The organism is Thiopseudomonas sp. SA1F2-1K (assembly GCF_057443035.1).
Window position 1 is genome coordinate 1,464,484 of record NZ_CM172014.1, and the last position, 57,671, is coordinate 1,522,154.

The following is a 57,671-nucleotide window of genomic DNA, read 5'->3' on the forward strand; positions in this document are numbered from 1 at the left end:
GTAACCAAAGCGCATCTAAATAACGCTCAATTAGCTCTGCTGCAGCCATATTTTTCTAACCCTAGGTTTTGATTCATAACTTATATTTATCACCTGCTTAACTAGGAATTCGCTGGCGAATTCTCAACGCACTTAATACTGCCCCTAACACTGCCAAGCCACAGGCTACACTAATTGCAAGTTGCCCGGCATTTGCCGGATACCAAGTAAACAATAAGGCCACCAAAGAAGCGCCCAAGGTTTGCCCAGTGAGGCGCGCCGTACCAAGCATACCGCTGGCACCGCCACTGCGATTAGCCGGAGCCGAACTAATTAAGGTGTAATTATTAGGCGATTGAAAGAGCGCAAAGCCTGCCCCACAGAGTGCCACCCGCCAAGCAAAGTCGGCATTGCTCACTTGCTCACCTAACACCGCCAACAGGCCTAAGCCTAATGCAAACAGAGCCAAACCTAAGGCCCCCAAAATTCCAGCATGCACCTTACCCACTAAACGCCCAGCGATCGGCGCCACAATCATCACCGCAATTGGCCAAGGCGTTAATAAAAGCCCCGTCTCAACCACACCGCGCTGCAATACCCCCTGCAAATAGAAAGGCAAGGAAATCATGACCAACATCTGCGCAGTAAAGGAACTCATGGAAGTAATAATTGATAAGCGAAAAATAGGTATACGCAATAAATCCAAAGGTAATAATGGCACGCTTGAGCCTTGCTGCTGACGCACAAAAAGAGTGCCGATCAACCCACAACCCACAACTGCACCGACAATTAAGCCACTGCTTAGTTGATGCGCTAATCCACTGACAGCTAAGAAGAACAAGCCAAAAGTTAACGCATTAAATACCGCGCCTAAGTAATCGTAAGCATGCTCTGGCTTCTGTGGAATCCGTCGTGGTAAAAACTTAAAGGATAAAATAGCAGCAGCTAATCCAACTGGCACATTAATCCAAAATAACCAGTGCCAACTAGCAACGGACAACACCGCAGCGGCGATACTCGGCCCTGCGGCAGCCGATAAAGCGACGACCAATGAGTTAATCGCCATCCCACGCCCAAGCTTTGCCTTTGGATAAATTTGCCGCACTAAAGCTGTATTGACACTCATCACTGCTGCAGCTGAAACGCCCTGCAGGGTGCGAGCTGCAACCAAGGAGCCTAAACTGGGAGCAAAACCACAAAGTAATGAGGTAAAAATAAAACTGACAATACCGGTTAAGTAAATGCGATGGTAACCCAATCGATCACCCAGCGATGACAAAGGCAGCAGACTAATTAAAACCGCCAGCTGGAAGGCATTTACGGCCCAAATCGAGTGGGCCTCGGTGGTTTGGAGTTCACGGGTAACTGTGGGTAACGCCACGTTGACAATGGTGCCATCCAGCACCGATAGCATAATCCCCAAGCCAATCGCGACTATTGCCCCATAGCGTTGCGGGGTAGCCAATCCATCCGGACAGGGTTGACGCATACTCTACTCCTTCAACAATGACTGAATCAGAGATGGACAACAGTTTCGCCGATTGTTCACCCATCATCCAGCTTACTTCAGCTAATTACGCGCCAAGTTTTGGACCAGCAGCCACACTTAAAAATACATTCGATAATGCACCGTGTAGTTTTCCACCCCATCATTGGGCCGCTTAATTCCCGCATTCGAGTAATGGATCACCCGCACCCCAACTTCTTGCTGGGCAAAACGTAGCCCCATACCGATGCGGTCCTCAAACTGCAAAGCCGTGCTGAGCTTTTGCTTTTCTAAACGAGTCTTACTAAAAGCAGCTAAACCGATACCCGCTTCGACATAAGGCTTCACTACACGTGCATTAAATTCGTAGCGAAAAACCGGACTCAGCGACAAACTGTGATTGTCTACCGTCTTGTCGCCTTGCCAATAGGTGTAAGCACCATCCCAATACCCTGATAACTGCCCTGTATCGGTGACCCACCAGCTGCGCTTAAATTCTGACTGGGCAGCTAATCTTAACGTCCAAGTAGACTCACCGGTAAAGCCCACTGCAGCAGTAACATCCAGCGCATTGGCTGGTAGGCAATATAGGCTTAGCAATGCCCCAAGCAATGAGGCTAAAGATTTTTTTAGTGGTATGTGCTGCATAGATCTTACTCCTCAATCATAAAATATCTGCTGCGCCATCACTCCAGTGACAACGGCTGCACGGCAGTACGTATGTTTAACAATAGATGCAATACCTGTTCAAATTGTGCGGGCCAGCCGGTGGTATAAAACGCTGGTAAGTGAGCGCTTGACTGATCAGCTAACAGTCCACGTTGAAACAAAACTGTACGCAGCTGCCGAGCAATCGCTGGCCCCGTATCAAATACCTTAATCGAATCATCTAGTAACTCTTCCAGCAAAGGCTTGATAAAGGGGTAATGGGTACAACCCAAGACTAAAGCATCGCACCCCGCCTGCTGAATAGGTTGCAGGTAGCGTTCTAATAGCGCGCGGGTCTCGCTGGTGCTGAGTAGCCCACGCTCAATTTGATCTGCCAAGCCTATGCAAGGCTGACTAACTACTTCAAGTGTGGCGGCATAACGCTCTAATAACGAAGCAAAACGCTGGCTAGACAAAGTGCCTTGCGTCGCCAAAACGCCAATTTTTCCTTGCTTGCTGTAGCTAGCAGCTGGCTTAACCGCAGGCTCCAAGCCAATAATAGGTAGCTCTGGCCAACACTCCCGTAAATACCCCGCTGCGGCAGCCGTAGCGGTATTACAGGCAACAATAACTGCTTTAGCTTGCTGCGCTAACAGGTATTCGGTTAGTTTTACACTGCGTTCAATCACTAACGCATTGGGCTTATCGCCATAAGGCAAGTAGTGACTATCGGCAATATAAATTAAACGCTCATTGGGTAATAACGCTTGCACCTCGGTTAATACCGATAAGCCACCTACCCCAGAATCAAAAATCCCAATTGGCGCTTGCATTACTTGACGCCTAACGACCCATGAGTGGTAGCACAGACCGGACACTCAGGATCACGTTTAACTTTTAGCTCGCGAAATTCGGTAGTCAGGCCGTCAACCAATAACAGGCGCCCGACCATTGAGCGACCAAATCCAACCAGTTGCTTGATCGTTTCTAAAGCTTGCAAGCTACCAATCGTGCCTACCAATGGCCCCAACACTCCGGCTTCACTACAGGTCAGCTGTTGCTCATCACCGGCCCCATACAAACAAAAATAACAAGGGCTATTGTCAACTCTGGGGTCAAATGCCGTAAGCTGACCATGCAAACGAATCGCCGCCCCACTAATCCAAGGTGTTTGCTGGGCAATACAGACTTGATTGAGCTGCTCACGAATTAAAAAATTATCCGTACAATCTAAAACGATCGTCGCCTGCTGCACCCACGCCGCCAAGCTGTCTGCATCCAGTTGCTGATCAATGCTGTGCAGCACAATTTCTGGATTAAGTGCCCGTAAACGCGCTTGGGCCGACTCAGTTTTTAGCTGCTCAACTGTTTCTGTGGAGTGCAAAATTTGCCGCTGTAAATTGGTGTGATCGACCCGATCAAAATCAGCTAATAATAAACGTCCCACTCCCGCTGCTGCTAAATACAAAGCCACAGGAGAGCCTAGACCACCTAAGCCAACAATCAACACCGTGCTATTTTTTAGCGCCAACTGCCCTTCAATATCAACCTGCTGCAGCAGCACTTGACGACTGTAACGCAGTAACTCAGCATCGCTTAACATGGAACTCACACCTCTAAATGCCCTCTGCAATGCTTAGTTTATGCACCACTGCCCGAAGGTAATACGATCATTACGTCCTAGATCTTGCTTAGTCTCAACCGCTAAAAAACCTTGTGCCAACATCAAGGCTTGCACCGCTTCGGCTTGATCATAACCATGTTCCAACAGTAGCCAACCGTGTCTAGCTAAATACTTAGGCGCCTGCTGAATAATATGGCGGATATCGTCTAGCCCATCAGCGCCTGAAGTCAGCGCAGAAATCGGCTCAAAGCGCACATCGCCTTGGGCTAAATGGGGATCCTGCTCCGCAATATAGGGCGGATTACTGACAATCAACTGGTAACGACTTCCAGCCAGTGATTCAAACCAGTCACTGGTTAAAAAGCGCGCATTAGTTAAGCCCACTTGTTGCTGATTTTGCTGCGCTAAAGCCACCGCTTCAGGCACGCGATCCACTCCTGTCACTTGCCAGTTTGGGCGCTCACTCGCTAGAGCCAAGGCAATGGCGCCCGTACCTGTACCTAAATCCAACACCTGTAGCCCTTCTGCCTGCGCCTTTAAGGGCAGTTGCAGCGCTTGCTCGACCAAGGTTTCAGTATCTGCACGAGGAATCAAAGTACTGGGCTCAACGCTTAAGTCGAGGCTCCAAAAACCTTGTTTACCCACAATATAGGCAATCGGCTCCCCGGCCACTCGCCGCGCCAACAACTGCTCAAAGTGTGCCAACTGCTCGGCAGTCAGCACTTGCTCTGACCACGCAAACAAATAGCTACGTGGCTTGCCCAGCACCTGACACAGCAATAACTCAGCATCTAACTGCGCAGTGTCTGACTCAATCACTGCGCTGCTTTGCGTAAGCAGCGTCTGAATGGTGGTTAGCATTACAATCAGTCGCCTAAAGCCGCTAATTGATCGGCTTGGTACTCCAGCAACAGAGGGGCCAACACTTGCTCTAACTCACCATTAATCACATCCGCTAATGAATAGAGCGTAAGGTTAATGCGATGATCAGTGACTCGACCCTGCGGATAGTTATAGGTACGAATACGCTCTGAGCGATCGCCCGACCCCACTAAAGAACGACGCGTATCAGAAATTTCTTGTTGAGCAGCGCTACTTTGCTGATCTTCTAAACGAGCCGCTAACCAGGCCATGGCCCGCGCTCGGTTTTTATGCTGTGAGCGCTCTTCCTGACACTCCACCACCGTACCCGTGGGTAAGTGAGTAATACGTACCGCAGAGTCTGTTTTGTTAACGTGCTGACCACCAGCGCCTGAGGCGCGGTAGGTATCAATCCGTAAATCGGCCGGGTTAATTTCAATCGCCGCTTGCTCATCTGGCTCAGGCAGAATCACTACGGTACAGGCAGAGGTATGCACGCGGCCTTGAGATTCGGTCTCTGGCACTCGCTGCACGCGGTGCGCACCGGATTCAAACTTGAGCTGACCGTACACATTATTGCCTTCAACCCGCGCAATTACTTCTTTATAGCCGCCGTGCTCGCCCTCATGCTCCGACAAAATTTCTACCCGCCAGCCTTGGTTTTCAGCGTAGCGTAAATACATGCGAAATAAGTCGCCAGCAAAAATAGCTGCTTCGTCCCCACCGGTACCCGCACGCACCTCTAAAAACACGTTACGACTATCATTGGGGTCTTTTGGCAACATTAAGCGTTGCAGCTCATCTTCTAATTGCTCGATCTGCTGTTTAGCGGTTGCGGCTTCTTCTTCCGCCATCTCACGCATTTCTGGATCGCTGTCTTTTAACAGTAATTGTGCCTCGGCAAGATTGGCTTGATTGTCTTTCCAGTCTTGAAACGTTTTAACCACTGGCTCAACCTCAGCGTACTCTTTAGAGCAGGCACGAAACTGCTCTTGATCGCTGATAATTTGTGCATCGCCCAGCATGGCGGTTAATTCTTCAAATCGATCTTGAAGAATCTCCAGTTTTTTCACTAATGACGCTTTCATTTGCTGGGTTCACCCGTATTAAGTCCAAATAATTCCTGAGCCAAGTTCAGCGCTTCATTGCGCCCATCGGCTGTCAAGCGTTTAAGCTGCACACTGGGTGCATGTAAAAATTTGTTAGTTAACCCACGGGCTAACTGCGCCAGCACTTCCTCTGCAGGTGTACCATTGGCTAACGAGCGTTGGGCTTTCTCTAACTCTTCATCACGTAACTGCTCGCCTTGCTGACGAAATGCCCGCAGTACATCAACTGCACTCAACTCTCGTAGCCGCTGCATAAAGTCTTGAGCGCCACGTACCACTAAATCTTCTGCAGCCTTCGCTGCGCCTTGGCGGCTTTTTAAGTTTTCGCTAACTACTTCATGTAGATCATCGACACTGTATAAATACACATCACTGAGCTCACCAACCTCAGCTTCAATATCACGGGGTACGGCAATATCCACCATAAAAATGGGTTGGTGTTTGCGTTGTTTTAGTGCACGCTCAACCGCGCCTTTACCTAAAATAGGCAACTGACTGGCGGTTGAACTGATCACAATATCGCTTTTAACCAGCTCATCGGGAATATCAGATAATAAAACCGCCTCGCCAGCAAACTCTTGGGCCAGCTCTTCAGCACGCGCTAAAGTACGGTTGGCCACCACAATTTTTTTCACGCCCTGCTCATGTAAATGACGGGCCACCAAGCTAATGGTTTCACCAGCACCAATTAACAGTGCCCTACTGGTCGATAAGTCACTAAAAATTTGCTTAGCCAAACTGACTGCCGCAAAAGCTACTGAGACTGGGTTCTCGCCAATAGCCGTATCAGTACGTACAGTTTTGGCCGTGCTAAAGGTGGCCTGAAACAAACGTCCCAGTAAAGGCCCCATAGTTCCTGCATCACGCGCGTAGTTATAGGAGTCTTTAATTTGCCCCAAAATTTGTGGCTCGCCCAACACCAAAGAATCTAAGCCACAGGCCACCCGCATCATGTGCCGTACCGCTTCTTTATCGGTGTAAACATAAGCACACTTTGCTAAGTCGGCAAACTCTAACTGATGGTATTCAGCCAACCACTGCAAAATTGATTCAGGGTTAATCTGCTCTACATCTAAATACAGCTCACTGCGGTTACAGGTTGACAGAATAGCCGCTTCTCGCCCCTTAACGTGCTGGCACAGTTGCTGTAAAGCCCCAACCAATTGATCAGGACCAAACGCCACGCGCTCACGCACCTCAACCGAGGCTGTTTTATGATTAATACCTAGAGCAATAAAAGCCATGTACAGTCGCTAAACAGTTAAATAAAGTGGGTAATTCTCCTACTTTCAACCGCTCAGAACAACCTCCCCCTGATTAACTTCAACATAAAAGACTAAACGAGGTATTTTACACACTCTCTAGGTTTTCGGGTAACCGCAGAATTTCTACTAGGGTTAAGGTGTCTTCAGCGACACAACTCGCGTCTCATAGCTTAGTGAAACAAACTCTGTACGCTATTATGCAAAGACACTGAATTGTGGCTAGAATCTGTTGCACCTGAACTTAGCCCTGTGTTTTTTCTCTGATAAAATTCACCGTGCATGGATTTAGTGGCAGCATTCGGCTATCTGCGGCTGTTCACTTTCATGATCAATAACCTAATACACGTGATGCAGGCTCTATGAATCGTCTTTTTACGCTGTTACCTCTTTGCTTAGCCCTTGCCGCTTGCCAGGCGGTAACTTCTACTCCGCCAACGGAGCCTTCCGCGCAAGCCGCGACCAACACTCCAGCCACTGTGGCGGCTCTACCTGCCAGCAAAAGCTTTACCGAAGAAACCCTGTTATCGCTATTAGTGGCTGAAATTGCCGGTCAACGCGAAGAGTTCGATTACGCCCTGCAAAGCTATAGCGCAGCCGCACAAGCTACCAAAGATCCTGCAATTTCTCGGCGTGCGTTTTTTATCGCCGAGTACATGAATGCCTCTGAGTACCTACTAAGCACTGCAGAAACTTGGTCGCAAGCAGCCCCAGATGACGTAGAAGCCCAGCGTGCATTCGCTATTCAGCTCGCCAGTCACGGACAGCTTACTCGCTCAATGACCATCATGGAGCAATTGCTGCAAGCTGACGCTGAAACCAACTTTGATTTTTTAGCGCTATCAGCCAGCCAAGCCAGTGACAGCACCCTACAAAATTTATTAGGCACTTTTAAGCAGCTAAGCCGCAAACACCCGCAGAATTTACAAATTATCTATGGGTATGCCTTACTGCTCAATCAAGCAGATCGCCCAGAGCGCGCCCTCAAAGTACTGCAGCGACACCCTGCTGCATCGCAGCACACCGCGCCCCTATTATTACAAGCCTCATTATTGACGCAACTGGATCGAAAATCTGAGGCGGTGCCGGTCTTAAAACAAGCAGCAGAGCTACGGCCAAATGATATTCGCGTACGATTAAACTACGCTCGCCTACTCATTGAGCTGGAGCGCTTAGAAGAGGCGCGCAGTGAATTTTTAGATCTACACAATCGCTACCCCGAGAATGAAGACATTCGTCTATCTTTGGGCTTAGTCAATTTAGACCTTGAAGCTTGGCAAGAAGCTGAGGTGTATTTAACTCAACTGATTGACGATGAGCTACTAGTAGATGCCGCCCATTTTTACTTAGGCCTCACCTATGAGGGCATGCAAGAATATAAAGCTGCACTAGAAGAACATAAGCTCGTTACCCCCAGCCCTTACTTTCTTAATGCTCAGCAGCGGGTAATGGAGCTGATGCTGCAATTGCAACCCACTGCTGACACCTTGGCCTACGCTGAACTCCAGCGCCAACGTCATCCTGATCTAGCGGTAGATCTGTATATGCTACAGGTTGCTAGCCTCAAAGAGCATGACGCTACAGAAGCGGCTTGGACTTTGATTAACCAAGGCCTAAACGATTATCCGGATGATATTCCACTGCTTTATAGCCGTGCGATGCTGGCAGAGTCTGCCGGTGACCTCAAGCAAACGGAGCAAGATTTAAAGTTAATTTTACGTTTAGAGCCAAACAATGCCATGGCAATGAATGCACTAGGCTATACCTTGCTCGAACAAACACCGCGTCTAGAAGAAGCCAAAACCTTAATTGAGCAAGCGCATAAGCTCAACCCAGAAGAGCCAGCCACCCAAGACTCTCTTGGCTGGCTGTACTTTAAACTGGACCGTTTAGATGAAGCTGAACACTGGCTACGCCAAGCCTACCATGCTTACCCTGATCCAGAAGTAGCCGCGCACTTAGCTGAGGTACTCTGGCAACGCAATAAGCAACGTGAGGCACGCAAATTATTAAAGCAAGCTTTACAAGAAAGCCCTGAGCACCCTATTGTTTTAGACACCTTGCAACGTTTAACCGGAAAAGATCAGCGCTAATGCTTAGATATTTATTACTCGCCGTACTTGGTTTAACCCTCGTTGGTTGTTCCAACCTAACCCCAAAGCCCGATCAGCCAACAGGTCATTCGGCTTTAACTTGGCAGACCCATGAACAAAGTGTGCGCCCAATCAGCCAGTGGAATTTATCCGGCAAATTAGGCCTACGCAGCCCAGCTCAATCCGGTAGTGCACTGCTAACTTGGTACCAAGATCAGCAATATTTTGATATTCGCCTGAACGGCCCACTCGGCCAAGGCGCTACCCGACTATCTGGACAACCTGGCCGAGTGCGCCTAGACATTAGCAGCAAAGGCTCGTTTGTTGCCGAATCTGCAGAAACCCTAATGCAGCAAGAGTTAGGCTGGTCACTGCCAGTAGAGTTTTTATTATCTTGGGCTAAAGGCTTACCTGTGCCCAAACTGGCTGCCCATACTGAGTTTGATGAGTTCGCTCGCCTGAGCCGCCTACAACAAGCTGGCTGGGACATTCACTACCTAGACTACGAGTCTGAAGCTCAAGGCGCCCTGCCTACACGGATGAAAGTGAGCGGCCACAACTTACAACTAACCTTAGTGATTAAAGAATGGAACGCCCAAAGCGCGTTATAACAAGCCCGAACAATGAGTTAACATGACCCAGCCACTCATCACACTAACCTCTCCCGCCAAGCTTAATTTAATGCTGCATATTATCGGCCGGCGCGCTGATGGTTACCATCAACTGCAAACGGTGTTTCAGTTTTTGGACTATGGCGACAGCATGCAATTTAAGCTGCGCACTGATCATCAACTGATCCTGCATGACCCGTTACCCGGTGTCCTGCCTGAGCAGAACCTCATTTTACGTGCGGCGCATCTGCTACAACAGCACAGCAATGCTCAGCAAGGCGCTGAAATCTGGCTAAATAAACAACTGCCAATGGGCGGCGGTGTGGGTGGCGGCAGCTCCAATGCTGCCACTACGTTACTGGCGCTCAATCACCTTTGGCAGTGTCAGCTATCCCTCACTGAGCTGGCCCAGCTAGGCTTACAATTAGGCGCGGATGTGCCTGTGTTTATTCAAGGTCAGGCCTGTTTTGCCGAAGGCGTCGGTGAGCAAATGACTCCTTTAGTGTTACCGGAACCCTGGTTTTTAGTGGTAACGCCTAAGGTCTGCATTAGTACCGCTGAGGTATTTTCCGCCCCTGAGTTGACAAGGGATAGTCAGCCGATTACTATACGCACCGTTCTTGAGCAAGGTCATCGTAATGATTGCCAAGCTGTAGTCGAGAAGTTATACCCTGAAGTGCATGAAGCACTAAACTTACTTGGTCGAGTCTGCCAAGCAAAGTTAACAGGAACTGGTAGCTGTGTATTTGGAAGTTTTCCAAGTCAAGCAGCAGCAGAAAGCGCTGCCAAAACACTACCTAACTCTCTCCCCTACTTTATTGCTAAAGGTGCCAACACTTCGGTTACGCATCGCCAGCTTAATAAACTAAAAGAACTTGGGTAAAACCCTTTAGGGGCGTCGCCAAGCGGTAAGGCAGCAGGTTTTGATCCTGCCATGCGTTGGTTCGAATCCAGCCGCCCCTGCCACATTACGAAACCTTCGAGGTTTCGCGAAAGCGAAGTCTCGAAGGTTTTTTTCGTCAGGCCCACCCTCAGTAACAGGTACTGCGCGTGTCCAAGATGATGATCTTTACGGGGAACGCAAACCCCGACTTAGCGCGCCGCGTCGCGCAACAACTACATATTCCTTTGGGCGATGTGTCCGTAGGTAAATTCTCTGACGGTGAAGTCAGCGTTGAAATTAACGAAAACGTTCGTGGTAAAGACGTGTTCTTAATTCAGCCAACGTGTGCGCCAACTAACGATAACCTCATGGAGCTTATCGTGATGATTGACGCCTTCCGTCGTTCTTCCGCTTCGCGCATTACTGCGGTTGTGCCCTACTTCGGTTATGCACGCCAAGACCGTCGTCCGCGCTCTGCACGGGTTGCAATCAGTGCCAAAGTAGTGGCTGATATGCTAACCGGCGTAGGCGTAGACCGCGTGCTCACGGTTGACTTACACGCTGACCAAATCCAAGGCTTCTTTGATATTCCAGTCGATAATATTTACGGCTCGCCGGTATTAGTTGACGATATCCAAGCCCAACGCTTTGAAAACACCATGATTGTTTCGCCCGATATTGGTGGCGTGGTACGTGCCCGTGCCGTTGCTAAATCCTTAGGCGTTGACCTTGCCATTATTGACAAGCGTCGCCCTAAAGCGAACCAATCAGAAGTCATGCATATTATTGGTGATGTCCAAGACCGCACCTGTATTTTGGTGGATGACATGGTGGATACAGCCGGCACCTTATGCACCGCAGCTCAAGCGTTGAAAGACCGTGGTGCGCAAAAGGTATTAGCCTACTGCACTCACCCGATTCTGTCGGGGCGAGCAATTGAGAATATTACCGGCTCACAGCTAGATGAATTAGTTATTACTAATACCATCCCACTGTCTGCAGCTGCACAAGCCTGTGGTAGAATCCGCCAGCTGGATATTGCACCAGTAGTCGCTGAAGCGGTTCGCCGTATCAGTAACGAAGAATCCATCAGCGCGATGTTTCGCTCATAAACAAAGCATCGAACTGATTTAACCGCCAGCCAAACTGTTAACTGATGTTTGGCTGGTCTTTACAACCCTGCACTAAAAACTGGTCGCAAGTTTTAGTGACAGTGTTTTTATGGAGATACCCATGTCTGAATTTACGCTAAACGTTACTGCACGTAACGACTTAGGGAAAGGTGCGAGCCGCCGCCTACGTCGTAACGCTAACTTAATTCCTGCTGTGATCTACGGCGGTGAAGAAGCTCCTTTATCTGTAAGCTTAGAAACTCGCGAAGTCGCTAAACTACTGTTAAACGAAGCCGCTTTCAGCAGCATCTTAACCTTAAAGTTAGATGGTAAAGATCAACTGGTATTGATCAAAGACTTACAACGTCACCCATCTAAAGGCTTTGTGATGCACGCTGACTTCATTCGCGTAATCGCAGGTCAAGTACTCACCGCTATCGTACCGGTTCACTACCTGAACGAAGAAGAGTGCGTAGGTGTTAAATTAGGTGGTGGTGACTTACTGCGCTCAACCCCTGAGCTAGAAGTTTCTTGCTTACCACAAGATTTACCAGAAGCAATCGAAGTTGACGTACTCAACCTTGAAGTGGGCGAAACCCTGCACTTATCACAAATCGCAGCGCCTAAAGGTGTTGAATTCGTTGCATTAACCAACGAAAACGATTTACCGATCGCCACTGTTCAACCTCCACGTGCTGAGGAAGAAGAGGAAGAAGCGGTAGAAGGCGCAGAAGAAGCACCTGCAGCTGAAGAAGCTAAAGAGGACTAATCCTCTCTTGCTTAGCTAAATCTAAGAGGAGCCCCATTGTGACTGCTGTGAAACTGATCGTTGGACTTGGTAACCCTGGCCCAGAGTACGACCAGACTCGGCATAACGCTGGGGCTCTTTTTGTTGAATTACTGGCTAGGCATATGGGTGTTAATTTGGCACCTGAAAAAAAATATTTTGGCTTAACCGCTAAATTTAGCCATAAGGGCCAAGATATTCGTCTGCTAATTCCTACCACTTATATGAATCGTAGCGGACAAGCGGTGAGCAGCTTGGCAAATTTTTTTCGAATTAAGCCAGAAGAAATTCTCGTCGCCCATGATGAGCTTGATATGCCACCTGGTGTAGCCAAACTCAAGCAAGGTGGTGGTCACGGCGGTCACAATGGACTACGTGATATTATCGCCAGCCTTGGCAACCAAAATAATTTCCTCCGCTTACGCTTAGGCATTGGCCACCCTGGTCATAGCAGCCAAGTAAGCAACTATGTACTCAGTCGTGCTCCACGTACTGAACAAGAGCAATTAGCATCCAGTATTGATTTTGCCCTTGGCGTGCTGCCAGATCTTCTTGACGGCAACCTGTCGCGCGCTATGCAACAGCTGCACAGCCAAAAGGCCTGACTTTTCCCGAGGGACCCATTATGGGATTTAATTGTGGCATCGTTGGATTACCAAACGTTGGTAAATCCACTTTATTTAATGCATTAACTAAATCAGGCATTGCTGCCGAAAACTTCCCCTTCTGTACCATTGAGCCTAACAGCGGTGTAGTGCCAATGCCAGATCCACGCCTCAGCGCCTTAGCTGAAATTGTTAAGCCCGAGCGTGTACTCCCCACCACCATGGAGTTCGTTGATATTGCTGGCTTAGTTGCCGGTGCCTCTAAAGGTGAAGGTCTAGGTAACAAGTTTTTAGCTAATATCCGCGAGACGGATGCCATCGCCCATGTGGTGCGCTGCTTTGAAGACGATAACATTATCCACGTTTCCAACAGCGTTGACCCTAAGCGCGACATTGAAATCATTGACCTTGAACTCATTTTTGCTGACCTCGATAGCGTTGAAAAACAACTGCAAAAAGTGGTCCGCACAGCTAAAGGCGGTGATAAGGATGCAGTAGCGCAAAAAGCCCTGTTAGAAAGGCTACAAGCACACTTTACCGATGGCAAGCCAGCGCGTAGCCTAATCAAAGACTTAAGCGATGAAGAAAAACGCATTGTGCGCGGCTTTCACTTACTAACCAGCAAGCCGGTGATGTACATTGCCAACGTAGCGGAAGATGGCTTTGAGAATAACCCACATCTAGACACTGTACGCGCCATTGCTGAGGCAGAAGGCGCTGTAGTAGTGCCAGTGTGCAATAAAATTGAAGCCGAAATTGCCGAGCTTGAAGACGGCGAAGAAAAAGATATGTTCTTAGAAGCGCTTGGCCTTGAAGAGCCCGGCTTAAATCGTGTGATTCGCGCTGGCTATCAGCTGCTCGATCTACAAACCTACTTTACCGCCGGGGTTAAAGAAGTACGTGCCTGGACCACTAAAGTAGGCGCTACTGCGCCCCGCGCTGCCGCGGCGATCCATACTGACTTTGAAAAAGGCTTTATTCGTGCCGAAGTGATCAGCTACGACGACTTCATTCAGTACCAAGGCGAAGCCGGTGCTAAAGAGGCAGGAAAATGGCGCTTAGAAGGCAAGGAATACATCGTTAAAGATGGCGATGTAATGCACTTTAGATTTAACGTCTAAAGCACTGCCAGCTAAAGACTTAAGCATAAACGAGGGCGAGTGACTCAACATCACTCGCCCTTTGCTTTAGCCAAACTGACCGTACTTAATGATCGCCCAACTTCACTAACATCCGCCCAGTATGTAGCCCTGACAAGATTTGACTAATCGCCGCTGGCACTTGCTCTAAGCTAATTTCAGTGACCAATTGCTCTAAAGCAGGCACACTCCACTCCGCAGCTAACTTATCCCATACCGCTTGTTTTTCTGCTAACGGTAGCTCAACAGAGTCCACCCCCAGCAAATTCACGCCACGTAAAATAAATGGCAAAACGCTAGCATCAAAATTAACCCCGGCAGTTAAGCCACAGCAGGCAGCACTGGCACCGTAGTTCAAAGCTTTAATCGCATTAAACAGCAGATCACCACCTACGGTATCTACCACTCCCGCCCAAACTGGGCGTAGTAATGGCTTATTTAAGCCTTCGGCCAGTTGTTCACGGCTCAGCACCTGCTCCGCCCCTAGGCTGTGCAACCACTCTGCCTGCTCTGCTTTACCGGTGACTGCAGCCACCTTAAAGCCTAATTTACTCAGTAGCGCCACCGCAATACTACCGACGCCACCCGTAGCCCCTGTGACTAATACTGGGCCCTGTTCAGGCGTTAAGCCGGCTTTTAACAGCTTATTAATACACAAGCCAGCCGTTAGTCCAGCGGTGCCATAACTCATTGCCTGCTGCGCGGTTAAGCCCGCCGGGCGTTTAATCGCCCACGCCGCTGGCACCCGAATATAACCAGCCAAGCCGCCGGCGGTATTCATCCCTAAATCATAACCAGTGACAATCACTTCGGTGCCTGGCTGAAAATTAGCCACACTGGATTCAACCACTGTACCTGCGGCATCAATCCCGGGTGTATGGGGATAATGCTTGGTCACACCACGATTACCCGAAGCCGACAACGCATCTTTATAGTTTAAACAGGAGTATTCCACCTTAATCAGCAGCTCGCCCTCAGGTAAGTCGGCTACTGAACGCTCGATAATTTGCTGCTTAAATTCAGGGGTTTCAGTAACCCATAACGCCTTAAAGTGCTTCATAATAACTCCTTAGTCAGCAGCTATTGCCCGCTGCGTTGCTCTTGATTAAGTTTGAGTAGCTTGCTCCAAAGTGTATCAAACACGCTGCCAGCAGCTACCCCTAATTTCTGCGCCAGCTTTTGTTTGCGCGTAAAGCGCAACAAATACACCGATTTTTCTTTCGCCTGTGTGACTAAATACTCTTCACTGGTCATCACCTCATCCACTAAATTCAGCGGCTTGGCATCTAGCCCTAGCCAAGTTTCACCGGTAGCAATTTGCTCAATATCAAGGCTCGGTCGATAATCGCTGACAAAGCGCTTAAATAGTTGATGGGTGACCTCTAACTCCTCAACAAACTTCTGCCGTCCTTCTTCAGTATTTTCTCCTAGCATGGTCAGCGTACGCTTATACTTGCCAGCAGTTAATAGCTCAACATCGACATCATGTTTTTTTAATAAGCGATGAATATTAGGCACCTGAGCCACCACGCCAATCGAGCCTAAGATCGCAAAAGGGGCTGATAAAATACGGTCACCAATACAGGCCATCATATAGCCACCGCTGGCCGCTACCTTATCGACACAAATGGTTAAAGGCACACCTGCTTGCTTAATTCGTGCCAGCTGGGAAGCCGCTAAACCATAACTGTGCACCATGCCGCCGGCACTTTCTAAACGCAGCACAATTTCATCTTGCGCTGTTGCAATAGTCAGCGCTGCGGTAATCATTTCACGTAAATTATCACTCTCTGAAGCTTTAATATCACCATCAAAGTCCATGACAAACACCCGCGCAGTGCCAGTGCTGGCTTGAGTGTTGGCTTTGGCTTGTTTTTTCGCTGTTTTCTCTTGTTTGGCGAGCTGCTTATGCTTGCGCTTGAGCTCATCCTTATCAAGCACTTCGTGCTCAAGGGTATCTTGTAAGTCTTCGAGGTGCTCATTAAAACTAATCACTTCTAACTCACCTTGCGCTTCGCCACGTCCTCGCCCGCGGGCACCTAGCACTAACGACAAGAGCAAGACCAAGGCTAACAACAAGGTGCCAACCTTAGCTAAAAAAACTAAATATTCGTACACGAAGGCCATATTACTTCCTAGTTCAAGGTAAACAGCCAACCATGATACGTGAGCCTTGCCACTTGTTCATTTTTTATCTGCCACACTGCTTAAATCCATGAAAATGTCACAAATAGATTAGACAAAATAATGATTTTTCAAACAATCGTATGATTTTATTTGACAGCCTAGCACCTTCCTCATACTCTTCTAACCACGCTAAATTCAAGCTAACTTGTTGCTACTAATATCATTACTTACTAAAGGATTCTCATTATGTCCGCAGCAGATATTATTCAAAATCTAACCTCTAAATTTAACGCTGATGCCGCTCAGGGTTTAGATTTAATTTTTCAGTTCAATATTGAAGATGCCAGCAACTACTACCTCGTGGTAAAAGACGGTACCTGTGATGTACAAGCAGGTGATGCTGATGAGCCAAACGTAACCTTGATTATGGACAGCGAAACCTTTAAAGGCATCGCTACCGGCGAAACCGACGGCATGCAAGCCTTTATGAGCGGCAACTTGCGCGCTGAAGGCGATATGATGTTAGCAATGAAACTAAGCGAGCTGTTCCCAGTCTAGTTCAGCGGCTGCTATTAAAAACCAGTGCCCTATGCGCTGGTTTTTTTATGCCTGAGTTTTGTCGCCAACCTCTGCTAAACGCTACAATGGTGCGCTTGTTGCTTGATTGAGTCGCCTTTTAAATGGATTGTGCCTGTATGTTTGTTGAAACAGCCCTGCTTATTTACCCCAGCCCGACTCACCCGTTAGTTGCCAGCGCTGAAACCTTTGCCCGTGAACACCAAATTAAACTGACGGGAATAGCTTTAGCGGATTTTTTAGCGGCTCCTGGCCGAGCATTAGATCTTGCCGAGCATGTGGTGGTGCTTGCAGATGACGAAACCATGGCTGACCTTGTTAGCCTAGCAAAAACCCTTAATTTTAGTTTGGGCATTATTCCATTGGAAAACCAAGTCAGGCTGCATGAATGGTTTATGTTTCCCACTCAAACAGATGACTGTTTACCTCTAGCTTTTCAACTGCCCAACAAATCAGTCGACGTGCTGCGCTGCAATAATGAAACGGCCTTAGGCTCAGTGATGCTCGGTGACACCCCCTTTCTTGATCAAAGCAGTAAAGCTTATCGAGCGCGCAATCAGTCGGCTTGGCGCCGTTTGGTATACACGGTGCTATTGATTATTAACAGTCTACGTAACCTATTTACTATCCACCCCTTTGGTATCACCTTAACCGTGGGCCAAAATAAGCCAGTGAAAACCGCTATTACTGGGATGATTTCCATCGAAAATAACGTCAATAATGCCGCCGCACGCATGTTGACCACCTCTATCTCGGTGCAAGATGGCAAAGTTTCCAGTATTTTAATCGCCCCTAAATCCATCATGGATTACTTGGCTTTTTTGTTAAAAGCCGTCTTTCATAAAGATAAAACCAGCGCCAAGCTGCCTAAAGCGATTAGCTATATTCGCAGCCAATACTTAAAAATTGAAAGCCAAAAACCGCTGACCTACTACCTAGATAGCCAACCACGGAGCGCCAACTGCATTGAAATGGAGCTTTATCCAGAAGCGGTTAAGCTCAATTTAAGTGATGAGTATTTTGCAGCCCAAGGTGGGCAACGGGGCGGTAAAGATACACTGAAACTAGAAAATCTGCCGCACAATGAAGAGCGCATCTCAATGATTCAACGGCGCTTGCCGCTATTTACCAATGCCGCAGAAGAAGACTTTCGAGAGCTTTTTTTACAACTACGCGACAACGCCAAAAGCCAAAGCAGCTTTATAGCCTTAATGATTCTAAGCTCACTGGTCGCCACCTTGGGTTTATTTCTTTCCAGCCCGGCGGTCATTATTGGCGCGATGGTTTTAGCCCCCTTAATGGCACCGATTATTTCTTTGGCAATGGGGGTATTGCGTAGTGAGCAACAACTGATCAAGCAATCCCTAACCACTATTGGCATTGGCGTTACCTTAGCCTTGCTGACCTCGGCCTTATTGGCACTGATTATTCCCATTTCTAAAGTCACAGGTGAAATCTCGGGGCGCTTGCATCCTAACCTGTTAGATTTAGGCGTAGCCGTTTTTTCCGGAGTGGCCGGCGCCTATGCCCACGCCCGCGAAAGCATTATGAAAAGCATGCCCGGCGTTGCAATTGCGGTCGCTTTAGTACCCCCACTGTGTGTCGTGGGTATTGGAATTGGCTGGTGGGAGTGGGAAGTAATGAGCGGTGCAGCGCTGTTGTTTCTAACTAACTTGGTCGGGATTGCCTTAGCCGCGGCAGTCACTTTTTTAGTACTCGGCTATGCCCCTTTAGTTAAAGCGCACCGTGGCTTGGTCTTGTCTTTAACCATTTTGGCGGTGATTACTGTGCCGCTCACCTTCTCTTTCCATAATATGTATCAGATCTGGCGGGTTGAGCAGGTGGTGCTTGATAAGACCTTACAAATCAACGGTAAAAACTTGCAGCTAGATAATGTGCAGGTCCAGTTTTCACGAGCTGATATTATTATCCAAGCCAATGTCAGCTCAGAGGTCAATGTTTTATATCAAGACTTAGTCGAGCTAAAACAACATCTCGAGCGTGAGCTACAGCACTCGGTCAAGCTCAAGGCCACACCACGGATCACGCTGTAACTCAACCTATTAGCCTAGCCACTAAGCATACGTGGCTAGGCTAATGCTTTACTCATCCCAGCGTGAGGCGCAGCCTAATAAATCTTCCCCTGCCCAATGGAATGTGGCGGTAAATTCATAGTCACGCTCCACCATGGTGTCTTGACAAGGCTGGCTACGAATATCCAACCAAAACTCTTGGCCTTCATACAGCCCAGAATAAGTTACCCCTTTGGCATAGGCTAAACGCTCATCGACCTTTAGCTCGATACCATCTAGATGCTCTGGAGTGATAAAACGCATCTCATGTTCAGCCAGTTCCACAGTCCAAAATGGCTCATTGCCTTGGGCTCGAAACATCGTCACCACAGTATCCTCAGCTTCCGTGCTCTGCTTACCTGTGCCCTCTAGCGCCTTAATTGCTGCCTGTGGTACTTGGGCTGAGTCAGCTTGACTGGCCTCCTCACAGCCAATCAGCAAGCCGCTGCTTAATAGCAAAAACAGGCCGCTAACGAGTGCTTTCACTGTGCCTGTTGAACTCATCTGTTGCATCGATTGATCCTCTTTAGCTACGGCTTTAGATATTCAAGCATGCCCCATATTTAGGTTGATTACTTTTTCCTGCGCGCCTGAAAAAACTCTTTGAGCAAAGTACTGGAGGACTCTGCTAACAGACCCTGTTCAAACTGCACTTTATGATTATAGCTACTTTGCTCAAATAACTGCTGCTGACTTATGACAGCACCTGATCTTGGCTCAAGGGCAGCAAACACCACCCGTTGAATGCGTGTATGGATAATTAATCCCGCACACATGGTGCATGGCTCTAATGTCACATAGAGCGTGGCGCCAGGCAAACGATAATTTTTCTTAAACTGCGCCGCCGCACGAATTGCCATAACTTCCGCATGGGCTGAGGGATCTGACTGGGCAATCGGCTGATTAAAGCCTTCACCAATAATCACGCCATTCTCCACCACCAACGCACCAACAGGCACCTCACCTAAGGCCGCTGCTTGCTTCGCAAGCGCTAAAGCGTGCTGCATAAATGCTAAGTCTTGGCTGCGATCAATATAACGCAGTGGCGTTTGCAACGCTGTTTTCGCCATTACCTAGAATCCTATTGCTGACTCCCGCCACGGGGCAAGATATTGGGCTCAATTTCTAAACTTACGGCAAATTGTTGCTGGATATCTGCGGCAATTTGTCTTGCCAACTCCAACACCTCAACGCCTGTCGCTTGACCTTTGTTAACCAACACCAAAGCTTGCTGCTGATGCACTGCGGCATCCCCTACTTGCTTACCTTTCCAGCCAGCGTGCTCAATTAACCAGCCAGCGGCAAGTTTCACTTGGCCATTAGCCAGTGGAAAACTCACCAAGCTCGGATAACGGCCACGTAACTGATCGGCATGGGCTTGGCTAACTTCAGGATTTTTAAAGAAACTGCCGGTATTCGGTAATACTTGAGGATCGGGTAATTTACTGCGACGAATCTCACAGACCAAATCACTCACTATCAAAGGCGTTGGCTGTTCAATGCCTTTTGCTGTCAGCAGCGCCTGGATATTTCCATAGTTCAACACCAATTGCGGCTGCTTGGCTAACTTCAGGGTGACATCTAAAATCAGCCATTGATCAGGCTCGCGCTTAAATCGACTATCGCGGTAAGCAAACTCACATTGCGCTTGAGAAAACACCTGTACTTGCTGAGTCTGTAAATTAACCGCGGTGAGTTCCAGCAAATAATCTTTCAGCTCTACGCCATAAGCGCCAATATTTTGTACGGGAGCAGCGCCTACGGTGCCAGGAATTAGACTCAGATTTTCTAAGCCTTGATAGCCCTGCTTAACTGTCCAACGCACCAACTCATGCCAGTTTTCCCCCGCCTGCACTTTAAGGGTAATCCCGGTGTCCGTTTCCTCTAGCACCTCAATGCCTCGGGTCGCAACCTTAAGCACTAGGTAGGGTAAATCACCGGCTAAGACTAAATTGCTGCCACCGCCCAACACCCATAATGGTCGCTGCAACTGCTCGGCATAAGCAAAAACCGCCGGTAAATCACTGACTTGAGTGAGCTCTAACAAGTAATCCGCTTGCGCGGCAATCGCTAAAGTGTTTAGTGCTTGTAAACTGACGTCCTGTTTTAGCTCAATGCTCACAAGCGCCCCTTTAATTCGGTCAACAGCTTTTGACTGGCCTGCTCAAGTAAATTCAGTACTTGCTCAAATCCTTCCTCCCCTCCGTAATAGGGATCGGGTACTTCAGATAAGGGCAGCTGATAACGCTGTAAATACAAATCCAGCTCGGCTTTAGCGGCAGCTGGCTGAATTTGTTTAAGATGCTCCAGATTGCTTTGATCCATAGCTAGAATTAGATCAAAGCGATGAAAGTCCTCGGCACTGACCTGACGTGCTTGCAGGGCAGAAATATCTATACCGCGGGCTAAGGCCGCCGCTTGCGAGCGCAGATCCGGGGCTTTCCCGGTGTGCCAATCAGCAGTACCTGCAGAGTCAACGGTGATTTGCTCCGTCAGCTGCGCTTTAGCTAGCTCGTGGCGAAACATACCTTCAGCGGTTGGCGAGCGACAAATATTTCCCAAACAAACAAACAGTACTTTCATCTTAATTCTCCCACCTTTACTTAGCTAACAGTGCCCGTACCCGTGCTAAATCTTGCTCAGTGTCGACTCCTGCCGGCGGTGCCGCGAGAGCGTCAGCCACATGAATTTGCACTCCATTCCACAGTGCCCGTAGCTGCTCAAGACTTTCTACTTGCTCAAGCTCACAAGCCCCCCAACGTACAAAATCGGCTAAAAATCCGGCGCGATAGGCATAAATACCGATATGCCGTCTAAAGTGCACATTGTTTGGCAACTCTTGTGGTGCTGCGGCTAAAGCATCTCGCGCCCAAGGTAAAGGGGCACGGGAAAAAGTTAATGCCATGCCGTGCTTATTGGTGGAGACCTTTACCACATTGGGATTAAACAACTGCTCATACTGTGTAATAGGCTCAGCTAAGGTGGCAATTTTAGCCGCGCTATGAGTGGCTAGATTCATCGCCACTTGATCAATAATAGACGCAGGAATTAAAGGCTCATCGCCTTGTACATTCACCACAATAGCCTCTTCCGGCAGATTTAATTGCTCAGCCACTTCCGCTAAACGATCAGTCCCTGACTCATGATCCGCTCGGGTCAAAACCACTTTGGCATTAAACTGCTCACAGGCCGCTGCAATTCGCTCATCATCGGTGGCAATCACAACATCTTGGGCGGTGCTTTTTTTAGCTTGCTCCCACACATGTTGCACCATAGGTTTGCCGGCAATATCTAACAATGGTTTGCCAGGTAAACGGGTAGAGGCATAGCGGGCAGGAATAACAACAATAAAAGGCTGACTCATGAATGACTATCCAAACGCTCATCGGTGGTGAGAGTGCGGGCTTCAGTTTCTAGCATCACCGGAATTTCATCACGAATTGGAAAAGCTAGCCCATCCTGTTTACACCATAATTCATTTTTTTCAGCATTATATTTAAGGCCGCTGTTACATAGGGGGCACGCTAAAATATCAAGAAGTTTTGGATCCATTGACCTGTTCCTCTTTAGGGAGTTGTAAAAGCTCAGTCAGCTTTTCTGCCCACCATGCCACAAAATTGGCGGTAGGTCGTGCGTCAACTGCTAAATACCACCAGTTATCCGCTGCAAAAGCCCTGCATTTTACCGCATCTTTCTCGGTCATGATAACGGGTAAATCATCGGCAAAGTTAAACTCTTCGCCGGTAAATACTGCATGATCGGCAAAAGCATGGGGTATTGCTTGGTAGCCAAGCCCCGTTAAGGTATTAAAAAAACGCTGAGGATTGCCAATCCCAGCCACTGCATGCACTGCCTGCCCTTGTGGGAAATGATCAAGGCTAAGCCGCTCACCGGTTTTCAGATGAATAAAGGCCGCTGGCTCAACCTGAAAAGCAAAACTGGCTGCTGAGTCGCAAGCGCCATTAAACAACACCGCATCAACACTACTCAGCCGCTCCGCTGGCTCACGCAAAGGACCACAGGGTAAACAATTGCCATTGCCCAATTGCCGCTGCCCATCAATTAGTACCAGCTCGCAGTCACGGGCTAAGCGATAATGCTGTAACCCATCATCGGATAAAATTAACTGTACATCATAGTGTTCGGTTAAGTAGCGAGCCGCTTGCGCCCGATCTGGATCAATCACCACCGGCACCTGGCTACGTTGGCTAATGAGTAAAGGTTCATCGCCTGCAATGGCGGCGCTATCACTGGCCGAAACCGCCCACGGATAAGCCGGCGGCTTAGCCCCATAGCCACGACTAATCACCCCAACCGATAGCTGTTGCTGTTTGCAATACTCGATTAACCATAAAATCATCGGGGTTTTGCCAGTCCCGCCAACCGTAATATTACCGACAATCACTACGGGTACTGCTGCCTGATAACTGAGCTCAGGTGCTTGCTGAAAACGCTTAAACTTGCGCTTAACTACACCGCGGTAGAGCCACTCTAATGGCTTAAGAAAAGTGAGCCATGAATACGGTCGACTCCAAGCGCGATAGAGCCATTGAGTAAACCTCACTACTCTACTGCCGCCTCAACCGTGGTGATCCTAAGTTTTGATATACCTAATTTAGCCACTGCATCCATTGCAGTCACTACTGACTGATGAGGTGCTGCAGCATCTGCACTCAGTAAGATCGACATCTGCGCATCATTTGTTGCTTGCTCACTAATTAACTGCATTAATCCTGATAAATCATTACTTGGTGGAGTTAACCCATTAACAGAATACATACCGTTTTGTGCAATTAGTATTTCAATGGGGGATGCTTCTACAGCCTCTGTTCCACTCACCGCCTGAGGTAAATCTACTTTTAGCTGCGTTTCACGAGTAAAAGTAGTTGTTACTACAAAAAACAATAACAGGATAAAAACCACATCAATCAAAGGAGCCAAATTAATATCGACTGGCTCTTTAACTTTACGAGGAAACTTCACAACGCTTTATCCACTTCCACAAAACGGTCGCCTTGCACTACTTCAACCAACTTGATTGCCTCCTGCTCCATATTAACTACTAACTCTTCTACGCGACGCTGTAAATAACGATGAAAAAATACAGCTGGAATAGCCACAATTAAGCCTGCCGCCGTAGTAATTAGTGCTGTTGCAATACCGCCAGCTAATTGTGAAGCATTGGCCATACCTGAGCCCATAAAGGCACTAAAGATCTCAATCATTCCAATTACAGTGCCTAATAAGCCCAGCAGTGGCGTCACTGCAGCAATAGTTCCTAAAGCGGTTAAATAACGCTCTAACTCATTAACTACCTTAGTTCCCGCCTCCTGAATAGATTCCTTCATAATCTCACGACCGTATTTTGCATTGATTAAACCGGTGGCTAGTATTTGCCCTAAAGGCGAGTCTTCTTGAAGCTTTTGCACTCGAGAGTTATTAAGCTCTTTAGCTTGATACCAGCGCCAAACTTGAGGCAATAGGTTAGGAGGACTAATACGCTTTACCTGTAAAGTCCACAACCGCTCAGCCACAATAGCCACTGCCACAATCGAACAAATGATAATTGGTAGCATTAACCAGCCACCTGATTTAACCAGTTCCCACACGCCCGTTTTATCTCCTATCGCCTAACTGCAATTTTAAAGTCTACTTGATTAATATTGAGATCTTTTAGTTTAAAATTTCGATGACTGCCAAACTGATGGAGCTAAGCTTCTATGTTTTACTTCCACTCCATCTGCAAAGTAAATCTCTATCGCCCCGTGAAGCGCGGTATCATATACCTTCACCTGTAATTGTTCTAAAGTTTTTTTAACCTCTGGGTGCGGGTGGTTATAGGAGTTGTATTTTCCTCGACTAATTACCACATTTTCTACCCCCACTCCTTCTAAAAATACTTTACCACTGGAGGTTTTACTTCCATGGTGCCCTAAAACTAACCAACTGACAGTTTGCTCAGGATGTGCTTGCAGCCACAACAGTTCTTCTTTAATTCCAGCATCCCCCAAAATTAATAATGCTTGCTCCTGAGTTTTAACAAGCAAGATGCAAGAACGCTCATTACTAGTCCCGGCTTTAGGAGCTTGCCAGATTGAAAACTGCACTTGATCCCACTCCCACTGTTTTGGCTTACAGGCTGCTTCGCCTGTTTGCGGTTCGCCATTTATCACCTGAGCAATAGGCAAGTGTTTTTTTAGTATTGCTGCTCCACCTGAGTGATCAAGATCCTGGTGAGAGATCAGCAATAGGTCTAAAGTCCGTACTCCTCTAATCTGCAAACTAGGCAACACTATGGTTTCCCCTAAGTTATTCCCACCCATTGCAGGTCCCGCGTCATACAGCATAGCCTTATGTTTAGTTTGTAATAAAATCGCTTGGCCTTGCCCTACATCCATCACCGTTACCTTTAGCGTACCTACCGGAAGGCTTGGAGGCTGATTCACTAATACTGGCAAAACCACTAAACTCAAGCCCGACTTATAAAAAAGTCCTCTTGGTGACAGTAAAGCAATCGTAAGTAAAAGAGTAATACTTAGCAGCAACGGTCTGTGCTCAATCAACAACGGCGACCAAAGCAAGTTCCACTGGGCTAAAAAATCCAATCCTAGCAGTAAACTATCAAGACTAATTTGTGCCACTCTAAGTAATGGTTCAGCAATTACAGTAATTCCGAATACTAAAAAACCAGTTGCTAATAAAGCTATTGGTAATATCCATAAGCTGACTACTGGGATCGCCAGCAAGTTAGCTATAGGTGAAACTAGACTTTGCGGTAACCCTTGAGTAATTAACACTACAAACAAACCTAAACTCACAATCAACTGCGCTCTAATTAATCCTCTCCAAGAGCGGGTTAAACGCAGGCGATAACTAAAGCACCACGCAAATATAGCTACTGCTGAAAATGACAACCAAAACCCTGACTGGTAAATAACCAAGGGCTCCAGTCCAGTAATGACTGCTAAAGCCAGCAACAAAGGTAAGTAGACTGTTAACTGCTGATATTGCCAACGCCATAACAGCACAGTTAAGCTCATAATACAGGCTCTTTGAACCGGCACACCAAAGCCTGCCAAGGCCGCATAAGCTAAAATAGCAATGGCTGTTAATAGGCAAGTTAAACTCAACCCCAAACGGCCGCTAAACCAATAGCCTAAACGACCTAAGGTAAATAATAAGCCATAAATCAGACCTGCGACTAAGCTAATATGTTGACCAGAAATCACCATCAGGTGAATGGTGCCCGTGGCGCGTAATGTACTCCATTGTTCACGACTTAACGCCGCTCCATCACCCACAATTAGCGCCAACACTGCGTCCGAATGAGCGGCAGACAAGTGAGCTTTAAGCGCTTGCTGCACCTTCAAACGCCAGCGATGATAATTGGTCTGCTGCCCTAACAACTGCCCCTGTTTAACCGTACCAGTGGCTCCGATACCTTGGGCAAATAGCCATTTTTCATAATCAAAGAGACCGGCATTTTTTAACCCATAGGGCGCTTTTAAGCTTACGGCTAAACGCCAGCGCTGCCCAGGCTGCAACTCTGGTGCTGAATACCAAGCTAAGCGTAACTTTTGAGGTAATGGGCCGCGTCTTGACTGCGCCTGCAGCAACTCAAAGCGCGTCATTGATTGCTTGCCTGCCGCTACGGTACTGGGCAACCCGCTCACCACCCCCTCTAACCACAGCGTGCGCCCATCAAAATCAGCGGCTAGCTGATCAGCTAGAGTCTGCTGGATACTCAGTTGCGCCCAACTTAGACCCGCTACCGCCGTTACTAGTAATAAGAAGCCAGGCTTAGCACTCACCCAGTAGCCCACACTGCCTAGCACCGCAACGATTAACAGCAGCCAGTTATCCCCCATTGGCCAGTAAAGTGCACTGATGATGCCAAGCACCCAAGCAAATAAAAAGTAGCCCATTGCAGTCGCCTCCTGTGACTTTTAGGACAACTAAGCGTAACCTGTTAAACTTTTACTCAGCCGACTCCGTTAGTTCCTCTGCTAAGTGTAGTTGCTACACGGTTTGTTACAGTAATTTACTGGGCTGACAGAATATAGACAGTTGATTTCAGCTATGATTTAACTGTTTTTTATTTGGGCCTAGCACGCTGTGCTAGGCCGTTTAGAGAGTGTAAATGCCACGCCAATTTATTAAACGCTTGACTCCTGATCCTGAGCGCATCAAAAACAATAAGTCTTTACGTTTTCTCGGCACTTTATTGCAGGACGCAAACCTATGGCACCTTAATCGCCACTCTATTGCCCGTGCCGTAGCCGTGGGGTTATTTTGGGCTCTCATTCCAATGCCCATGCAAATGCTTGCTGCAGCACTCGTGGCTATTCCCTTACGTGCTAACCTTCCAGTTTCGATTGGCTTGGTCTGGTTAACCAATCCCATTACCATGCCGCCGATTTTTTATGGTTGCTACAAATTAGGTACTTGGCTGTTAGGCACACCGGCTATTCAGCTACCGGATAAAATCACCTTAGCTTGGACCCTTGAGGTTGCCGCCACCCACTGGCAACCGCTGTATTTAGGTTCATTTGTGGCCGCTGTCTTAGCCGCTATTATTGGCTACGTAGGTACTCTGATGTACTGGCGCTGGTGGGTCAGCCGTTCGTGGAATCGGCGTTTACGCAAGCAAAAAAGAGCCCGAGAATTACGTGAGCAGCTTGCTCAACAAAGCAAGCAAGAACCATAAAAAAAGCCCAAGCGGCTATCCAGCTTGGGCTCAAGTGGTTACCAATCTAACCTTTAATTACTGTTGCAGTTCTTGCTCAGTAAACAAATCATCAAACAGCATGCTAGATAAGTAGCGCTCGCCTGAGTCGGGAATAATCACCACTAAGGTTTTACCCTGCATTTCTGGTTGCTCAGCCAGTTGCAGTGCAGCAGCCATAGCCGCACCACTAGAGATCCCACATAAGATGCCTTCTTCTTGCATCAAACGTAGCGCCGTTTGCTTAGCGTCCTCTGCAGTAATGGTTTTTACTTGATCAACCAAGCTTAAATCAAGATTCTTTGGAATAAATCCTGCACCAATACCCTGTAATTTATGGGGTGCTGGCTGTAACTCTTCGCCCGCTAACGCTTGACTGATGATCGGCGATTCCACAGGCTCAACAGCCACGCTCAGAATGGGCTTACCGCACGTCTGTTTAATATAGCGAGAAATTCCGGTTAAGGTACCACCTGTCCCCACCCCACTCACCAACACATCAATTGCACCATTAGTGTCCTGCCAAATTTCAGGCCCCGTGGTGGCCTCATGAATCGCGGGGTTTGCCGGGTTATCAAACTGTTGCAATAACACATAATTAGCGGGATCTTGCGCCACAATTTCATTGGCTTTATCAATCGCCCCTTTCATGCCCTTGGCTGGCTCAGTGAGTACCAGCTCAGCGCCAAGCGCTTTAAGTACTTTGCGTCGCTCCAGGCTCATTGAGGCCGGCATGGTTAAAATCAGTCGATACCCTTTAGCTGCCGCGACAAAAGCTAAACCAATGCCAGTATTACCTGAGGTTGGCTCAACTAAAGTCACCCCAGGCTTCAGTAAACCATCGCGTTCAGCTTGGGCCACCATATTAGCCCCAACTCGACACTTGACTGAGCCGGCAGGGTTACGTGATTCAATCTTCGCTAAAAGAGTAACGCCTTTAGGTCCAAGGCGATTAATTTGAACCAGCGGCGTGTGCCCGATCGATTGGGCATTGTTAGCAAATACATGACCCATAGTGAGTGTCCTTATGCAAATTAATTAAGCGCTTCAGCATATCACCCTACACTAGCACTGCAGCTATTTCTCTAACCATTATAACTACAAGATATATAGATACTGTTTTTTAGTAGTTAGCGCACAGCTAGTTCGCTAGAAACTTAATCGTTACCTGTGCCTCGGTCGTCAGTGGGGCCTGCACCATACAGGCTTTAGGTGTCACTTGACCGGCTGCCACTAAACATTCGGGAGTCGTTTGATTGCCATAGAGCATATACAGCGGCGTCTTAATCCTAACCACCTCTACCCCTTTTACCCGTGCAAACTCAACCCCTTGGCTGATCGAACTGCTGTGGGTTAGCAAACGAAACTCCCAATTGGGATACTGCAGATGATGGGGTAACTGATCAAAAACTGCGTGGGAAAACTTACCTGGTAATTGATCAGCCGATAATCTTTCTGCTGGACGACAACTAAAAAATAAGCTGACATCTACTCCCGGCTCAACAAAGCGCAGTGGCATAAAACCACCTTCCGAACAACTGGCATTGGCCAAGCGATTCACAGTGCTTTGATCAATAGTTACCCGTAAACGCTTTTTATGCTTAGCTACCCATTTTTTGGCCGCCATTTCTGGGGTGGCTGCATTAATCACTGCTGCTTGATTAGCACAGCCTGCTAAGAAGCTAAACAACAGCCCTACCCCTATGATTCGTGCAATCATCTCCAACCTTCTTGATTAACCCATAAATGCCTGAACGCTGAGTGCAGTAAGCGCAGTGTGCTTAGCTGACTCGGTGCTATACTAGCGGCTTATTATAACGGCAATTTATTCGGTTTGTTTATGTCTTCCTTACGCCTCTTGGTCCTAATGTTACTGAGTCTACAAATTGTCGGCTGCAGTGTTTACCCAACCGATATCAACGCTCGCCTAGTTCAGGCTGAAAATGATGCCGCTGAAGCCAAAGCGATTGCTTTAGAAGCCAAACGTCTTGCCGAACTGGCTCATTCACAGCCATAAAAAAAGCCTTTAACCCAGTTAGGTTAAAGGCTTTTTGGCAAACTAAGGTTGTTTAGCCAACAAAGCTTAGCAGCACCCCCGCCGCGACCGCTGAACCAATAACCCCAGCTACGTTGGGGCCCATTGCATGCATCAGCAAGAAGTTTTGCGGATTAGCTTCTAAGCCGACTTTATTTGCCACCCGCGCGGCCATCGGTACTGCCGAGACCCCAGCCGAACCAATGAGCGGGTTTACCTTGTGCTTACTAAACTTGTTCATGATTTTTGCCATAATCAAGCCAGATGCAGTTCCCGCACTAAAGGCGACCATGCCTAGCACTAAAATACCTAAGGTTTTCATTTGCAAGAATGCATCGGCCGACAGCTTAGAACCTACAGTTAAACCAAGAGCAATGGTTACAATATTAATCAACGCATTACGCGTGGTATCGACTAGGCGCTCAACAACTCCGCTTTCGCGCATTAAGTTACCAAAGGCGAACATACCCACTAAAGGCGCCGCGTCTGGCAGCAATAAGCCCACTAACAAGCACAGCACAATCGGGAAAATGATTTTTTCCGCTTGGCTCACATGGCGTAATTGCGTCATCACGATGGAACGCTCTTCTTTAGTGGTCAAAGCGCGCATAATCGGTGGCTGGATTAAAGGCACTAACGCCATATAGGAGTAAGCAGCAACGGCAATTGGGCCGAGTAAATCAGGTGCTAGCCTTGAGGTAACAAAAATTGATGTAGGGCCATCGGCTCCCCCAATGATCGCAATCGAAGCCGCTTCCTTGATGGTAAACTCTAACCCAGGAATGCCTAAAGTGGTCAGCGCTAGGGCGCCTAGCAAGGTACCAAAAATACCAAACTGGGCGGCCGCTCCTAATAATAGGGTTTTAGGGTTAGCCAGCATCGGACCAAAGTCCGTCATGGCGCCCACTCCCATAAAAATTAACAGCGGGAAGACACTGGTCGGTAAGCCTACTTCATAAAGCATGCCCAGCAAGCCCGCAGCCCCGGCCATATCAGCCACTGGAATATTGGCTAAAATTCCACCAAAACCAATGGGGATTAGCAGTAACGGCTCAAAGCCTTTGCGAATCGCTAAAAAAATTAGCACCGCGCATACTGCAATCATTAATGCCTGGCCAGCCTGTAGCTGGTATAGCCCCGTGCTCTGCCAAAGTACTAACAGTTTTTCCATTATGAATAACCTCAGCTAATACTAAGCAAGCAGTCGCCAACGGCTACCGCATCGCCCACTTTGACATCGACACTGGCGATGGTCCCGCTACGGAAGGCGCGAATTTCAGTTTCCATTTTCATGGCTTCTAAAATGATTAACACTTCGCCTTCTTCAACCGCCTGACCTGGCTGCACCAATACTTTGAAAATATTTCCCGCCAAAGGCGCGCCTTGAGGATCACCACTACCAACCACCGGAGCAGCAGCTCCACTGGTTGCCGCAGTAGTTCTACCAATTGGCTTAATGCCTTCCAAATCCCCTCCTTCAGAGACCTGAACCACATAGGACTGGCCATTGACTTCAACGGTATAAGCTTCAGGGCCTGAGGTTTCTTGCAGGCGCTCGTTCCCCGTCGGTACCGGTTCAAAAGCGGCTGGATTGTTGCGGTTTTCTAAGAACTTCAAGCCAATCTGCGGGAATAGCGCATAGGTCAAGACATCATCAATTGCATCATCCGCTAAGCTAAAGTTATTGTCTTTAGCCAGCTGTTGCAGCTCTGCTGTTAACTTATCCATTTCTGGCTCAAGCAAATCAGCTGGACGGCAAGTAATGGCTTCTGCCCCCTCAAGCACACGCTGTTGCAGTTCTGCGTTGAACGGCGCTGGTGCGGCACCATACTCGCCTTTAAGTACCCCAGCAGTTTCTTTGGTAATCGACTTATAGCGCTCACCAGTCAACACGTTAATCACCGCCTGGGTACCGACAATTTGCGAGGTCGGAGTCACCAAGGGAATAAAGCCTAAATCTTCACGCACCCGTGGAATTTCAGCTAATACCTCATCAAACTTATCACTGGCACCCTGCTCTTTGAGCTGGTTTTCCATATTGGTTAACATACCGCCTGGAACTTGCGCAACCAGAATACGCGAGTCAACACCACGCAAGTTACCTTCAAACTTGGCATACTTTTTCCGCACTTCGCGGAAATACGCTGCAATTTCTTCTAAGAGGGTTAGGTTAAGCCCCGTATCATGTTCGGTGCCCTGGAACATCGCCACTACTGACTCAGTCGGCGAATGACCATAAGTCATAGAGAATGATGAAATCGAGGTATCTACGTTATCAATACCGGCTTCCACTGCTTTCATAATCGCCGCTGTTGACAACCCTGCCGTAGCATGACACTGCATATGAATTGGAATTGACAGCTGCTGCTTTAGCTGGCTGACCAAATCATAGGCCACATAAGGCGTTAAAATACCCGCCATATCTTTAATAGCAATCGAGTCAGCGCCCATATCCTCAATTTGCTTAGCCAGATCCACCCACATTTGTAGTGTATGAACCTCACTGGTGGTATAGGAAATTGTACCCTGTGCATGTTTGCCGTTAGCTTTAACCGCTTTAAGTGCTTGCTGTAAGTTGCGCGGGTCATTCATCGCATCAAATACGCGAAACACATCTACCCCATTATAGGCCGCACGCTCTACGAACTTATCCACCACGTCATCTGCGTAGTGACGATAACCTAAAAGGTTTTGCCCGCGTAACAACATTTGCTGTGGTGTATTAGGCATGGCTTTTTTAAGCGCGCGAATGCGCTGCCATGGATCTTCACCCAGATAACGAATACAGGAGTCAAAGGTCGCCCCTCCCCAAGACTCAACTGACCAAAATCCAACCTGGTCAAGTTTCTCTGCAATGGGCAGCATATCCTCTAAACGAACACGGGTAGCCAGAATCGATTGATGCGCATCGCGCAGCACCACATCTGTAATCCCAAGTGGTTTTTTTATAGTCATGAGTGAAGCTCCAGATTAACTGCGACGCGCGCGATGCTGCTTAATAGCCAGTTCAATCGCTTGTAACACAGCAGGTTCAGGTTGGTCAGATAGGATAATAGATTTAGGGGTTGCCACAGGAATGGGCGTTGCAGGAGGGGTAAAGCGCTCAAGTACTGCAGAAAGCACTTTAATACAGCCAATCAATAGTATTAAAAAAACAAACACAAAGCCCATGCCAAATAGCATGAGTTCGACACCTTCAAGCAACAGGTTGTGGGGCGACATAGGCACTCCTTGGTTAGCAAAATTCTGGCTTACTTTAAGCAATTAGCCCTATTTAATACTGCTTAGCATCAACATTTGGTGCGAAACAGTAGCTTAAATAGGGCTAACTAAGCAAATATTATGTTTTCTCTAGAGCAGGAAAATAGTCGCTAGACCAAGGAAGATAAAGAACCCACCACTATCGGTCATCGCCGTAATCATAACGCTAGAGCCCATAGCTGGATCTCGACCTAAGCGCACTAAGGTCATAGGAATCAATACCCCCATCAAGGCGGCTAACAGCAAGTTAAGGGTCATAGCACCCACCATAACTGCTCCTAAGGACCAACTACCATAGAGTTGCCAAGCGACAATGCCAACCACACCTCCCCAAATCAGGCCATTAATCAGCGCTACCATAAGCTCTTTACGCAGTAAGCGTGTGGTATTACCTGTACTTACCTGATCTAATGCCATCGCGCGCACAATCATGGTAATAGTTTGGTTGCCTGAGTTTCCGCCAATTCCAGCCACAATTGGCATTAAAGCCGCTAATGCCACTAACTTTTCGATTGATCCCTCAAATAAACCAATCACACGTGATGCGACAAAGGCTGTCACCAAGTTAACCGCCAACCACGCCCAGCGGTTTCTGATCGAGCGCCATACCGAGGCAAAAATATCCTCCTCTTCACGCAAACCCGCCCGACTTAAAGCCTCACTTTCACTTTCCTCACGAATAAAGTCGACAATTTCATCAACGGTCAGGCGGCCAATTAAACGTCCTTCTTCAGTGACTACCGGCGCCGATACTAGGTCATAGCGCTCAAAAGCCTGGGCTGCTTCATTGCTATCCTCTTCCGGGCGAAATGACACAGGATCATCTGCCATTACCTCAGAAACCAGCTTGTCTGGATCATTTACTAGCAGCCGTTTAATCGGCAAAATACCTTGCAGCACACCTTCTTTATCGACTACAAACAGCTTATCGGTATGATCTGGCAGCTCCTGCAAATGACGCAGATAACGTAGCACCACTTCGAGCGCGACATTTTCTCGAATGGTGATCATCTCAAAGTCCATGATCGCCCCGACCTGATCCTCTTCGTAGGACAAAGCCGCACGCACGCGATCACGCTGCTGATCATCTAAGGTCTCAAGTAGCTCATGCACTACTTCTTTAGGCAGCTCAGGCGCTAAGTCAGCTAGTTCATCGGCGTCGAGCTCTTTGGCCGCGGCTAAAATCTCATGGTTATCCATGTCCGCCAGCAAGGTTTCACGCACCGCATCGGACACTTCTAACAGAATATCGCCATCATTTTCCGTACGCACTAGCTGCCATACCAACAACCGCTCTTCTAAGGGTAAACCTTCGAGAATATAGGCAATATCGGCTGGGTGTAACTCGCTGAGTTTTTTCTGTAACGATAAAATCGGCAGGGATTCTTCAAGAAAAGCATGTTTATGCTCAGGTGCTAACGACTCTTCTAAAAGTCGATGCTGTTTCAGTAATTCAATGACCTGGGAAAACCGTTCCTGTAAACGGTCTTGGGGTTTAATGATGACTTCTGCAGCACTGGCACTTGACATAAACGTTCTCCCTCAGTTTTAGCAATAACCCAGCCATTCTACGGAGCTTAGCTTATTGCTAGTGAGTTTTATTTAGTGTAATGGTAATTTTACCTAAGTTATCCCTAAGACACGTCTGCTTGATGACAAACAAGAATTACAGGCAAAAAAAAAGCTTGCATAAAGCAAGCTTTTTTATATGGCGCACTCAGGAGGATTCGAACCTCCGACCGCTCGGTTCGTAGCCGAGTACTCTATCCAGCTGAGCTATGAGTGCGGATCGGTGTGATTTACAGTTCACTTCTGCTTGCCTCAGCACTAACGCTTGAAGCTAATATGGCGCACTCAGGAGGATTCGAACCTCCGACCGCTCGGTTCGTAGCCGAGTACTCTATCCAGCTGAGCTATGAGTGCGTATGTTGCTCATTATACTGCTAACTATTTGTTTTACAAGGACTTTTTTATTTATCCAAGCTTTTAATAGTAGCGCTATAAAATGGCGGAGAGGGAGGGATTCGAACCCTCGACACCCTTTTGAGGTGTACTCCCTTAGCAGGGGAGCGCCTTCGGCCTCTCGGCCACCTCTCCGTTCAACGGGGCGTATAATACCTAAACGCCCCGCTTTTGCAAAGCTTTTTTTAAAAAATAGTTAAATTAATTATTTGCCTCTTCTTTTTCCTTTTGAATGCGCTGATAAATCTCTTCGCGATGGACTGCGATTTCTTTTGGTGCGTTCACACCAATGCGCACTTGGTTACCTTTAACACCCAGCACAGTGACAGTGACTTCATCACCCACCATTAACGTTTCACCTACACGACGAGTTAGGATTAACATGCTTTACTCCTTGATTTCATAATTTAAAGTTACAGTCTGCATCTGTAATATTTTTTAATGGGTACGATCCCTTAGTTTTACAAGGATCGCCAGATAAGCGGCGATCCTGGCACGCAAGACAGAAATCTGTTTTTACTCCGTTTTTTTAGTAGGTGCATCCAAATCAAAGGCGGTATGCAGCGCACGCACTGCCAGCTCTAAGTATTTTTCTTCAACTACTACGGACACTTTAATTTCAGAAGTGGAAATCATCTGAATATTAATATTTTCTTTGGCTAAAGCCTCAAACATGCAGCTTGCAACTCCGGCATGGGAACGCATGCCGACACCTACGATGGACACCTTAGCAATGTTAGTGGTTCCCGCCACTTCACGGGCACCGATAGACGCAGCGACACTATTGAGTACCTCTAACGCCTTGTCATAGTCCAAATGATTGACGGTAAAGGTAAAATCGGTGGTGTTATCTTTAGCCACATTTTGCACGATCATATCTATTTCAATATTGGCCGCACTCACCGGTCCTAAAATCTTAAACGCCACACCTGGAGTATCTGGCACGCCGCGGATAGTCAGCTTGGCTTCATCACGACTAAATGCAATACCTGAAATAACTGGCTGTTCCATGGAATCCTCATCATCTAAAGTAATTAGGGTGCCCGCCCCTTCTTGAAAACTGTGTAATACACGCAGTGGTACGTTATATTTTCCAGCAAACTCAACGGCGCGAATTTGCAAAATTTTTGAACCCAAACTGGCCATTTCGAGCATTTCCTCAAAAGTGATTTGCTCAAGGCGCTTCGCTTGCGGCACTACCCGTGGGTCGGTCGTGTAAACACCATCCACATCCGTATAAATTTGGCACTCGTCCGCTTTAAGCGCTGCGGCTAAGGCCACTGCAGTGGTGTCAGAACCGCCACGACCTAAGGTCGTAATATTTCCTTGCTCATCTACCCCCTGAAACCCAGCCACTACCACCACTTTGCCCGCTTGTAACTGTGCCCGGACCTTGCTTTCATCGATACTTAAAATTCGCGCCTTGCTAAATTCACTGTCTGTGATTAATGGAATCTGCGCACCAGTAAAAGATACCGCCGGCACCCCCTGCTTAATCAATGCCATCGACAATAAGGCAATTGTAACTTGCTCACCGGTTGAAACCATTACATCCATTTCACGCTTTGAGGGCTTTTCCGTAATTTGCTGAGCCAGCGCTAATAAACGGTTGGTCTCTCCACTCATTGCAGATACGACCACCACAATGTCATGCCCATCTGCACGAAACTGTTTAATTTTGGCAGCCACTTGCTCAATTCGCTCAGTTGAGCCGACAGAAGTTCCACCAAACTTTTGTACGATTAACGCCATTTAAACTGCCTCCCCTAATAAACCAAATGTCCAACCAAAATCGCCCAAGGGCTGCTTGGGCGATTTTTGCGTTATTTGCTACGTGCGGCTACAAACGGACTCACTAACGCCAATGCCTCTGCAACCTTACTGCTATCGGTACCGCCGCCTTGCGCCATATCCGGACGCCCACCACCCTTTCCACCTACTACGGCAGCGGCCTCACGCATTAAGTCACCGGCTTTAAGCGTCGCAGTCAGATCCTTAGTGACACCAGCCACCAGCACCACTTTATCCTCAACCACACTGGCCAAGAGCACCACAGCACTGCCGAGTTTATTTTTTAACTGATCAATCAGTGCTAATAAAGCTTTACCATCTAGCCCATCCAGCTGAGCTGCTAGCACTTTTACGCCATTAATCTCAACCGCTTCGCTCGCCAAGTCACTGCCTGCAGCACTGGCGGCTTTGGCTTTTAATTGCTCTAGCTGCTTTTCTAACTGGCGACTGTGCTCAACTAAGTGCTCCAGCTTTTCCAGTAAATTGTCACGATTACCTTTAACCAGTTGCGCTGCTTGCTTAACTTGCTCTTCTGCTTGGTTGAGCCAAGTTAACGCCGCCTCGCCAGTGATTGCCTCAATCCGGCGTACTCCCGCAGCAACGCCGCCCTCGCTAATAATTTTAAACAGACCTAGATCACCAGTACGTTCTGCGTGAATTCCACCACACAGCTCAACTGAGAAATCACCGCCCATGCTTAACACCCGCACACTGTCGCCATACTTCTCACCAAATAAGGCCATCGCGCCCTTAGCTTTAGCGCTTTCGATATCGGTGATTTCAGTGGCTACGGCGGTATTGCGACGAATCTCATCATTTACCATCTGCTCTAAGGCCGCGATTTGTTCCGCCGTTACAGCTTCAAAGTGACTAAAATCAAAACGCAAACGCTGACTATCAACCAAAGAGCCTTTCTGCTGCACATGCTCGCCTAGCACTTTGCGTAAAGCCGCATGTAATAAGTGCGTGGCTGAGTGATTAAGCGCAGTGGCTTGGCGTACATCTGCTGCCACTTGGGCGCTTAAAGTATCACCCAGTTTGAGTGTCCCTTGAGCTAATACGCCCTGATGCAAATAGGCATCGCTGGCTTTCGTCGTATCTTGCACATCAAAGCGCATATTATTGGCTAGCAAGTGTCCACAATCACCAACCTGACCACCGGATTCAGCATAAAAAGGGGTTTGATTCAGCACCACTACCCCTTCATCGCCTTCCGCTAACTGGTCTACTGCAACCCCTTGCTTAATCAAGGCCACCACCACTGCATCGGCTTTGGTGTATTCGTAACCTAAGAATTCAGTAGCCGCATCCAACTTAATTAAGCTGTTGTAATCCAGGCCAAAGGAGCTAGCCGCACGGGCGCGCTCACGCTGAGCCTCCATCGCCGCAGTAAAACCGGCCTCATCAATACTTAGTTCACGCTCGCGGGCAATGTCTGCGGTTAAATCCATTGGAAACCCGTAGGTGTCATAAAGCTTAAACACCACATCCCCAGGAATCACACTGCCGTCTAATGCCGCTAAGTCTTGCTCTAGAATTCGCAGGCCCTGCTCTAGAGTTTTAGCAAATTGCTCTTCTTCCAGCTTTAAAATACGCTCGATCTGCGCTTGCTGAGCCACTAACTCAGGGAAGGCTTGCCCCATTTCGGCAACCAGTGCCGCCACAATTTTATGGAAGAATGTGCCCTTAGCACCTAGCTTATTTCCATGGCGACAGGCGCGACGGATAATCCGACGTAACACGTAACCCCGGCCATCATTGCTGGGTAGCACACCATCAGCAATTAAAAAACTGCACGAGCGAATGTGGTCAGCCACTACCTTTAACGAAGGCGCCTCATCATTGGCGCACCCAATCGCTTGCGCGCACGCTGCTAACAGGTTTTGGAATAAATCAATTTCATAGTTGGAGTTCACATGCTGCAGTACTGCACTGATCCGCTCTAACCCCATCCCGGTATCTACGCTAGGCGCAGGTAAAGGATGCATAACGCCATCAGCGGTACGGTTGTACTGCATAAACACGTTATTCCAAATTTCGATATAACGGTCACCGTCTTCTTCTGGCGAACCTGGAGGGCCACCCCAAATGTGTTCGCCATGATCAAAGAAAATCTCCGTACATGGACCACAAGGTCCAGTGTCACCCATAGCCCAGAAGTTATCCGAAGCGTAACGGGCGCCGCCATTGTCGCCAATGCGTACCATACGCGCCTCAGGCACGCCTATTTCTTGGGTCCAGATGTCATACGCTTCATCATCTTCGGCGTAAACGGTTACCCACAGCTTATCTTGCGGTAAATTCAACCACTTTTCAGAGGTTAAAAACTCCCAGGCGTAATGAATCGCATCACGCTTGAAATAGTCACCAAAGCTAAAGTTGCCTAGCATTTCAAAGAAGGTATGGTGACGAGCGGTATAGCCCACATTTTCTAAGTCATTATGTTTACCGCCAGCACGGACACACTTTTGGCTGGAAGTTGCGCGGGTGTAGGCGCGCTTTTCTAATCCAAGAAAACAGTCTTTAAACTGGTTCATTCCCGCGTTAGTAAAAAGTAGCGTGGGATCGTTATCAGGGATAAGAGAGCTTGAAGCTACACGGGTGTGCCCCTTTTCTTCAAAAAACTGAAGAAAAGCTTCACGAATTTCTGCGCTTTTCATAAATTCTTCCAGACTTGGTTGGCTCGGCTAATAAACCGTTTTTCTGTGACTATCGCCATTTGGCATATAATGGCGCGCATTATAGCGAATTAAGGCTATACCGTCAGCTACCGATCAATGGTTGCAGTCGGGTCCATGCACATGCTCTTCAGCGTCTGCAGGGTCCATCTCTAGCTGCAGGCTCATTAAGTTGGTCGCTAAAGGACGAATCACTAAATTAGCGTACTCGCTATCCTCTTCTTCGACTTCAACGCCCATTAGCAATTGACCGTCGCCGACGTGCTGCACCCAAATTTCCTTGCCCTGCCACTTAATAGCAAAGCGTCCGCACTCTACTTGGCTGAGCTCGCCATCTGCATTTTCTAAGATTAATTCAAAACCTGACTTCATTATCGCTACCTAACTAAAAAGCGCCGCAGGCGCTAAACCTGCGGCTAAAAACACTGATTAAATGATTACGCTTGAGCTAACAGCTGTTGCAAGGCTTTCTCTAAACGCGCAAGCCCTTCATCAATATCCGCGTACTCAATGACTAAGCTCGGAGCAAAACGCACAACATCAGACCCTGCTTGCAAGAGCATCAGCCCTTGTTGCTCAGCGGCTTTCAGCACTTCACCTGCCTTGCCCTGCCAAGCCTCGCTTAAGACTGCACCAAGCAACAAGCCCATGCCACGCACTTGCTGAAATACGCCGTACTCTGTAGCAAGCTGCTGTAAACGTTCAGTAAAATACTGACCCCGTGCTTGTACGCCAGCCAAGGTGCTCTCGTTATTAATGATACTGAGCACCCGATCAGCCACAGCACAGGCTAATGGATTACCGCCAAAAGTGGTGCCATGGGTCCCTACGGATAAGTGCTGCGCCAGCTCTTCGGTGGTCAGCATCGCTGAAATCGGAAAACCGCCACCCAGCCCTTTCGCACTTGTTAAAATATCGGGTTGCACGCCGTAGTGCTGGTAAGCATAGAGCTGCCCTGTACGACCGACGCCAGTTTGCACCTCATCAAAAATCAGCAACGCATTGTGCTTATCGCATAAAGCCCGCACCCCTTCCAAATAACTTTGGGTCGCCGGCAACACACCGCTTTCACCCTGAATCGGCTCCAAAATCACCGCACAGGTTTTATCAGAGATTTGCGCCTCTAAAGCCGCTAAATCGTTAAAGGGTACATGGGCAACACCAGCAGGTTTTGGCCCAAAGCCATCCGAATACTTCGGCTGCCCAGCTACGCTAACCGTAAAGAAGGTGCGGCCATGAAAGCTATCAAGGGCCGAGATAATCTCGTATTTTTCTGCCCCATACTTATTAAAAGCTACCCGCCGCGCCAACTTTAACGCCGCCTCATTAGCCTCAGCGCCTGAGTTACTAAAAAACACTCGCTCGGCAAAGGTGGCGGCCACTAAATGCTTAGCTAAGCGTAACGTCGGTTCATTGGTAAATACGTTAGAGATATGCCATAGCTGGTTAGCCTGTTGGGTTAACGCCTCGACTAATGCGGGATGACAGTGTCCTAAGCTATTCACTGCAATACCACCGGCAAAATCAATCAATTCTCGACCACTTTGATCCCAGACTCGTGAGCCTTGTGCTCGAACCGGAACAAATCCCGCTGGCGCATAATTGGGAACCATTACCTGATCAAAGTCTTCCCGTTGAACAGGTGTCTCTAGAACTGACATGATTTTCTCCTAGGAACAATCACAGTGGAAGGTGCCACTGATCACCTGCGAACCACGTTCGCCAAAATGGTGATTACTCTACTGCTTTTTTCACAAAACTGCTGCAATAAAATGCGCTTAGCGCTGATCTTTATCGCTCCTGCTAATGAACTACTCCGGTGCTTAGGTTTAGCATAGCTCTCGGTCAACCCTAGATCTGCTGCAAATAGCCTAGCAGCCCTTGTAAAAGCACAGCTTTCAGCTGAGGTAATTACCTACCCCTATCCGCTGGCTATCAATAACAGGTAAAATGATCACTTTTACCGTTGTGGATGCAAAACAATCAAATGAGTACGCTTTCAGTCAAACATGCAAAACTTCAAAAACGCCTGCGCCGTCTCGCCGGTGAAGCGGTTACTGACTTCAATATGATTGAAGACGGCGACAAGATCATGGTTTGTTTGTCTGGCGGTAAAGACAGCTACACCTTGTTGGATGTATTACTGCATTTACAAAAGGTCGCACCTATTTCCTTTGAGTTAGTCGCAGTCAACATGGACCAAAAACAGCCCGGCTTTCCGGAGCATGTTTTACCGGCTTATCTTAAAGAGTTAGGCGTGCCTTACCATATTATTGAAAAAGACACCTACTCAGTGGTAAAAGAAAAAATCCCTGAGGGTAAAACCACCTGCTCGCTGTGCTCCCGTTTACGCCGTGGCACGCTCTATACCTTTGCCGATGAAATTGGCGCGACCAAAATGGCGCTTGGCCATCACCGTGATGACATCCTGGAAACCTTTTTCTTAAATATGTTCTACGGCGGCACCTTAAAAGCCATGCCACCCAAGCTACTCTCGGATGATGGTCGCAATGTGGTGATTCGCCCACTGGCTTACTGCAAAGAGACGGATATTGCCGAATACGCTGAGCTTAAAGAGTTTCCGATTATTCCTTGTAATCTCTGTGGCTCCCAAGAAAACCTCCAGCGGCAAGTGGTTAAAGGCATGCTGCAAGATTGGGAACAGCGCACTCCAGGCCGTTTGGATATCATGTTCCGCTCATTGCAAAATGTTGCGCCCTCACAATTGGCTGACACCCAACTGTTTGACTTTAAGAGCCTACGGATTGATCAGTCTGCCCCAATGCGCTACCTGGATGTAACCGAGCTCTAGCCCGCGTGCCCCAAATCCTTAGCAGAGGATTAGACAGCTATTTAATTAGCTTGCTAAGGTATTCACTGATATTTACTAGGCGCAAGGTTAGGTTATGGCTGAATCCACCCAGCAAGTTTTTATTGAGCGCGGCACTGTCGCTTATCGCAAAGCTACCCTTGCGCTATTTTGTGCCGGCTTTGCCACCTTTGCCTTGCTGTATTGTGTGCAGCCTTTACTGCCGCAATTGGCCGAAGCGTTTCAGGTATCGGCAGCCAGCAGTAGCCTGGCCTTATCTAGCACTACTTTGAGCTTGGCTTGTTGCTTACTGGTAGCGGGTGCCTTAAGTGAAAGCTGGGGACGTAAACCCATTATGGCTATTGGCTTACTGCTCGCCTGCGCCCTTGGCATTGCCTGCGCCCTCGTGCGTGACTGGCATAGCCTTTTAGTGTTACGCACCCTGCTGGGCATTGCTTTAAGCAGCTTACCTGCACTGGCCATGGCCTATGTCGGTGAGGAGTTTTCTCCCCGCTCGCTGCCAGTGGCAATGGGACTGTATGTCGGCGGTACCGCACTCGGCGGCTTATTAGGCCGCTTACTGGCTGGTTGGCTCAGTGATCTAGGCGGCTGGAGTTTGGCGCTGGGAGGAATTTCTGCCCTAGGTGCATTGGCGTGTTTGCTCTTTATCTGGTTACTGCCGCCTGCCCAACACTTTCAGCCACAACCTTTTTCCATTGTAGGATTAAGCCGTAACTTTAAGACCCACTTACTGAATCCGCAATTACGCCGCCTGTTTTTGCTGTCCTTTTTATTAATGGGCAGTTTTGTGGCGCTGTTTAATTACATTGGTTTTCATTTATTACAACAGCCGTTTGCCCTGTCTCCCACCGTGATTGGCCTGTTATTTTTGGTCTACTTGTTTGGTATGGTGAGTGCTAATTGGAGTGGACGCTTAGTTCAACGCTTTGGCGCTAAACCCGTACTCAATAGCAGCCTAGGACTGATGCTACTAGGCGTGCTCTTATGCCTAACTCTGTGGCTGCCTAGCGTGATTCTCGGCTTAAGCCTATTTACCATAGGTTTCTTTGCCGCCCATGCAGTGGCTTCTGGTTTAGTTGGGCAAAAAGCCTGCAGCGCCAAAGCCCAAGCTTCAGCACTGTATCTGTGTACCTACTATTTAGGCTCCAGTGCACTGGGCTATAGCAGTGGCTGGATTTGGGATCATTTTAACTGGAACTGGCTCATTCTGTTTTTAGCTACCGTGCTGTTGGGGGCGCTGTATAGCACCCGCAAACTGTAACTGGTTTTAGCTTAATTTAAGCTCTGTAGAATTTGCTCCACCATCAGTGCCGGATCCGCCGCTTGCGTAATAGGTCGTCCGACCACCAAGTAATCAGCTCCTGCCTGTATTGCCTGTGCTGGCGTTAAAATCCGCTTTTGATCATTGGCCGCACTGCCGGCAGGACGAATGCCAGGGGTGACTAAGCTCAACTGCGGAAAGTTACTCTTTAGCTCAACGGCCTCCTGGGCTGAGCACACCAAACCATCTAGCTCAGCCTGGGCAGCTAATCCAGCTAAGCGCAACACTTGTTCTTGGGGCGCTAGATCAAGACCAATATCGGCTAAATCCGCCTGCTCCATACTGGTTAATACCGTCACACCAATTAATAATGGATTCATTCCGCTGCGCTTTTCCAGCTCCTCACGGCAAGCGGCCATCATTTTTAGCCCACCCGAGCAGTGCACATTCACCATCCACACACCCAACTCTGCCGCAGCTTTAACTGCCATTGCGGTGGTATTAGGGATGTCATGAAATTTTAAGTCTAAAAACACTTCAAAACCTTTGGCTTGTAAGGCCTCAACTACCGCCGGTCCGCAACGAGTAAATAACTCTTTACCTACTTTCACTCGGCACTGCGCGGGGTTTAAGCGAGCTGCCATGGCCAACGCAGCGTCATGGGTAGGGAAATCTAGCGCAACAATAATAGGTTTGGTCATAAGGTTCTCAATCATGCAAACAAGATATAGTGAGGCTATTGTACCGATTTAATCGACTGATTTGCGCAGCAGCCCAGGCAATTATTTAATCGCGCAAGGGTCTGACTGCATAAGCACAACCTCAGCACAGGAGAAAACTATGCCTTGGTACCTATGGGGATTAATCATTGTCATTTTTGGCTCAGTTATTGGCAGCCTGCTCTGGCTGAAAAACTCAGCCAACAAAATGCCGATTGATCCTGACAAGCTAGAACGGATGAAAGAGCGTAACGCTGAACTTGAAGCCCAAGAACAAGCTAAAGAGCAGCAAGACTAACCGACCAGGAAATCACCATGAAGACACGTATTGAAACCGATAGCATGGGCCAAATTGATGTCCCGCAAGCAGCGTACTGGGGTGCCCAAACCCAACGTTCAAAGCAAAACTTTGTGATTGGCGAGCAACGCATGCCACTGGCAGTAATCCATGCCTTAGCGCAAATTAAAAAAGCCGCGGCTCGCGTTAACCATCGTCTGGGTGATCTCACCCCTGAATTAGCGCAGTGGATTGAGCAAGCGGCTGATGAGGTCATTGCCGGTCAGCTTGATGAGCATTTCCCGTTAGTGGTGTGGCAAACCGGCAGTGGCACCCAAAGCAATATGAACGTCAATGAAGTCATCGCTGGCCGTGCCAACGAATTAGCAGGCCAAGCACGGGGCGGCAAATCGCCCGTGCATCCAAACGATCATGTCAACCGCGCTCAAAGCTCCAATGACTGCTTTCCTACCGCGATGCATATTGCCGCGCTCAAGGCCGTGCTGAGCCAACTATTACCCGCAGTTAAACATTTGCGTAATGGGCTCGAACAACAAGCTCAGCAGCATATGAATCTGGTAAAAACTGGGCGCACTCATTTAATGGATGCCACGCCCATTAGTTTCGGTCAAGAGCTGTCGGCATTTGTGGCGCAACTAGACTTAGCCAAGCAAACCATTGAAGCCACCTTACCTCAAGTAGCACAGCTAGCCCAAGGCGGCACCGCGGTAGGCACTGGACTCAATGCACCCAAAGGCTTTGCTGAAGCCATCGCCCAAGAACTGGCTGAAATTACCCAGCTACCTCTAACCTCGGCGCCTAATAAATTCGCCGCCCTCGCTGGCCAAGAAGCGTTAGTCAATCTCTCCGGTGCGCTAAAAACCCTAGCCACCACACTGATTAAACTAGCCAATGATCTACGCTTACTAGGCTCAGGGCCACGGGCTGGCTTAGGCGAAGTACTACTGCCTGAAAATGAGCCAGGCAGCTCAATTATGCCAGGCAAGGTCAATCCCACCCAGTGCGAAGCGTTGTCCATGCTGTGCTGCCAAGTGATTGGTAATGATGTCAGCATTACCACTGCAGCCACCCACGGCCACTTACAGCTCAATGTGTTTAAGCCGGTGATTATTCACAATATTTTAGAGTCGATTCGCTTACTGGCCGATGGCTGCCAAAACTTCCAAGACCACTGTGTTGCCGATATGCAACCCAATGCCAAAATGATGCAACAGCATCTAGAGCAGGGATTAATGCTGGTCACCGCGCTTAATCGACACATTGGTTACGACAACGCAGCCAAAATTGCTAAAAAAGCCCACGCCGAACACCTTACCTTGCGCGAAGCAGCGATTGCGCTGAACTTAGTAACCGATGAGCAGTTTAGCCAGTGGGTTAATCCAGCCCTTATGCTTGCACCCAACTAATTCTCTGCTACTTAAATCCTACCAGCGCTTAGCACTTCATTAGGCGCTGGCTAGGTTTGATAAAATAATAAAATGGCGCTGAGCAATAAAAAACCACTAAATAATGCTTTCATCAGCCGCGCTGGCAACTGGTGGGCGATTTTCACCCCATAACTTACTCCAAGCAAACCGCCTACACAGAGTGACAAGCCAATGGGCCAGTGCACCTGCTGGTGCCACGCATAAGCGGACAAGGTGACTAACGTACTGGGCAAAGCTAAAGCTAACGACAATCCTTGAGCCACCACCTGGGATAAACCAAACCACAGGGTCAAAATTGGCGTAGCCACTACCGCCCCACCCACACCAAATAAGCCGCCCATAAATCCCGCAAAACCACCTAAACCAGCAAACCAACCCCAAGCACGCGCGGGCTGCTCAGCGCGTGGCACAAAAATGACTTGGGTGAGATTCCACAGCATCAGCACCAATAAAAAACCGACAAAGAAGTAGCGCATAACCTGTGCTTCTAAACCCACGGCAATCGATGCGCCTATCCACGATAAAACAAAAGAAAAACCTCCAAGCAAACTGGCGGTTTTTAAGTTGAATTTATTTTTCTGGTGATAGCGATACACACCTAGCAACACATTAGGCACCACCATCACTAAAGCTGTACCCTGCGCCAGCTGCTGATCAAAGCCGTATAAAATTCCCAATACAGGAATCGCAATTAAGCCACCGCCAATTCCAAACAAGCCGCCCAGCACCCCTAACGCCACGCCAAGCCCGGTGTTTATAAGCCAATCTATCGCAGTCATTTTATTCTCTAGCAGTCATCGGTTGATAATCGGTAAGCGCCAGCCTTGCTATCTGCTCTCGAAGACCAAGCGCTAGGCTACACAATACGCGTAATTGAGCACTATCTCTAATCTAATATTGAGCAAAAAAATCTTGCTTAATTTATAATCAGCCTTTCCAAAATAGCACCTAAACGGACACGATCCCCCAATCAATAGCAGATGGACACCTTTACCCAAGGTTAAAACTATTATGACTAGTTCCCGCTCCCCTACTTTTATCCGAAAGTTAACCAGTAGCCTATTTCGGCCCGATCATTCTGCGGTGCTCAAAGAGCTTCACCATTTTCCTTGCTTAAATAGCCCAATCTTTAGCGCAGCCCCCCTATTTAATCAGGTGTTTTTTAATCGTAATCTGCCGCTCGCCACCTTTTACGCCCTACCCAGTAATGCTTTGTCAGGCCCAGTACAGCAAGATAAAGCCAAAGCTCATGCCTATTTAAAAGACTTAATTCAAGTTGAAGTGCTACCTCTTGAGCGCTTTAGTATTTGCCAGATAAATGGCTTAAGAACCACACCATATGTCGAGCAGCCGGTCACTGATTTTGCTCAGTTGCTGGCCACCAGCGAATTACCTAACGCTGGCATAATCAGTTTTAGCGATTTTAAAAACACCCTCAGCCAAGCGCTGCCCAACTTAGAGCAAGCGCCTAGTATTAACCTTACCCAAGCCAGTTGGTTAAAGGGGCGCGCCTTTTGGGAAACCAATTCCAGTGAGAAAGCCCACGCCTTAGCCAGTGCGCTGCAGTATGCTCAACTGCGCCAAATTGATTGGGATTTACCGGCACTGCTCACCCGCTATACGGTGATCGAGTCGGCGCTGTTGGCACTCAAACACAACTATCATGCCCTAATCATTCCTGAAGCGCTCTGGGTCAACTCAGAATTTATGCATGTACTGGTCAGCAATAAACTGCCCTATGTTCGGTTTAATTTTCTTAATAAACTAAAGGGCATTGAATTGCTGTTATTGCCCAAAAACACCAAGCTCACCAAAGCCCTGGGCTACCAGCTGATTAAACAAGGCGCACTGGAGCTGACTCAACTGCTTAAGTAGGCTTGGCCACGACCATGCTAAACTTAGTGCCTGCTGCTTTCTTTTACTTTTATCTGGTTATTGATTACTGGCTATGACTCTCTCGATTGGGCTAATTGCTGGCGTTTCTTTGGCATATATTGCCGCTCTTTTTGCCATTGCATTTTATGGCGACCGCCGCCAAACCCCGCTGCCTTCCAAATTTAGAGCCTGGGTTTATAGCATGTCGCTGGCAGTGTACTGCTCTAGCTGGACTTTTTTTGGTTCGGTAGGTCAGGCCGCAGAACAAGTCTGGTCATTTCTACCGATTTATATCGGGCCAATTTTGCTCCTGTTATTTGCCCCTTGGGTGCTAAAAAAAATGGTGATGATCAGCAAGCAAGAGAACATCACCTCGATTGCTGATTTTTTAGCCGCCCGCTACGGCAAATCCCAACGTTTAGCAGTAGTCATTACGCTGATCTGTATTGTCGGCGTCATGCCCTACCTAGCCTTACAGCTTAAAGGCATCGTGCTGGGCTTTAATTTACTCACCGGCAATGCGGGCAACTCTACCGGCGTACTGGCCCAAGACACCGCCTTAATTGTCTCGGTGGCCTTGGCATTATTTGCCATCTTATTTGGTACCCGCAATGTGGATGTTACTGAACATCACCGCGGAATGATTTTAGCCATTGCCTTTGAGTCCTTAGTCAAACTACTCGCCTTTATTGCGGTGGGATTATATGTAGTATGGGGACTATTTGATGGCGTAGGCGATTTATGGGTACAAGCGGCCCAAGCCCCAGCCCTTGAGCAATACCGCAACGAAGCCGTGAACTGGCCGGCACTACTGGTGCAAACCTGTGTGGCAATGATGGCGATCTATACCTTGCCACGGCAGTTTCATGTCACTGTAGTGGAAAATATTCAGTCCCGTGATCTTCGCATGGCGCGCTGGTTATTTCCTGGCTACCTGATTCTTATTGCCCTGTTTGTCATTCCCATTGCGGTGGCTGGCAAGCTGTTATTGCCTAACACCATTCCCGATGCCTACGTGATTAGCCTGCCTTTAGCAGATGCTAATCCGGGACTGGCTTTACTGGCCTTTATTGGAGGTGCTTCAGCAGCTACCGGCATGGCCATTGTGGCCTCGGTCACCCTGTCTATTATGATTTCTAATCACCTGCTGCTACCGCTGTTATTGCGCCGTCGCTCCAGTGAGCGCCCATTTGAGGCTTTTAGCTATTGGATGCTCACCGCACGGCGCTTAAGCATTATTTTATTGCTGCTATTGGCCTACGTCAGCTATCGCTTACTGGGCAGCTCCACCAGTTTAGCCACTATTGGTCAGGTGGCTTTTGCTGCCCTCACACAACTAGCACCGGCTATGATTGGCGCTTTGATCTGGAAATCAGCTAACCGTCAAGGTGTGTTCGCAGGCTTAGCTACCGGTTATAGCTTATGGCTCTACACTCTGGTTTTACCTTTGCTAGCCCAAAGTATGGGCTGGTCGCTCAGCGCCTTTCCCGGCCTAACCTTTTTAGCTAATCATCCATTTTCCCTGCCGATTGATCCGCTCACCCTTGGGGTATTGCTCTCACTCTCGGGTAACTTTTTAGTCTTTGTATTGGTCTCGCTAACCTCCCGCACCCGAGTTTCTGAGCACTGGCAAGCCAATCGTTTTATTGGCCAACATGTAGGTTCGCGCAATACCTTATCGGTACAAATTAACGACCTACTCACTCTAGCCAGTCGTTTTGTAGGCGAAGAACGAGCGCGGCAAAGTTTTGTGCGCTTTTCTTACCGTAAAGGAAAAGAGTTTAATCCCCAAGATACTGCCAGCGGTGACTGGATTGCCCACACCGAACGTTTATTAACCGGGGTGCTTGGTGCCTCCTCTACCCGAGTGGTAGTAAAAGCGGCAATTGAAGGCCGAGAAATGCATGTTGAGGATGTAGTGCGCATCGTCGGTGAAGCCTCTGAAGTCTTGCAATTTAACCGTACCCTACTGCAAGGTGCGATTGAAAACATCACCCAAGGCATCAGTGTTGTGGACCGCTCATTACGCTTAGTTGCGTGGAACAACCGCTACCTCAAACTGTTTAATTACCCTGAAGGCTTAGTTCAAGTAGGCCGGCCAATTGCTGACATTATTCGACACAATGCCAAGGCCGGCTTATGTGGCCCAGGAGATGTGGATGCCCACGTCACCAAGCGCTTGTACTGGATGCGCCAAGGTACCGCACACACCTCTGAGCGGTTATTTCCCAATGGCCGGGTGATTGAGCTAATTGGTAACCCGATGCCAGGTGGCGGTTTTGTGATGAGTTTTACCGACATTACCGCATTCCGCCAAGCCGAAAATGCTCTTAAAGAAGCCAACGAAAGCCTTGAACACCGCGTCTTAGAGCGCACCCATGAACTGTCTCAGCTGAACCTTGCATTAGAAGATGCCAAGCAATTTGCCGAGTCAGCCAATGAATCAAAATCGCGTTTTTTAGCGGCAGTTAGCCATGACCTAATGCAGCCCTTAAATGCGGCTCGTCTGTTCTCAGCGGCTTTAGCCCACCAAGAAGCGCTACCTAGCGAAGCCCAGACCCTAGTCAAGAATCTTGATAGCTCACTGCGCTCAGCCGAAGACTTGATCAGTGACCTGCTCGATATTTCACGCCTAGAAGGTGGGCGGATCAGCCATAGTATGCAAGCATTTGCGCTAAAACCTTGGCTTGAAGCCCTGGGTGAAGAATTTAAAGCCTTAGCCCAGCAACAAGGTGTAGACTTTAGACTAAAAACCCTTGATGTATCAGTGGAGAGTGACCCTCGTTTACTGCGCCGGATTGTGCAGAACTTTCTCACCAACTCGTTTCGCTATGCCAATGGTCGCGTACTGCTAGGCGTTCGGGCTAACCAAGAACGCGTCAGAATTGAAGTATGGGATCAAGGTCAAGGCATTCCTGAAGACAAACTGGAGTTCATCTTTGAAGAGTTTAAGCGCCTAGATAGCCACCAAACCCGTGAAGAAAAAGGGCTTGGCCTGGGTCTAGCGATTGCCGATGGCTTAGCGCGAGTACTCAACCACCCGATTGATGTGCGCTCGATTCAAGGCAAAGGCAGTGTGTTTAGTATCAGCGTGCCGCGGACCTTTGCCGCACCGCAAGCGCCAGTAGTTCAACCCACTATAACCACCCAAAGTCAGGGGCTAAGCAATTTATCGGTACTGTGCATTGATAATGAAGAAAGTATTTTACTAGGGATGCAAAGCTTACTCACTCGCTGGGGCTGTGAAGTACGCTTGGCTAAAACCCAAGCCGACTGCCAAGCCATTTTAGCCGAAGGCTTTACGCCAGATATTGCCCTAGTCGATTTTCACCTCGATCATGGCGAGACTGGGCTTAATCTGATGAGCTGGCTACGCAGCCAACTGGGCGAAGACTTTAAAGGCGTTATTATCAGCGCAGATGGTCGCGAGGAAACCTTGCACAGTGTGCAGCAACATAACCTCAGTTTCTTTACTAAGCCGGTGAAGCCTGCACCGTTACGCGCCTTACTGAACTCGATTAAATAATCGCAATAAAATAGCTTTGAAAAAACAGTGCTGGCACTAGCCAGCACTTAACTAAAACACCGCTTTTTTATATACTCCCATGGGTAATAAATTTATTAACTAGGAGTAACCTATGGCCGTTAAGACCATTACTGCAACCGCCAGCATGACAGCCGGCATGACTGTAGAAGTACAAGCTGGTGGACACACCATCTATATGGACCAGCCGAAAAATGCCGGCGGTGCCGACAAAGGGCCTACCCCTCCTGACTTTTTAATTGGTGCTCTGGCCGGTTGCTTAGGCACCATTGGCCGCATCGTTGCGCACCAACAAAAAATTGCCTTACGTGGTATGCAGTTTGAAATTGAAGCGGATTTTGATACTGATCGTTTAATGGGTAAAGCCACTGAAAACCGCGCAGGTTTTTCTGAAGTGCGCCTGAAAGTTGATATTGATGCCGATCTCAGCCAAGAACAAAAGCAAACCTTCCTTGAAGAAATTGAGCGTCGCTGCCCAATCGCCGACAACCTAATCAATGGCACCATGATTAAAGCCGTCGTCGCTTAATCAATTAGTCATTAAAATAAAAAATGCCGGTGCTTAATATAAGCACCGGCATTTTTATTGACTCGCGAAAAGCAAGTTATGGCATCTCGTCGACTTCTTCAGTAGGTGCTGGTGGAATCAAATCCTCTGGCACCAGTTTTAGCCAAATTAAGGCAATACAGGAAATAAAGATCGAAGAGTAAGTACCTGCAGTGACCCCGATAAACAACGCCAAAGCAAAGCCCCATAAGTTATCGCCAGCAAAGACCATTAAGGCCGACACCGCCAATAAAGTGGAGATCGAAGTAGCCAAGGTACGCAGCAAGGTTTGGGTAACAGAGATGTTAATGTTTTCTACCAAGCCAGTGTTACGCAGAATCCGGAAATTCTCCCGAATTCGGTCAAACACAACAATGGTATCGTTAAGCGAGTATCCAATAATCGCTAACACCGCTGCCAACACTGTGAGATCAAATTGTAACTGGAAGAAGGAAAACACCCCCAAGGTGACAATCACGTCGTGAAATAAGCCCACCAGTGCGCCAATGCCAAACTTCCATTGGAAGCGAAAGCCTAAGTACACCATGATCCCAGCCATCGCCAGCAACATGCCTAAACCACCTTGCTCTCGTAACTCCTCGCCCACTGCAGGCCCTACGAACTCAACGCGCTTAATGCTCAGTTGCTCACTGTCTTGCGTGAGTACCGCCGCGACTTTTTTCCCAAGGTCTGGGTCATCGCCTGGCATCCGTACCAACACATCCGTCACCGCGCCAAAGCTTTGCACTACCGCATCAGCATAACCACCTGAATGCAGCTGATCCCGAACTTTATTCAGGTCAGCTGCCTGCTCATACTGCAACTCAATCAAGGTACCGCCAGTAAAGTCCAAACCAAAGTTCAGGCCTTTCACTGCCAAACTGGCAAGGCTGGCCAAGGTGAGTAGCACTGTCAGTGCAAACGCCACATGGCGTACACCCATAAAGTTAATAATTCGTTTCATCTTGGCCTCTTAAATCCACAGTTTTTTAACCTGACGACCGCCATATACAATGTTAACCATGGCTCGTGTCACCATAATCGCCGTGAACATTGAGGTGACAATACCCAATGACATAGTCACCGCAAAGCCTTTAATTGGCCCGGTACCCATGGCAAATAGAATCGCTCCCACCAATAAAGTGGTGAGGTTGCCATCCACAATTGCTGAGTAAGCTTTATCAAAGCCTTCATGAATAGCGCGCTGAATCGGCATGCCATTTGCTATTTCCTCGCGAATACGTGAGAAAATCAGCACGTTGGCATCCACCGCCATCCCCATGGTCAGTACGATCCCGGCAATTCCCGGCAACGTTAAAGTGGCACCGAGAATCGACATCATTGCCACTAGGTTTACCATGTTTAAGCTCAGGGCAATGGTCGCCAATAGGCCAAACACCTTATAAATCAGCACAATAAAGATGGCGACAAATAAGAAGCCCCACAACGCTGCCTTCACCCCTAACTGAATATTTTCCGCTCCAAGGCTTGGGCCAATGGTGCGCTCTTCAGCAAAGTACATCGGTGCCGCTAAACCACCGGCGCGCAGCAATAGCGCCAGTTCAGAGGATTCGCCTTGGCCGTTTAATCCAGTAATACGGAACTGGCTACCTAAGGCCGACTGAATTGTGGCTAGGCTAATGATTTTCTTTTCTTCTTTAAAGCTCTGCACTTCAACTTCTTGCAGCTTACCCTCAACTTCTTGCTTAACATAAGTTGTCACTGGGCGCTGCTCAATGAAAATCACCGCCATACTGCGATTAATGCTGTTGCGGGTAGCGCGGTTCATTAAATCACCGCCGCGCCCATCTAAGCGAATATTCACTTGTGGGCGGCCATTTTCATCATAAGAAGCCTGAGCATCAGTGACTTGGTCACCGGTAATAATCACGCTGCGCTCTAAAGCAACCGCTGGACGCCCTTCTTCACGAAACTCAAACATTTCGGTCGTGGCGCGTGGTGCATCCATTTCAGCAGCTAAACGAAACTCCAAACTGGCCGTTTTACCCAAAATTCGCTTGGCTTCCGCAGTATCTTGCACACCGGGTAACTCCACCACAATCCGGTTGGCGCCCTGGCGCTGAACTAAAGGCTCAGCCACACCTAGCTCGTTAACCCGATTACGCACAGTCGTTAAGTTTTGTTTAATCGAGTACTCACGAATTTCGGTCAGTTTGGCTTGGCTTAAGTGCAATTGCAGCACTGAAATACCATTACGCTCTACCACGCTCTGCTCAAGCTCTAGGTAATCTTTACGAATTAACGCGCGAGCTTTATTCAGTGAGTCGGCATCATTAAACCCAAGCTGCACACCATTTTCTAGTGCTCCTTGGGTGCGATAGCGAATACGTTCTTTACGCAGCAAGCTTTTCACTTCGCTGTCGTAGACTTTTAGCCGTGCATCGATGGCTTTTTCCATATCCACTTCTAAAAGAAAGTGTACACCACCGGATAAATCAAGGCCCAGTTTCATTGGGCTGGCGCCTAATGCACGCAACCAATCAGGCGTAGTTTGCGCTAGGTTGAGCGCGACAACGTACTCATCACCTAAAGCACGACGCACGACTTCTTTTGCTGGAAGCTGATCATCCCGAGCAGTGAGCCGCAATAAACCACCACGCGCGCTAAGCTCGGTTGCCTTAACTGGAATATTGGCTGCTTGTAAGGCCGCTGCGGCGCGATCCAGATCAGCTTGCTCTAATACTAAGGCACTGCTGGAGCCAGTAATCTGAATAGAAGGATCATCCGGATAGAGGTTAGGCGCAGAGTAGATAAAACTGATAGTCAGTATGGCTAGAATCAGCACATACTTCCAAAGAGGGTATTTGTTGAGCATGGTTCCGCCCGTAAATGACACAGGGCGATAAACGCCCTGTGAATAAACTTAAATAGCTTTTAAGGTGCCTTTAGGTAAGGCTGCTACCACGGCACTTTTTTGAACTTTTAGCTCAACCGTGTCAGAAACAGCCAGGACTAAAAAGTCATCGCTTACTTTCACAACTTTTCCAACAATCCCGCCACCGGTCACTACTTCATCACCTTTTTGTAATCCTTGAACCAAGTTGCGATGCTCTTTTGCACGCTTGGCCTGTGGACGCCAGATCATTAAGTAAAAGATCACTAAAAAACCGGCGAGCAAAATAAATTGCATATATTCACCACCGGGAGGCGCGCCAGCTGCAGTATCAGCAAATGCCGCAGGAATAAAAAAACTCATGGTTCAGCTCCTGTAACTCTAGATTTTAATTAATGTATTAATTTAATGGCGGCGTAGGTAAACCACGTCGCGCATAAAACTCATCGACAAAGGCGCTCAATGTACCCTGTTCAATGGCCTCTCGTAAACCCGCCATTAAACGCTGGTAATGTCGCAAATTGTGTATGGTGTTTAGCATACTACCGAGCATTTCTTTACATCTATCTAAGTGATGCAAGTAGGCTCGACTAAAGTGTTGGCAAGTATAGCAGTCGCAGCTTGGATCTAGCGGTGACTCATCATGCCGGTGTACCGCATTACGAATTTTAATCACCCCTGTCTCAACAAATAAATGTCCATTACGGGCATTACGAGTGGGCATTACACAGTCAAACATGTCCACTCCACGGCGTACGCCTTCGACTAAATCCTCGGGCTTGCCCACTCCCATTAAATAACGAGGCTTATCAGCTGGCATTTGCTCAGGTAGATAATCCAACACTTTGATCATTTCTTCTTTCGGTTCGCCGACCGATAATCCGCCAATCGCCAGTCCATCAAAGCCAATCTCACACAGCCCTTCTAACGAGCGCATACGCAAGTCTTGATACATACCGCCTTGAACAATCCCAAATAAAGCCGAAGGATTATCGCCATGGGCAATCTTCGAGCGTTTCGCCCAACGCAGCGATAATTCCATCGAGCGCTTAGCCACGTCGTGTTCGGCCGGATACGGCGTGCACTCATCAAAAATCATCACCACATCCGAGCCTAGTGCACGCTGCACCTGCATCGACTCTTCTGGCCCCATAAATACTTTGCGCCCATCCACCGGTGAAGAGAAGTACACCCCCTCTTCCTTGATCTTACGCATAGCACCCAAGCTAAATACTTGGAAACCACCAGAGTCGGTTAAAATAGGGCCTTGCCACTGCATAAAGTTGTGCAGATCACCCTGCTGTTGAATCACTTCCGTGCCCGGACGCAGCCATAGGTGAAAGGTATTACCCAGGATCATATGGGCGCCAATCGCCTCAATATCACGCGGCAACATGCCCTTAACGGTGCCGTATGTACCAACAGGCATAAAGGCAGGAGTTTCAACGACACCTCGGGGAAACGTCAGGCGTCCACGACGCGCCTTACCCTCGGTCGCTAATAACTCAAACTGCATAAAAGACATAAACAATTATTCCTCTGGAATACTAGGCTGCGGATGACGGGTTAAAAACATTGCGTCACCGTAACTAAAAAATCGATACTTATTCGCCACCGCCGCGTGATAGGCAGCCATGGTTTCGTGATAACCGGCAAATGCACTGACCAACATCAACAAGGTTGATTCAGGTAAGTGAAAGTTAGTCACCAAGGCATCCACGACATTAAAGGTTTTACCTGGGTAGATAAAAATATCCGTATCACCAGTAAAGGGCTGAATCTTACCAGATAACGCTGCAGTCTCTAAAGAGCGGACACTGGTAGTCCCTACTGCAATTACCCGCCCTCCACGCGCTTTACACGCCTCAACGGCTTCTACTACTGCAGGACTCACCTCAAGCCATTCACTGTGCATGTGATGCTGTTCAATGGTCTCAACTCGTACGGGCTGAAAGGTGCCCGCGCCTACGTGCAAGGTCACAAAGGCTTGCTCCACACCTTTAGCGGCTAGGGCATCTAGCATGGCTTGATCAAAGTGCAGGCCAGCGGTTGGCGCCGCCACTGCCCCTGCAGTTTGCGCATAAACGGTTTGATACCGTTCACGGTCAGCCAGCTCATCCGCTCGATCAATATAAGGCGGCAATGGCATATGGCCGATTTGCTGCAGCACCTGCAGTACCGACTGAACAAAGGCTAACTCAAACAAGCTATCATGACGGGCGAGCATGCTGGCCTGAAATCCCGAAAACTCAAGCAAAGCCCCTACTTTAGGCGCCTTACTGGCGCGGACATGCGCTAATACCCGATGCTCATCAAGCACACGCTCAACCAGCACCTCAAGTTTACCGCCGGTAGTTTTTTGGCCAAATAAACGTGCTGGAATCACCCGCGTGTTATTAAACACCATCAGATCGCCTGGCTGAATTTCAGCTAATAAGTCAGAGAACTGTTGATGCTGCAGTGCCTCACCTGCTTTTAGCATTAAAAGACGGCTGGCTCTGCGCTCCGCTAACGGATAACGAGCAATGAGCTCATCGGGTAAATCAAAATGAAACTGCTCAACGCGCATGACTTTTCTTCAATCTGCAAAACGCTAAAGCTTAGCGGAAACCGTCTAAAATAACCATGAAAAAACATTTGACCAATAGGCTGTGCATCTCTATACTTTCGCGCCATGCCTCGGTGGCGGAATTGGTAGACGCAGCGGATTCAAAATCCGCCGTTGGTAACAACGTGGGAGTTCGATTCTCCCCCGAGGCACCATTCCAACAATGTAACATCACGCAACACACCCCTCTGATAGCTGAAACCCAGCAAACTCAAGCATTTCATAAAGAAACATGCAGCAGCATAAAGCGCTATAGCCCTTGCCGCCCTGTATCCCCTCTTG

The 57,671-nt window shown here is 48.2% G+C and carries 56 protein-coding genes and 5 tRNA genes (1 of these 61 running past the window's edge); 20 read left to right on the forward strand and 41 right to left on the reverse strand.

What is annotated here, in order from left to right; all coding sequences use genetic code 11:
- The 8 genes from xerD to hemA all read right to left on the reverse strand — a co-directional run.
- A protein-coding gene (gene xerD / locus AC2T15_RS07035; protein ID WP_286638880.1) for a site-specific tyrosine recombinase XerD crosses the window boundary here: on the reverse strand, positions 1-49 show its 5' portion. The gene continues 845 nt to the left of window position 1, outside the view; only the first 49 of its 894 coding nucleotides appear in the window; the start codon lies at positions 47-49; its stop codon lies off the left edge, out of view.
- 48 nt (positions 50-97) lie between these two features.
- Positions 98-1,468 carry an MFS transporter gene (locus tag AC2T15_RS07040; protein ID WP_486777862.1) on the reverse strand — a complete coding sequence of 457 codons (1,371 nt, stop codon included), beginning with the start codon at positions 1,466-1,468 and terminating at the stop codon, positions 98-100.
- 117 nt (positions 1,469-1,585) lie between these two features.
- Positions 1,586-2,113 (reverse strand): acyloxyacyl hydrolase, encoded by a 528-nt coding sequence (locus tag AC2T15_RS07045; RefSeq protein ID WP_486777863.1) that lies wholly within the window; start codon positions 2,111-2,113, stop codon positions 1,586-1,588.
- 38 nt (positions 2,114-2,151) lie between these two features.
- Positions 2,152-2,946 (reverse strand): glutamate racemase, encoded by a 795-nt coding sequence (murI, locus tag AC2T15_RS07050; RefSeq protein WP_486777864.1) that lies wholly within the window; start codon positions 2,944-2,946, stop codon positions 2,152-2,154.
- Positions 2,946-3,716 (reverse strand): molybdopterin-synthase adenylyltransferase MoeB, encoded by a 771-nt coding sequence (locus AC2T15_RS07055; protein ID WP_286593899.1) that lies wholly within the window; start codon positions 3,714-3,716, stop codon positions 2,946-2,948. Before AC2T15_RS07055 ends, murI begins: the two co-directional genes overlap by 1 nt.
- A gap of 33 nt (positions 3,717-3,749) precedes the next feature.
- Entirely contained in the window at positions 3,750-4,598 is an 849-nt protein-coding gene (prmC, locus tag AC2T15_RS07060) for a peptide chain release factor N(5)-glutamine methyltransferase (protein ID WP_486777865.1), read from the reverse strand.
- A gap of 5 nt (positions 4,599-4,603) precedes the next feature.
- Positions 4,604-5,686: a peptide chain release factor 1 gene (prfA, locus tag AC2T15_RS07065; RefSeq protein WP_053099784.1), complete on the reverse strand. Its 1,083-nt coding sequence runs from the start codon at positions 5,684-5,686 to the stop codon at positions 4,604-4,606.
- Positions 5,683-6,951 (reverse strand): glutamyl-tRNA reductase, encoded by a 1,269-nt coding sequence (gene hemA / locus AC2T15_RS07070; RefSeq protein WP_053102572.1) that lies wholly within the window; start codon positions 6,949-6,951, stop codon positions 5,683-5,685. The genes prfA and hemA overlap by 4 nt, the downstream gene beginning before the upstream one ends.
- 380 nt (positions 6,952-7,331) lie before the next feature.
- Here hemA and AC2T15_RS07075 point away from each other — a divergent pair, with 380 nt between their 5' ends.
- The 8 genes from AC2T15_RS07075 (at position 7,332) to ychF (ending at position 14,181) form a co-directional block, all read left to right on the forward strand.
- A complete protein-coding gene (locus AC2T15_RS07075) occupies positions 7,332-9,062 on the forward strand; it encodes a tetratricopeptide repeat protein (RefSeq protein WP_486777866.1) in 1,731 nt (576 codons plus the stop codon).
- Complete coding sequence (lolB, locus tag AC2T15_RS07080; protein ID WP_486777867.1) at positions 9,062-9,673, forward strand: lipoprotein insertase outer membrane protein LolB; 612 nt, start codon at positions 9,062-9,064, stop codon at positions 9,671-9,673. The genes AC2T15_RS07075 and lolB overlap by 1 nt, the downstream gene beginning before the upstream one ends.
- Before the next feature lie 22 nt (positions 9,674-9,695).
- The gene (gene ispE / locus AC2T15_RS07085) at positions 9,696-10,556 is read left to right on the forward strand and encodes a 4-(cytidine 5'-diphospho)-2-C-methyl-D-erythritol kinase (RefSeq protein ID WP_486777868.1); all 861 of its coding nucleotides are present in this window, start codon (positions 9,696-9,698) and stop codon (positions 10,554-10,556) included.
- Positions 10,557-10,564: 8 nt separating this feature from the next.
- Positions 10,565-10,639, forward strand: a tRNA-Gln gene (locus tag AC2T15_RS07090).
- 84 nt (positions 10,640-10,723) lie between these two features.
- Complete coding sequence (locus AC2T15_RS07095; protein ID WP_053099789.1) at positions 10,724-11,668, forward strand: ribose-phosphate pyrophosphokinase; 945 nt, start codon at positions 10,724-10,726, stop codon at positions 11,666-11,668.
- Between the two features lie 121 nt (positions 11,669-11,789).
- A complete protein-coding gene (locus AC2T15_RS07100) occupies positions 11,790-12,437 on the forward strand; it encodes a 50S ribosomal protein L25/general stress protein Ctc (protein WP_053102576.1) in 648 nt (215 codons plus the stop codon).
- A 38-nt stretch (positions 12,438-12,475) separates the two neighbouring features.
- On the forward strand, positions 12,476-13,060 hold the full coding sequence (gene pth / locus AC2T15_RS07105; protein WP_053099791.1) for an aminoacyl-tRNA hydrolase: 585 nt from the start codon (positions 12,476-12,478) through the stop codon (positions 13,058-13,060).
- A gap of 20 nt (positions 13,061-13,080) precedes the next feature.
- On the forward strand, positions 13,081-14,181 hold the full coding sequence (gene ychF, locus AC2T15_RS07110; RefSeq protein WP_486777869.1) for a redox-regulated ATPase YchF: 1,101 nt from the start codon (positions 13,081-13,083) through the stop codon (positions 14,179-14,181).
- 85 nt (positions 14,182-14,266) lie between these two features.
- Here ychF and AC2T15_RS07115 read toward each other — a convergent pair whose 3' ends face one another.
- Together AC2T15_RS07115 and sohB are read right to left on the reverse strand one after the other, a co-directional pair.
- Positions 14,267-15,259, reverse strand: a complete 993-nt coding sequence (locus tag AC2T15_RS07115; protein ID WP_486777870.1) for a YhdH/YhfP family quinone oxidoreductase — start codon at positions 15,257-15,259, stop codon at positions 14,267-14,269.
- Between the two features lie 20 nt (positions 15,260-15,279).
- The gene (gene sohB / locus AC2T15_RS07120) at positions 15,280-16,326 is read right to left on the reverse strand and encodes a protease SohB (RefSeq protein ID WP_053105771.1); all 1,047 of its coding nucleotides are present in this window, start codon (positions 16,324-16,326) and stop codon (positions 15,280-15,282) included.
- 243 nt (positions 16,327-16,569) lie between these two features.
- Between sohB and AC2T15_RS07125 the strand changes: the two genes are divergently transcribed.
- Together AC2T15_RS07125 and AC2T15_RS07130 are read left to right on the forward strand one after the other, a co-directional pair.
- A complete protein-coding gene (locus tag AC2T15_RS07125) occupies positions 16,570-16,884 on the forward strand; it encodes an SCP2 sterol-binding domain-containing protein (RefSeq protein ID WP_053099795.1) in 315 nt (104 codons plus the stop codon).
- Between the two features lie 137 nt (positions 16,885-17,021).
- Positions 17,022-18,956, forward strand: a complete 1,935-nt coding sequence (locus AC2T15_RS07130) for a DUF389 domain-containing protein (RefSeq protein WP_486777871.1) — start codon at positions 17,022-17,024, stop codon at positions 18,954-18,956.
- A gap of 48 nt (positions 18,957-19,004) precedes the next feature.
- Here AC2T15_RS07130 and AC2T15_RS07135 read toward each other — a convergent pair whose 3' ends face one another.
- From AC2T15_RS07135 to AC2T15_RS07180, 10 genes are all read right to left on the reverse strand, one after another.
- Positions 19,005-19,487 (reverse strand): COG3650 family protein, encoded by a 483-nt coding sequence (locus AC2T15_RS07135; RefSeq protein WP_053102580.1) that lies wholly within the window; start codon positions 19,485-19,487, stop codon positions 19,005-19,007.
- A gap of 59 nt (positions 19,488-19,546) precedes the next feature.
- Entirely contained in the window at positions 19,547-20,044 is a 498-nt protein-coding gene (gene tadA, locus AC2T15_RS07140; RefSeq protein WP_486777872.1) for a tRNA adenosine(34) deaminase TadA, read from the reverse strand.
- 11 nt (positions 20,045-20,055) lie between these two features.
- Positions 20,056-21,096 carry a UDP-N-acetylmuramate dehydrogenase gene (murB, locus tag AC2T15_RS07145; protein ID WP_486777873.1) on the reverse strand — a complete coding sequence of 347 codons (1,041 nt, stop codon included), beginning with the start codon at positions 21,094-21,096 and terminating at the stop codon, positions 20,056-20,058.
- A complete protein-coding gene (locus tag AC2T15_RS07150) occupies positions 21,093-21,557 on the reverse strand; it encodes a low molecular weight protein-tyrosine-phosphatase (protein WP_486777874.1) in 465 nt (154 codons plus the stop codon). Before AC2T15_RS07150 ends, murB begins: the two co-directional genes overlap by 4 nt.
- Positions 21,558-21,573: 16 nt before the next feature.
- On the reverse strand, positions 21,574-22,338 hold the full coding sequence (gene kdsB, locus AC2T15_RS07155; protein WP_486777875.1) for a 3-deoxy-manno-octulosonate cytidylyltransferase: 765 nt from the start codon (positions 22,336-22,338) through the stop codon (positions 21,574-21,576).
- Entirely contained in the window at positions 22,335-22,526 is a 192-nt protein-coding gene (locus AC2T15_RS07160) for a Trm112 family protein (RefSeq protein WP_053099801.1), read from the reverse strand. The genes kdsB and AC2T15_RS07160 overlap by 4 nt, the downstream gene beginning before the upstream one ends.
- A complete protein-coding gene (gene lpxK / locus AC2T15_RS07165) occupies positions 22,507-23,538 on the reverse strand; it encodes a tetraacyldisaccharide 4'-kinase (protein ID WP_486777876.1) in 1,032 nt (343 codons plus the stop codon). Before lpxK ends, AC2T15_RS07160 begins: the two co-directional genes overlap by 20 nt.
- On the reverse strand, positions 23,538-23,957 hold the full coding sequence (locus tag AC2T15_RS07170) for an ExbD/TolR family protein (RefSeq protein ID WP_286593885.1): 420 nt from the start codon (positions 23,955-23,957) through the stop codon (positions 23,538-23,540). Before AC2T15_RS07170 ends, lpxK begins: the two co-directional genes overlap by 1 nt.
- The gene (locus AC2T15_RS07175; protein ID WP_286593884.1) at positions 23,954-24,583 is read right to left on the reverse strand and encodes a MotA/TolQ/ExbB proton channel family protein; all 630 of its coding nucleotides are present in this window, start codon (positions 24,581-24,583) and stop codon (positions 23,954-23,956) included. The genes AC2T15_RS07170 and AC2T15_RS07175 overlap by 4 nt, the downstream gene beginning before the upstream one ends.
- A 69-nt stretch (positions 24,584-24,652) precedes the next feature.
- Positions 24,653-26,899, reverse strand: a complete 2,247-nt coding sequence (locus tag AC2T15_RS07180; protein ID WP_486777877.1) for a DNA internalization-related competence protein ComEC/Rec2 — start codon at positions 26,897-26,899, stop codon at positions 24,653-24,655.
- Positions 26,900-27,114: 215 nt separating this feature from the next.
- Between AC2T15_RS07180 and AC2T15_RS07185 the strand changes: the two genes are divergently transcribed.
- Positions 27,115-27,681 carry a DUF2062 domain-containing protein gene (locus AC2T15_RS07185; RefSeq protein ID WP_286638921.1) on the forward strand — a complete coding sequence of 189 codons (567 nt, stop codon included), beginning with the start codon at positions 27,115-27,117 and terminating at the stop codon, positions 27,679-27,681.
- A gap of 57 nt (positions 27,682-27,738) precedes the next feature.
- Here AC2T15_RS07185 and cysK read toward each other — a convergent pair whose 3' ends face one another.
- Positions 27,739-28,713 (reverse strand): cysteine synthase A, encoded by a 975-nt coding sequence (cysK, locus tag AC2T15_RS07190; protein WP_286638923.1) that lies wholly within the window; start codon positions 28,711-28,713, stop codon positions 27,739-27,741.
- Between the two features lie 127 nt (positions 28,714-28,840).
- The gene (locus AC2T15_RS07195) at positions 28,841-29,419 is read right to left on the reverse strand and encodes a hypothetical protein (RefSeq protein ID WP_486777878.1); all 579 of its coding nucleotides are present in this window, start codon (positions 29,417-29,419) and stop codon (positions 28,841-28,843) included.
- 120 nt (positions 29,420-29,539) lie between these two features.
- Here AC2T15_RS07195 and AC2T15_RS07200 point away from each other — a divergent pair, with 120 nt between their 5' ends.
- Positions 29,540-29,716, forward strand: a complete 177-nt coding sequence (locus AC2T15_RS07200; protein ID WP_486777879.1) for a hypothetical protein — start codon at positions 29,540-29,542, stop codon at positions 29,714-29,716.
- Between the two features lie 52 nt (positions 29,717-29,768).
- Here AC2T15_RS07200 and AC2T15_RS07205 read toward each other — a convergent pair whose 3' ends face one another.
- From AC2T15_RS07205 to AC2T15_RS07260, 12 genes are all read right to left on the reverse strand, one after another.
- Entirely contained in the window at positions 29,769-30,905 is a 1,137-nt protein-coding gene (locus AC2T15_RS07205; protein WP_053099806.1) for a sodium ion-translocating decarboxylase subunit beta, read from the reverse strand.
- Positions 30,906-30,916: 11 nt separating this feature from the next.
- On the reverse strand, positions 30,917-32,689 hold the full coding sequence (oadA, locus tag AC2T15_RS07210; protein WP_486777880.1) for a sodium-extruding oxaloacetate decarboxylase subunit alpha: 1,773 nt from the start codon (positions 32,687-32,689) through the stop codon (positions 30,917-30,919).
- Between the two features lie 15 nt (positions 32,690-32,704).
- On the reverse strand, positions 32,705-32,956 hold the full coding sequence (locus AC2T15_RS07215; RefSeq protein WP_486777881.1) for an OadG family protein: 252 nt from the start codon (positions 32,954-32,956) through the stop codon (positions 32,705-32,707).
- Positions 32,957-33,085: 129 nt separating this feature from the next.
- Positions 33,086-34,525 (reverse strand): magnesium transporter, encoded by a 1,440-nt coding sequence (gene mgtE / locus AC2T15_RS07220; protein WP_486777882.1) that lies wholly within the window; start codon positions 34,523-34,525, stop codon positions 33,086-33,088.
- Positions 34,526-34,704: 179 nt separating this feature from the next.
- Positions 34,705-34,781, reverse strand: a tRNA-Arg gene (locus AC2T15_RS07225).
- A 60-nt stretch (positions 34,782-34,841) separates the two neighbouring features.
- Positions 34,842-34,918: transfer RNA gene (locus AC2T15_RS07230), tRNA-Arg, on the reverse strand.
- Positions 34,919-35,001: 83 nt separating this feature from the next.
- Positions 35,002-35,092, reverse strand: a tRNA-Ser gene (locus tag AC2T15_RS07235).
- 66 nt (positions 35,093-35,158) lie between these two features.
- Entirely contained in the window at positions 35,159-35,341 is a 183-nt protein-coding gene (gene csrA / locus AC2T15_RS07240) for a carbon storage regulator CsrA (RefSeq protein WP_053099810.1), read from the reverse strand.
- Between the two features lie 132 nt (positions 35,342-35,473).
- Positions 35,474-36,709: an aspartate kinase gene (locus AC2T15_RS07245; protein ID WP_486777883.1), complete on the reverse strand. Its 1,236-nt coding sequence runs from the start codon at positions 36,707-36,709 to the stop codon at positions 35,474-35,476.
- 71 nt (positions 36,710-36,780) lie between these two features.
- Positions 36,781-39,408, reverse strand: a complete 2,628-nt coding sequence (gene alaS, locus AC2T15_RS07250) for an alanine--tRNA ligase (protein WP_486777884.1) — start codon at positions 39,406-39,408, stop codon at positions 36,781-36,783.
- 114 nt (positions 39,409-39,522) lie between these two features.
- Positions 39,523-39,798, reverse strand: coding sequence for a hypothetical protein (locus AC2T15_RS07255; RefSeq protein ID WP_053102590.1), 276 nt, complete (start codon positions 39,796-39,798; stop codon positions 39,523-39,525).
- A gap of 65 nt (positions 39,799-39,863) precedes the next feature.
- Positions 39,864-41,087 carry an aspartate aminotransferase family protein gene (locus AC2T15_RS07260; protein ID WP_286593874.1) on the reverse strand — a complete coding sequence of 408 codons (1,224 nt, stop codon included), beginning with the start codon at positions 41,085-41,087 and terminating at the stop codon, positions 39,864-39,866.
- A 326-nt stretch (positions 41,088-41,413) separates the two neighbouring features.
- On the opposite strand from AC2T15_RS07260, the gene ttcA reads away from it, so the two are divergent.
- Positions 41,414-42,238: a tRNA 2-thiocytidine(32) synthetase TtcA gene (ttcA, locus tag AC2T15_RS07265; RefSeq protein WP_053106611.1), complete on the forward strand. Its 825-nt coding sequence runs from the start codon at positions 41,414-41,416 to the stop codon at positions 42,236-42,238.
- 94 nt (positions 42,239-42,332) lie between these two features.
- The gene (locus AC2T15_RS07270) at positions 42,333-43,517 is read left to right on the forward strand and encodes an MFS transporter (RefSeq protein ID WP_486777885.1); all 1,185 of its coding nucleotides are present in this window, start codon (positions 42,333-42,335) and stop codon (positions 43,515-43,517) included.
- 11 nt (positions 43,518-43,528) lie between these two features.
- Here AC2T15_RS07270 and pyrF read toward each other — a convergent pair whose 3' ends face one another.
- The gene (pyrF, locus tag AC2T15_RS07275) at positions 43,529-44,218 is read right to left on the reverse strand and encodes an orotidine-5'-phosphate decarboxylase (protein WP_286593872.1); all 690 of its coding nucleotides are present in this window, start codon (positions 44,216-44,218) and stop codon (positions 43,529-43,531) included.
- Between the two features lie 139 nt (positions 44,219-44,357).
- Here pyrF and AC2T15_RS07280 point away from each other — a divergent pair, with 139 nt between their 5' ends.
- Together AC2T15_RS07280 and AC2T15_RS07285 are read left to right on the forward strand one after the other, a co-directional pair.
- Entirely contained in the window at positions 44,358-44,534 is a 177-nt protein-coding gene (locus AC2T15_RS07280; RefSeq protein WP_064496070.1) for a DUF2897 family protein, read from the forward strand.
- Positions 44,535-44,551: 17 nt separating this feature from the next.
- On the forward strand, positions 44,552-45,940 hold the full coding sequence (locus tag AC2T15_RS07285) for a class II fumarate hydratase (protein ID WP_486777886.1): 1,389 nt from the start codon (positions 44,552-44,554) through the stop codon (positions 45,938-45,940).
- Positions 45,941-45,990: 50 nt separating this feature from the next.
- On the opposite strand, the gene AC2T15_RS07290 is transcribed toward AC2T15_RS07285, so the two are convergent.
- A complete protein-coding gene (locus AC2T15_RS07290) occupies positions 45,991-46,740 on the reverse strand; it encodes a sulfite exporter TauE/SafE family protein (protein WP_486777887.1) in 750 nt (249 codons plus the stop codon).
- A 232-nt stretch (positions 46,741-46,972) separates the two neighbouring features.
- On the opposite strand from AC2T15_RS07290, the gene AC2T15_RS07295 reads away from it, so the two are divergent.
- The 3 genes from AC2T15_RS07295 (at position 46,973) to AC2T15_RS07305 (ending at position 51,909) form a co-directional block, all read left to right on the forward strand.
- Positions 46,973-47,836: a DUF6685 family protein gene (locus AC2T15_RS07295; RefSeq protein WP_486777888.1), complete on the forward strand. Its 864-nt coding sequence runs from the start codon at positions 46,973-46,975 to the stop codon at positions 47,834-47,836.
- Between the two features lie 73 nt (positions 47,837-47,909).
- Positions 47,910-51,362, forward strand: a complete 3,453-nt coding sequence (locus tag AC2T15_RS07300) for a hybrid sensor histidine kinase/response regulator (protein WP_486777889.1) — start codon at positions 47,910-47,912, stop codon at positions 51,360-51,362.
- A gap of 112 nt (positions 51,363-51,474) precedes the next feature.
- Positions 51,475-51,909 carry an OsmC family protein gene (locus tag AC2T15_RS07305; RefSeq protein WP_053099821.1) on the forward strand — a complete coding sequence of 145 codons (435 nt, stop codon included), beginning with the start codon at positions 51,475-51,477 and terminating at the stop codon, positions 51,907-51,909.
- 76 nt (positions 51,910-51,985) lie between these two features.
- Here the strand turns inward: AC2T15_RS07305 and secF are convergent, their stop codons facing one another.
- Genes secF through queA form a run of 5 tightly spaced genes read right to left on the reverse strand, consistent with a single transcriptional unit; the run spans position 51,986 to position 57,350 of the window.
- Positions 51,986-52,891, reverse strand: a complete 906-nt coding sequence (secF, locus tag AC2T15_RS07310; RefSeq protein ID WP_053099822.1) for a protein translocase subunit SecF — start codon at positions 52,889-52,891, stop codon at positions 51,986-51,988.
- 9 nt (positions 52,892-52,900) lie between these two features.
- Positions 52,901-54,763 (reverse strand): protein translocase subunit SecD, encoded by a 1,863-nt coding sequence (gene secD / locus AC2T15_RS07315; RefSeq protein WP_053099823.1) that lies wholly within the window; start codon positions 54,761-54,763, stop codon positions 52,901-52,903.
- Between the two features lie 48 nt (positions 54,764-54,811).
- Positions 54,812-55,144, reverse strand: coding sequence for a preprotein translocase subunit YajC (yajC, locus tag AC2T15_RS07320; protein WP_053099824.1), 333 nt, complete (start codon positions 55,142-55,144; stop codon positions 54,812-54,814).
- Between the two features lie 37 nt (positions 55,145-55,181).
- Entirely contained in the window at positions 55,182-56,297 is a 1,116-nt protein-coding gene (gene tgt / locus AC2T15_RS07325) for a tRNA guanosine(34) transglycosylase Tgt (protein WP_096334893.1), read from the reverse strand.
- Between the two features lie 15 nt (positions 56,298-56,312).
- Complete coding sequence (queA, locus tag AC2T15_RS07330) at positions 56,313-57,350, reverse strand: tRNA preQ1(34) S-adenosylmethionine ribosyltransferase-isomerase QueA (protein ID WP_486777890.1); 1,038 nt, start codon at positions 57,348-57,350, stop codon at positions 56,313-56,315.
- 107 nt (positions 57,351-57,457) lie between these two features.
- Between queA and AC2T15_RS07335 the strand changes: the two genes are divergently transcribed.
- Positions 57,458-57,544, forward strand: a tRNA-Leu gene (locus AC2T15_RS07335).
- The last annotated feature ends 127 nt before the right edge of the window (positions 57,545-57,671 follow it).

Bases quoted from the DNA above. Each gene is read 5' to 3' on its own strand.
- AC2T15_RS07040 (WP_486777862.1), bottom strand. From the start codon at position 1,468: ATGCGTCAACCCTGTCCGGATGGATTGGCTACCCCGCAACGCTATGGG.
- AC2T15_RS07045 (WP_486777863.1), bottom strand. From the start codon at position 2,113: ATGCAGCACATACCACTAAAAAAATCTTTAGCCTCATTGCTTGGGGCA.
- murI (WP_486777864.1), bottom strand. From the start codon at position 2,946: ATGCAAGCGCCAATTGGGATTTTTGATTCTGGGGTAGGTGGCTTATCG.
- AC2T15_RS07055 (WP_286593899.1), bottom strand. From the start codon at position 3,716: ATGTTAAGCGATGCTGAGTTACTGCGTTACAGTCGTCAAGTGCTGCTG.
- prmC (WP_486777865.1), bottom strand. From the start codon at position 4,598: ATGCTAACCACCATTCAGACGCTGCTTACGCAAAGCAGCGCAGTGATT.
- prfA (WP_053099784.1), bottom strand. From the start codon at position 5,686: ATGAAAGCGTCATTAGTGAAAAAACTGGAGATTCTTCAAGATCGATTT.
- hemA (WP_053102572.1), bottom strand. From the start codon at position 6,951: ATGGCTTTTATTGCTCTAGGTATTAATCATAAAACAGCCTCGGTTGAG.
- AC2T15_RS07075 (WP_486777866.1), top strand. From the start codon at position 7,332: ATGAATCGTCTTTTTACGCTGTTACCTCTTTGCTTAGCCCTTGCCGCT.
- lolB (WP_486777867.1), top strand. From the start codon at position 9,062: ATGCTTAGATATTTATTACTCGCCGTACTTGGTTTAACCCTCGTTGGT.
- ispE (WP_486777868.1), top strand. From the start codon at position 9,696: ATGACCCAGCCACTCATCACACTAACCTCTCCCGCCAAGCTTAATTTA.
- AC2T15_RS07100 (WP_053102576.1), top strand. From the start codon at position 11,790: ATGTCTGAATTTACGCTAAACGTTACTGCACGTAACGACTTAGGGAAA.
- ychF (WP_486777869.1), top strand. From the start codon at position 13,081: ATGGGATTTAATTGTGGCATCGTTGGATTACCAAACGTTGGTAAATCC.
- AC2T15_RS07115 (WP_486777870.1), bottom strand. From the start codon at position 15,259: ATGAAGCACTTTAAGGCGTTATGGGTTACTGAAACCCCTGAATTTAAG.
- sohB (WP_053105771.1), bottom strand. From the start codon at position 16,326: ATGGCCTTCGTGTACGAATATTTAGTTTTTTTAGCTAAGGTTGGCACC.
- AC2T15_RS07130 (WP_486777871.1), top strand. From the start codon at position 17,022: ATGTTTGTTGAAACAGCCCTGCTTATTTACCCCAGCCCGACTCACCCG.
- AC2T15_RS07135 (WP_053102580.1), bottom strand. From the start codon at position 19,487: ATGCAACAGATGAGTTCAACAGGCACAGTGAAAGCACTCGTTAGCGGC.
- tadA (WP_486777872.1), bottom strand. From the start codon at position 20,044: ATGGCGAAAACAGCGTTGCAAACGCCACTGCGTTATATTGATCGCAGC.
- AC2T15_RS07150 (WP_486777874.1), bottom strand. From the start codon at position 21,557: ATGAAAGTACTGTTTGTTTGTTTGGGAAATATTTGTCGCTCGCCAACC.
- kdsB (WP_486777875.1), bottom strand. From the start codon at position 22,338: ATGAGTCAGCCTTTTATTGTTGTTATTCCTGCCCGCTATGCCTCTACC.
- AC2T15_RS07160 (WP_053099801.1), bottom strand. From the start codon at position 22,526: ATGGATCCAAAACTTCTTGATATTTTAGCGTGCCCCCTATGTAACAGC.
- AC2T15_RS07180 (WP_486777877.1), bottom strand. From the start codon at position 26,899: ATGGGCTACTTTTTATTTGCTTGGGTGCTTGGCATCATCAGTGCACTT.
- AC2T15_RS07185 (WP_286638921.1), top strand. From the start codon at position 27,115: ATGCCACGCCAATTTATTAAACGCTTGACTCCTGATCCTGAGCGCATC.
- cysK (WP_286638923.1), bottom strand. From the start codon at position 28,713: ATGGGTCATGTATTTGCTAACAATGCCCAATCGATCGGGCACACGCCG.
- AC2T15_RS07195 (WP_486777878.1), bottom strand. From the start codon at position 29,419: ATGATTGCACGAATCATAGGGGTAGGGCTGTTGTTTAGCTTCTTAGCA.
- AC2T15_RS07200 (WP_486777879.1), top strand. From the start codon at position 29,540: ATGTCTTCCTTACGCCTCTTGGTCCTAATGTTACTGAGTCTACAAATT.
- AC2T15_RS07205 (WP_053099806.1), bottom strand. From the start codon at position 30,905: ATGGAAAAACTGTTAGTACTTTGGCAGAGCACGGGGCTATACCAGCTA.
- oadA (WP_486777880.1), bottom strand. From the start codon at position 32,689: ATGACTATAAAAAAACCACTTGGGATTACAGATGTGGTGCTGCGCGAT.
- AC2T15_RS07215 (WP_486777881.1), bottom strand. From the start codon at position 32,956: ATGTCGCCCCACAACCTGTTGCTTGAAGGTGTCGAACTCATGCTATTT.
- mgtE (WP_486777882.1), bottom strand. From the start codon at position 34,525: ATGTCAAGTGCCAGTGCTGCAGAAGTCATCATTAAACCCCAAGACCGT.
- csrA (WP_053099810.1), bottom strand. From the start codon at position 35,341: ATGTTAATCCTAACTCGTCGTGTAGGTGAAACGTTAATGGTGGGTGAT.
- AC2T15_RS07245 (WP_486777883.1), bottom strand. From the start codon at position 36,709: ATGGCGTTAATCGTACAAAAGTTTGGTGGAACTTCTGTCGGCTCAACT.
- alaS (WP_486777884.1), bottom strand. From the start codon at position 39,408: ATGAAAAGCGCAGAAATTCGTGAAGCTTTTCTTCAGTTTTTTGAAGAA.
- AC2T15_RS07255 (WP_053102590.1), bottom strand. From the start codon at position 39,798: ATGAAGTCAGGTTTTGAATTAATCTTAGAAAATGCAGATGGCGAGCTC.
- AC2T15_RS07260 (WP_286593874.1), bottom strand. From the start codon at position 41,087: ATGTCAGTTCTAGAGACACCTGTTCAACGGGAAGACTTTGATCAGGTA.
- ttcA (WP_053106611.1), top strand. From the start codon at position 41,414: ATGAGTACGCTTTCAGTCAAACATGCAAAACTTCAAAAACGCCTGCGC.
- AC2T15_RS07270 (WP_486777885.1), top strand. From the start codon at position 42,333: ATGGCTGAATCCACCCAGCAAGTTTTTATTGAGCGCGGCACTGTCGCT.
- pyrF (WP_286593872.1), bottom strand. From the start codon at position 44,218: ATGACCAAACCTATTATTGTTGCGCTAGATTTCCCTACCCATGACGCT.
- AC2T15_RS07280 (WP_064496070.1), top strand. From the start codon at position 44,358: ATGCCTTGGTACCTATGGGGATTAATCATTGTCATTTTTGGCTCAGTT.
- AC2T15_RS07285 (WP_486777886.1), top strand. From the start codon at position 44,552: ATGAAGACACGTATTGAAACCGATAGCATGGGCCAAATTGATGTCCCG.
- AC2T15_RS07290 (WP_486777887.1), bottom strand. From the start codon at position 46,740: ATGACTGCGATAGATTGGCTTATAAACACCGGGCTTGGCGTGGCGTTA.
- AC2T15_RS07295 (WP_486777888.1), top strand. From the start codon at position 46,973: ATGACTAGTTCCCGCTCCCCTACTTTTATCCGAAAGTTAACCAGTAGC.
- AC2T15_RS07300 (WP_486777889.1), top strand. From the start codon at position 47,910: ATGACTCTCTCGATTGGGCTAATTGCTGGCGTTTCTTTGGCATATATT.
- AC2T15_RS07305 (WP_053099821.1), top strand. From the start codon at position 51,475: ATGGCCGTTAAGACCATTACTGCAACCGCCAGCATGACAGCCGGCATG.
- secF (WP_053099822.1), bottom strand. From the start codon at position 52,891: ATGAAACGAATTATTAACTTTATGGGTGTACGCCATGTGGCGTTTGCA.
- secD (WP_053099823.1), bottom strand. From the start codon at position 54,763: ATGCTCAACAAATACCCTCTTTGGAAGTATGTGCTGATTCTAGCCATA.
- yajC (WP_053099824.1), bottom strand. From the start codon at position 55,144: ATGAGTTTTTTTATTCCTGCGGCATTTGCTGATACTGCAGCTGGCGCG.
- tgt (WP_096334893.1), bottom strand. From the start codon at position 56,297: ATGCAGTTTGAGTTATTAGCGACCGAGGGTAAGGCGCGTCGTGGACGC.
- queA (WP_486777890.1), bottom strand. From the start codon at position 57,350: ATGCGCGTTGAGCAGTTTCATTTTGATTTACCCGATGAGCTCATTGCT.